At 46.0% G+C, this 57,671-nt stretch carries 44 protein-coding genes and 3 tRNA genes (1 of these 47 running past the window's edge); 20 read left to right on the top strand and 27 right to left on the bottom strand.

Annotation, left to right across the window (positions count from 1 at the left end; all coding sequences use genetic code 11):
- Positions 1–1,127: the 3' portion of a metallophosphoesterase family protein gene (locus SP90_RS08955; protein WP_066854722.1), read on the top strand. Its footprint begins 136 nt before the window's first position; the window shows 1,127 of its 1,263 coding nt (coding positions 137–1,263); its start codon lies off the left edge, out of view; the stop codon is at positions 1,125–1,127.
- Positions 1,127–4,204: an AAA family ATPase gene (locus SP90_RS08950; protein WP_066854720.1), complete on the top strand. Its 3,078-nt coding sequence runs from the start codon at positions 1,127–1,129 to the stop codon at positions 4,202–4,204. Before SP90_RS08955 ends, SP90_RS08950 begins: the two co-directional genes overlap by 1 nt.
- 85 nt (positions 4,205–4,289) lie before the next feature.
- Here the strand turns inward: SP90_RS08950 and SP90_RS08945 are convergent, their stop codons facing one another.
- The 6 genes from SP90_RS08945 to kdsB all read right to left on the bottom strand — a co-directional run bounded on the left by SP90_RS08945 (position 4,290) and on the right by kdsB (position 9,854).
- Complete coding sequence (locus SP90_RS08945) at positions 4,290–5,075, bottom strand: PhzF family phenazine biosynthesis protein (RefSeq protein ID WP_066854718.1); 786 nt, start codon at positions 5,073–5,075, stop codon at positions 4,290–4,292.
- Between the two features lie 170 nt (positions 5,076–5,245).
- Positions 5,246–5,671 carry a DUF1634 domain-containing protein gene (locus SP90_RS08940; RefSeq protein WP_066854717.1) on the bottom strand — a complete coding sequence of 142 codons (426 nt, stop codon included), beginning with the start codon at positions 5,669–5,671 and terminating at the stop codon, positions 5,246–5,248.
- A 12-nt stretch (positions 5,672–5,683) separates the two neighbouring features.
- Positions 5,684–6,646 carry a sulfite exporter TauE/SafE family protein gene (locus SP90_RS08935; protein ID WP_231895551.1) on the bottom strand — a complete coding sequence of 321 codons (963 nt, stop codon included), beginning with the start codon at positions 6,644–6,646 and terminating at the stop codon, positions 5,684–5,686.
- Positions 6,647–7,150: 504 nt separating this feature from the next.
- Entirely contained in the window at positions 7,151–7,951 is an 801-nt protein-coding gene (locus tag SP90_RS08930) for a tetratricopeptide repeat protein (protein ID WP_066854715.1), read from the bottom strand.
- 29 nt (positions 7,952–7,980) lie between these two features.
- Positions 7,981–9,105 carry a glutamine-hydrolyzing carbamoyl-phosphate synthase small subunit gene (gene carA, locus SP90_RS08925; RefSeq protein ID WP_066854714.1) on the bottom strand — a complete coding sequence of 375 codons (1,125 nt, stop codon included), beginning with the start codon at positions 9,103–9,105 and terminating at the stop codon, positions 7,981–7,983.
- Positions 9,105–9,854: a 3-deoxy-manno-octulosonate cytidylyltransferase gene (kdsB, locus tag SP90_RS08920; RefSeq protein ID WP_066854712.1), complete on the bottom strand. Its 750-nt coding sequence runs from the start codon at positions 9,852–9,854 to the stop codon at positions 9,105–9,107. Before kdsB ends, carA begins: the two co-directional genes overlap by 1 nt.
- A gap of 228 nt (positions 9,855–10,082) precedes the next feature.
- Here kdsB and SP90_RS08915 point away from each other — a divergent pair, with 228 nt between their 5' ends.
- Positions 10,083–11,288 carry a DNA polymerase IV gene (locus tag SP90_RS08915; RefSeq protein ID WP_456236149.1) on the top strand — a complete coding sequence of 402 codons (1,206 nt, stop codon included), beginning with the start codon at positions 10,083–10,085 and terminating at the stop codon, positions 11,286–11,288.
- 57 nt (positions 11,289–11,345) lie between these two features.
- Here SP90_RS08915 and SP90_RS08910 read toward each other — a convergent pair whose 3' ends face one another.
- The 3 genes from SP90_RS08910 to SP90_RS08900 form a co-directional block, all read right to left on the bottom strand.
- Positions 11,346–11,957, bottom strand: a complete 612-nt coding sequence (locus SP90_RS08910; RefSeq protein WP_066854708.1) for a hypothetical protein — start codon at positions 11,955–11,957, stop codon at positions 11,346–11,348.
- Positions 11,958–11,966: 9 nt separating this feature from the next.
- On the bottom strand, positions 11,967–12,398 hold the full coding sequence (locus SP90_RS08905; RefSeq protein ID WP_066854706.1) for a hypothetical protein: 432 nt from the start codon (positions 12,396–12,398) through the stop codon (positions 11,967–11,969).
- 302 nt (positions 12,399–12,700) lie between these two features.
- A complete protein-coding gene (locus SP90_RS08900; protein ID WP_066854705.1) occupies positions 12,701–13,234 on the bottom strand; it encodes a Spy/CpxP family protein refolding chaperone in 534 nt (177 codons plus the stop codon).
- A gap of 239 nt (positions 13,235–13,473) precedes the next feature.
- On the opposite strand from SP90_RS08900, the gene SP90_RS08895 reads away from it, so the two are divergent.
- The 3 genes from SP90_RS08895 to SP90_RS08885 all read left to right on the top strand — a co-directional run bounded on the left by SP90_RS08895 (position 13,474) and on the right by SP90_RS08885 (position 17,747).
- A complete protein-coding gene (locus SP90_RS08895) occupies positions 13,474–15,291 on the top strand; it encodes an ATP-binding protein (RefSeq protein ID WP_066854703.1) in 1,818 nt (605 codons plus the stop codon).
- A complete protein-coding gene (locus SP90_RS08890) occupies positions 15,291–16,646 on the top strand; it encodes a sigma-54-dependent transcriptional regulator (protein ID WP_066854701.1) in 1,356 nt (451 codons plus the stop codon). The genes SP90_RS08895 and SP90_RS08890 overlap by 1 nt, the downstream gene beginning before the upstream one ends.
- A gap of 165 nt (positions 16,647–16,811) precedes the next feature.
- The gene (locus SP90_RS08885; RefSeq protein WP_066854699.1) at positions 16,812–17,747 is read left to right on the top strand and encodes a hypothetical protein; all 936 of its coding nucleotides are present in this window, start codon (positions 16,812–16,814) and stop codon (positions 17,745–17,747) included.
- A gap of 586 nt (positions 17,748–18,333) precedes the next feature.
- Here the strand turns inward: SP90_RS08885 and SP90_RS08880 are convergent.
- Positions 18,334–19,641, bottom strand: a complete 1,308-nt coding sequence (locus SP90_RS08880) for a GGDEF domain-containing protein (protein ID WP_066854697.1) — start codon at positions 19,639–19,641, stop codon at positions 18,334–18,336.
- Positions 19,642–19,945: 304 nt separating this feature from the next.
- Between SP90_RS08880 and mtnA the strand changes: the two genes are divergently transcribed.
- Positions 19,946–20,995: an S-methyl-5-thioribose-1-phosphate isomerase gene (gene mtnA, locus SP90_RS08875; RefSeq protein WP_066854695.1), complete on the top strand. Its 1,050-nt coding sequence runs from the start codon at positions 19,946–19,948 to the stop codon at positions 20,993–20,995.
- Positions 20,996–21,262: 267 nt separating this feature from the next.
- On the opposite strand, the gene SP90_RS08870 is transcribed toward mtnA, so the two are convergent.
- The 6 genes from SP90_RS08870 to SP90_RS08845 all read right to left on the bottom strand — a co-directional run bounded on the left by SP90_RS08870 (position 21,263) and on the right by SP90_RS08845 (position 24,341).
- Positions 21,263–21,338: transfer RNA gene (locus SP90_RS08870), tRNA-Lys, on the bottom strand.
- A gap of 142 nt (positions 21,339–21,480) precedes the next feature.
- Positions 21,481–21,556, bottom strand: a tRNA-Lys gene (locus tag SP90_RS08865).
- Between the two features lie 136 nt (positions 21,557–21,692).
- Positions 21,693–21,768: transfer RNA gene (locus SP90_RS08860), tRNA-Lys, on the bottom strand.
- Positions 21,769–21,838: 70 nt separating this feature from the next.
- Positions 21,839–23,128, bottom strand: coding sequence for a serine--tRNA ligase (gene serS, locus SP90_RS08855; protein WP_066854693.1), 1,290 nt, complete (start codon positions 23,126–23,128; stop codon positions 21,839–21,841).
- A 130-nt stretch (positions 23,129–23,258) separates the two neighbouring features.
- Complete coding sequence (locus SP90_RS08850) at positions 23,259–23,642, bottom strand: hypothetical protein (protein WP_082936369.1); 384 nt, start codon at positions 23,640–23,642, stop codon at positions 23,259–23,261.
- A gap of 300 nt (positions 23,643–23,942) precedes the next feature.
- The gene (locus SP90_RS08845; RefSeq protein ID WP_066854691.1) at positions 23,943–24,341 is read right to left on the bottom strand and encodes a PilZ domain-containing protein; all 399 of its coding nucleotides are present in this window, start codon (positions 24,339–24,341) and stop codon (positions 23,943–23,945) included.
- Positions 24,342–24,681: 340 nt separating this feature from the next.
- Here SP90_RS08845 and SP90_RS08840 point away from each other — a divergent pair, with 340 nt between their 5' ends.
- A complete protein-coding gene (locus SP90_RS08840; RefSeq protein ID WP_066854689.1) occupies positions 24,682–25,173 on the top strand; it encodes a YchJ family protein in 492 nt (163 codons plus the stop codon).
- Positions 25,174–25,283: 110 nt separating this feature from the next.
- On the opposite strand, the gene cydB is transcribed toward SP90_RS08840, so the two are convergent.
- The 7 genes from cydB to gdhA all read right to left on the bottom strand — a co-directional run bounded on the left by cydB (position 25,284) and on the right by gdhA (position 35,506).
- Entirely contained in the window at positions 25,284–26,312 is a 1,029-nt protein-coding gene (gene cydB, locus SP90_RS08835) for a cytochrome d ubiquinol oxidase subunit II (protein WP_066854687.1), read from the bottom strand.
- Positions 26,313–26,356: 44 nt separating this feature from the next.
- Positions 26,357–27,655 (bottom strand): cytochrome ubiquinol oxidase subunit I, encoded by a 1,299-nt coding sequence (locus SP90_RS08830; protein ID WP_066854684.1) that lies wholly within the window; start codon positions 27,653–27,655, stop codon positions 26,357–26,359.
- Between the two features lie 661 nt (positions 27,656–28,316).
- A complete protein-coding gene (locus SP90_RS08825) occupies positions 28,317–28,769 on the bottom strand; it encodes a universal stress protein (RefSeq protein WP_066854682.1) in 453 nt (150 codons plus the stop codon).
- Positions 28,770–29,051: 282 nt separating this feature from the next.
- On the bottom strand, positions 29,052–29,495 hold the full coding sequence (locus tag SP90_RS08820; protein WP_066854679.1) for a universal stress protein: 444 nt from the start codon (positions 29,493–29,495) through the stop codon (positions 29,052–29,054).
- A gap of 205 nt (positions 29,496–29,700) precedes the next feature.
- Positions 29,701–30,147 (bottom strand): YqaA family protein, encoded by a 447-nt coding sequence (locus SP90_RS08815; RefSeq protein WP_066854677.1) that lies wholly within the window; start codon positions 30,145–30,147, stop codon positions 29,701–29,703.
- Positions 30,148–30,721: 574 nt separating this feature from the next.
- Entirely contained in the window at positions 30,722–33,718 is a 2,997-nt protein-coding gene (locus tag SP90_RS08810; RefSeq protein WP_066854675.1) for a PEP/pyruvate-binding domain-containing protein, read from the bottom strand.
- Between the two features lie 441 nt (positions 33,719–34,159).
- Positions 34,160–35,506: an NADP-specific glutamate dehydrogenase gene (gdhA, locus tag SP90_RS08800; RefSeq protein WP_066854669.1), complete on the bottom strand. Its 1,347-nt coding sequence runs from the start codon at positions 35,504–35,506 to the stop codon at positions 34,160–34,162.
- Positions 35,507–35,761: 255 nt separating this feature from the next.
- On the opposite strand from gdhA, the gene SP90_RS08795 reads away from it, so the two are divergent.
- Positions 35,762–36,181, top strand: coding sequence for a YccF domain-containing protein (locus SP90_RS08795; protein ID WP_066854667.1), 420 nt, complete (start codon positions 35,762–35,764; stop codon positions 36,179–36,181).
- A 124-nt stretch (positions 36,182–36,305) separates the two neighbouring features.
- On the opposite strand, the gene SP90_RS08790 is transcribed toward SP90_RS08795, so the two are convergent.
- From SP90_RS08790 to SP90_RS08775, 4 genes are all read right to left on the bottom strand, one after another.
- Complete coding sequence (locus SP90_RS08790; protein ID WP_066854665.1) at positions 36,306–37,139, bottom strand: CPBP family intramembrane glutamic endopeptidase; 834 nt, start codon at positions 37,137–37,139, stop codon at positions 36,306–36,308.
- Between the two features lie 201 nt (positions 37,140–37,340).
- Positions 37,341–38,495, bottom strand: coding sequence for a YibE/F family protein (locus tag SP90_RS08785; RefSeq protein ID WP_066854663.1), 1,155 nt, complete (start codon positions 38,493–38,495; stop codon positions 37,341–37,343).
- Positions 38,496–38,575: 80 nt separating this feature from the next.
- Positions 38,576–40,156 (bottom strand): alkaline phosphatase, encoded by a 1,581-nt coding sequence (locus SP90_RS08780; RefSeq protein ID WP_066854662.1) that lies wholly within the window; start codon positions 40,154–40,156, stop codon positions 38,576–38,578.
- A gap of 669 nt (positions 40,157–40,825) precedes the next feature.
- Complete coding sequence (locus tag SP90_RS08775) at positions 40,826–42,064, bottom strand: M48 family metallopeptidase (protein WP_066854660.1); 1,239 nt, start codon at positions 42,062–42,064, stop codon at positions 40,826–40,828.
- Between the two features lie 534 nt (positions 42,065–42,598).
- On the opposite strand from SP90_RS08775, the gene ald reads away from it, so the two are divergent.
- From ald to mltG, 11 genes are all read left to right on the top strand, one after another.
- Entirely contained in the window at positions 42,599–43,702 is a 1,104-nt protein-coding gene (gene ald / locus SP90_RS08770; protein ID WP_066854658.1) for an alanine dehydrogenase, read from the top strand.
- Positions 43,703–44,149: 447 nt separating this feature from the next.
- Positions 44,150–44,890 carry a glutamine ABC transporter substrate-binding protein GlnH gene (glnH, locus tag SP90_RS08765; protein ID WP_066854657.1) on the top strand — a complete coding sequence of 247 codons (741 nt, stop codon included), beginning with the start codon at positions 44,150–44,152 and terminating at the stop codon, positions 44,888–44,890.
- Between the two features lie 112 nt (positions 44,891–45,002).
- Complete coding sequence (locus SP90_RS08760) at positions 45,003–45,674, top strand: amino acid ABC transporter permease (protein ID WP_066854656.1); 672 nt, start codon at positions 45,003–45,005, stop codon at positions 45,672–45,674.
- 9 nt (positions 45,675–45,683) lie between these two features.
- Positions 45,684–46,421: an amino acid ABC transporter ATP-binding protein gene (locus tag SP90_RS08755; protein ID WP_066854655.1), complete on the top strand. Its 738-nt coding sequence runs from the start codon at positions 45,684–45,686 to the stop codon at positions 46,419–46,421.
- 288 nt (positions 46,422–46,709) lie between these two features.
- Positions 46,710–49,853: a UvrD-helicase domain-containing protein gene (locus tag SP90_RS08750; RefSeq protein ID WP_066854653.1), complete on the top strand. Its 3,144-nt coding sequence runs from the start codon at positions 46,710–46,712 to the stop codon at positions 49,851–49,853.
- Between the two features lie 76 nt (positions 49,854–49,929).
- A complete protein-coding gene (cbiR, locus tag SP90_RS08745) occupies positions 49,930–50,763 on the top strand; it encodes a cobamide remodeling phosphodiesterase CbiR (RefSeq protein WP_082936368.1) in 834 nt (277 codons plus the stop codon).
- Between the two features lies 1 nt (position 50,764).
- Positions 50,765–51,271, top strand: coding sequence for a bifunctional adenosylcobinamide kinase/adenosylcobinamide-phosphate guanylyltransferase (locus tag SP90_RS08740; RefSeq protein WP_066854651.1), 507 nt, complete (start codon positions 50,765–50,767; stop codon positions 51,269–51,271).
- Position 51,272: 1 nt separating this feature from the next.
- Entirely contained in the window at positions 51,273–52,310 is a 1,038-nt protein-coding gene (locus tag SP90_RS08735) for a DHH family phosphoesterase (protein WP_066854649.1), read from the top strand.
- Positions 52,311–52,421: 111 nt separating this feature from the next.
- Complete coding sequence (locus SP90_RS08730; RefSeq protein WP_066854647.1) at positions 52,422–55,994, top strand: FAD-binding and (Fe-S)-binding domain-containing protein; 3,573 nt, start codon at positions 52,422–52,424, stop codon at positions 55,992–55,994.
- Positions 55,995–56,059: 65 nt separating this feature from the next.
- Positions 56,060–56,491, top strand: a complete 432-nt coding sequence (gene ruvX, locus SP90_RS08725; protein ID WP_066854645.1) for a Holliday junction resolvase RuvX — start codon at positions 56,060–56,062, stop codon at positions 56,489–56,491.
- A gap of 9 nt (positions 56,492–56,500) precedes the next feature.
- Positions 56,501–57,532: an endolytic transglycosylase MltG gene (gene mltG, locus SP90_RS08720; protein ID WP_066854643.1), complete on the top strand. Its 1,032-nt coding sequence runs from the start codon at positions 56,501–56,503 to the stop codon at positions 57,530–57,532.
- Positions 57,533–57,671 lie beyond the last annotated feature (139 nt).

Genomic DNA, 57,671 nt, shown 5'->3' with positions numbered 1-57,671 from the left:
AACTTGCTTGCAAGGAACGTCCTCTATTTGTTGTGCTGGCTGGTGATATTTACAATCAGGAAGACCAGAGCCTTAAGGCACGTTTTGCTTTACTGGATGCCTGCAAGCGTATGGATGAAGCAGGCGTACGAGTCTTTATTGTTCATGGTAACCATGATCCGTTAGTAGAGAGCGAGAAGTCGTTTAGCTTTCCTGAAAATGTTCATATTTTTGGAACCGAAGGTGTTGAACAGGTTCGCGTTGAGAACAGCGACGGGGAGCTAGTTGCAGTCGTGCACGGCATAAGCCACGGAAAGCACAATGAACGCAGGAAATTAGCCAGACAGTATAAGCGTACTGAAGACGATGTGTTTCAGATTGCTTTGCTGCATTGTACTGTGGATTCCGTTGCTGCTTCGGAACAGTATGCTCCGGCAAGTGTGGGTGATTTTGCAAAATCCGGTATCGATTATTGGGCACTCGGGCATATTCATGAGCAACAGATCGTCAGCAAGGAGCCGTTTGCAGCATATTCCGGCAATATTCAAGGACTGCATATTAATGAGCAGGGTGAGCGTGGATGCCTGTTTGTTACTGTAGAAGATGGTCAGTCAACAATACGCTCGCATACACTTGGAACAGTCCAGTGGAAGATTATTCCAGTAGATATTTCAGCAATTGAGCAACTTGATATGCTTGAGGATGCAGTTGAGAACTATCTTGACGGAGTTGTGCAGACGCTGCCGGAAAGCTGTAAGGGCGTTATTGTCCGTCTGGTACTGAAAGGACGCAGTGTGCTTGATGGAGAATTACGTAAAAATGGTGCTGTACAGGAATTTACTGAACGTATTCGTGAAGGACAAATGCAGAATTCTCCTTTTGTATGGCTGAAAGATATTGAGCTGGCATGTAAGCCGGATGTTGATATTAAGGCGATGCGCAGCCGCCCTGACCTGCTTGGGGAGGCGCTTACTGTTGCCGAATCCTTAACAGGAGAAAACGGAGTTGAAGAACTTCGTGAATCTGTAAGTGAGTTATACGGCTCCCCTGCTGTCAAAAGAAACTTAACCATCCTTACTGATGTAGAGCTTGAGCAGCTTGCAGCTGAAGCACAATACTTGTGCATAGATTTATTGGAGGCAGAGTAATGAAGATTACGGACCTTCATATTCATGGTTTCGGCATCTTTGCTGAGCAGGAGCTTTCTGGCTTTTCTTCCGGCGTTAACGTTTTTCTAGGCAATAATGAGGCTGGTAAATCAACTTGTCTGGCTTTTTTGCGGTACATGTTGTTCGGGTTGCCGCGAAAAGGGAAAACGATTTCTCACCACGAACCATTACGTGGCGGTAATCATGCAGGTGTACTGGGACTTGATACCCATAAGTTTGGTGCACTGCGTCTTGAGCGATCCTTTAAGCCTAAGCGAATAGCCATTTCTGACGCGCAAGGCGGGCAGATGGATGAATCTGCATTACAGGCATTGCTCGGTAATGTTTCGCGAGATCTCTATACCAATGTGTATGGCTTTTCCCTAACAGAATTACAGAGCAAGGACGCCCTGACAGGTGATGCTGTTCGAAATGCCTTGTATGGAACCGTTCATGGCGGCGGTGCTTCCTATACTGATGTAATGAAGCATCTTGCTGCAAAGCGGGAGGCTTTGTTCAAGAAAAAAGGGACGAAGCAGCCTCTTAATCAACATTTGAAATCTATTGAGCAGCTTCGCAAAGACTTGCTTGCGGGTGAAGACAGTGTTTCTGCTTATTTGACCGTCTCGCAACAGATTACTGAGCTTGAGGACAATATTGCAGAATGTGCTTCAGTGCTGCGCAGGCTGGGAATTGAAGCTGGAACAGTGAAGGCTGATATGCGGCTGTGGGCTACTTTTACCGCATATAAAGAGAAACAGGTTGCTTTGGAAGCTGTAAAACCGCTTGTGGAATTTCCGCAGGATGGGCTGGTTCGGTTTGATAACCTCCAAAGAAGCTATAGAGAAAAGCGTGATCAGCTTACTCAGCTGCTTGGAACCATTGAAGCTGCAACCCGAGATATTGAAGCAAAACAAGCACAGATTAATACTGAACTGATTGTCCGGCAGGATGTGGTACGGGCATTAAGTGAAGAAAAAGCTGTTATGACAGGGAAAAAACGCGAGCTTGAACAACGCAAGCTTGAAGAAAAAGCCTTGAATCATAGCTTTCAAGAAGTGCTGGAGCAGCTTGGGGCTGGCTGGCATGCGGAAAAAATACAAGCTTTCGATATTTCGGATAATACCCGACGTGAAGTCGCAGAGTTTGAAGAACAGGCTGAGAAAGCCAGACACGATGTTGCGCTGGTGCAAAATGAAAAATCACGCCTTTCCGGCATGCTTGATGATGCTCAACGTGCAGTTGAGCAACGTGCCAATGAGCTTGAACAGAATGCAGATCTTAATCGATTTGCGAATTTGAAAGACGCATCGGCTGAAGAGCAACTAGATCTGCAACAGACCAAAGATATTTTGCGTAGTGTACGTTCCCGATTGCCGTTGGTTCTTACACAACAAGCTACAACCAATAGTACAACGCTACTACTTACAGTCCTGTTGGGTCTCATTGGTGTTGTGGTGGCTGCTGCACCGAGTTTTGCTCCGGTTCCGAGCTATTTACTGTACGCAGGTGTATGTATGACTGTGGCTGCAGCCATAGTTTACGTCGTGGGCACAAGACAGCAGAAAAAGAAGCAACAAGAGGCTCAAAATAACCTTCTTGAAATAATGGCTGCTGCACCATTGATCTTTCCACAACCGGAAGTGACTGATGAATGTCTTGCGCAAGCAGAAGATGCATTTGAAGATTTGCAGCGTGGTTTAGTGGCGTTGGAGGCATGGCAGGATAAACTGCATACAGCTGAAAAGTACCACGAAGATATTCAGGAACAGTTTGCAAAAGCTTCTCGTAATGAAGGTATTGCACAGGATAAGCTGGCAGCTATTTATTCAAAAAGTACACAATGGCTGGAAGCTCATGGACTTTCTTCTACCCTGCGAATTCAACATATTCCAGAAACGTTACAGCTTATTAAAGAAACTAAAGCTATGCTGCATCAACGTTCGGATGTTCAAGCGAGAATAGAAGCTGCAGAACAGATTTTACACGCATTTGCAGATCAACAGGATGCCGTGTGTAAGGCGGCTGGTGTTGAACCGGAACTTGCCTTTGATAACACGATAAAACGTGACGCAACGCAGGACAAGTTGCTACGCATTTTAACAGAATCGCAGCAGCTTCAGACGAGCATTGAGAGTCTTACTGAAATTTGGCAGAAAGATATTGTTTCAGCAAAATCTCTGAAAATATCGAAAGAAACTTTGGAAAACGATATAAAAGCTCTTTTTTTTGAAGCGAATGTAGCGGATGAAGAGTCTTATCGAGCCAGACATGCTCTGTATGCTCAGCAGCAGGAACTGGTTTCTGAATTTTCTGCACTGAAAGCTTCTCTCACAGCAGCCAGCGAAAACGGAGATATTACTTCTCTGGCTGCTCGCATAGGTCAGCAAAGTGAGCAGGAACTTGCAGTGAAAGCTGCTGAATTAGCAGCTGCCATTGAAGAAAAAGAACAAGAGCAGGAGGCGCTGCGCCAGAGCCTTATTCAGGCTAAGGTCGAGCAGGAAAAACTTGTTTCAACTGAAGAGCAGACCATCCAGCGTACTCAACAGGAAGCACTGAAAGAAGAAGCTACTATGCTTGCTAAGGAGTGGGCACGTTATAAAATTGCAGAGCATATGCTGTCCCGTGCCCGTGAGCGTTTTGAACGGGAACAGCAGCCTGAAGTTGTTAAGCAGGCAGGTGCTTTCTTCAAGACTATTACAAAGGGTGCGTACAGTGGTGTATTCAAGCCGCTGGGTGAAGAAAATGTGTTTGCCTTGGCTGAAGACGGTACGCGTCGTGAACCGGAGGAACTGAGTCGCGGAACAGCGGAGCAACTCTACTTATCGTTGCGTCTTGGGCACATTTTGAGCCATTCAGGGCAGAATGAGCCGCTTCCGGTTATTATGGATGATATTATGGTGAACTTTGATCCGGCAAGGGCAGCGAATACTGCTGCAACCATTGCTGAACTAGCTGCCCATAATCAGGTATTTTTATTTACCTGCCACCCGCAGACTGTGAAGCTTATGGAAAAATATATTCACGATGTCGGGGTGTATACCGTTACCAACGGTGTGCTTGAAGCAGGCGCATGATAACTTGGCATATGTTCACAACGAAGGCTGATTGCATTACGCAATCAGCCTTTTTTATTGAATAAGGATACCAGAGAATATTTATTTAAAGTGTAATCGTTCCTTGAAGATACGTGATGGCTTTTCCTGAGATCGAAACACGTTCTCCTAAGTCTTTGCACATAAGCTCGCCCTTTCTTTCTGACAGCTGCGTTGCTCGCATGTGCTTTTTACTGAGCCGCTTACTCCAGTAAGGAATTAAGGAGCAATGCGCAGAGCCTGTGACAGGGTCCTCAAATATTTGCGCCTGCGGCGTGAAGAAGCGGGAGACGAAGTCAACGTCACTTCCTGGTGCAGTAACGCAGATTCCGCCGGGGTCGGTGTTAATCTGGTTAAGCATGGCTACGTCAGGATTCATATTTTTAATGACTTCTTCTGATTCAAAAACAAGGACGTAATCTCTTGAGCGGAGGATTTCTGTTGGTTGTATTTGTAGAGCATCTACAATGAGTTGTGGAATATCGCTGGGAGCAGGTGGTCGGGAAGGAAAATTCATGGTGAGCAATTCCCCTTCCACTGTAACGGTTAATGTTCCGCTTTGAGAGTAAAACGTCATTGAAGATAATGCAGGGTTTATATGCCGCGCAATAACGTGAGCAGACGCCAGTGTGGCATGCCCGCATAAATCTATTTCAATTTCCGGAGTAAACCATCGTATTTCGTAGCCGTCATTAAGCGGTTTTAAAAATGCTGTTTCTGCTATGGCATTTTCAGCCGCAATTTTTTGCATTGTTGGTTCTGGCAACCATGAATCAAGAAGACAAACTGCGGCAGGGTTTCCCTGGAATGTTTTGTTGGCAAACGCATCAATTTGATAAATCGGTATGTTCATGGTGTCTCCAAGGAATATTGATGAGGGAGTTAGTATTATCTCGTTGTCAGGCTGATTGTATTGAACAGTAGCTGAAAGAAGTTGGGAAATCAAAATAACTGCCTGTAGTAAAAAGAAAAGCCTCCGGCCTGTAAGATCGGAGGCTTGGCAGTATTATAACGTAGTCGCGGTTAGTGTCCGCCACTTCCGAGAATACCGGAGGCAGCAAGAGTAAGAACAGCAATTTCAGCCAAGACAATACCGAGGTAGATGTAATCACCACAGCGGAAGTACGGCATAATGAGCGTTGCGTAACAGATGATTGTCATCACTGCCAGCAGTGCAAGACCGATGAAGTTGATGAAGTCACCGGTTCCAACAAGCGCTAACCAATCCCAGCCTGTAGGGCTGTTGGTAGCCTGTAAATAATCATGAACTCCGAGGTGCCAGTTGTTAACAACAGTTTCAATAGGCACATGCGGAGGAAGGATACCTAGTGCGTATACTGCATAGGTAACAATCATAATCAGGATACCGAGGTAAGCACCACGCTCCAGAATGATTGCATAGCGCATTTGTTCTGGAGAAGTTACACATGTATTAGTTTGTTTTGTCATGACTTACCTCCCTTAACCCATAATACCGAGTCCAAGACCTTTATCAAGAGCCTTGAAGCCAGCAAAGAAGAGAACGCCAATAACCATGTAGCGGATAAAAGATGCTTTTGCCACTGCGAGCAGGCGTACGCCTACGAGTGAGCCGAGCATCAGACCGATAATGGACGGAATGGCGATCAGTGGAATAACAGCACCCTGGTTCATGTATACCCATGCAGCAGAAGTATCTGTGATGGAAAGTAAGAACTTGGATGTTGCTACGGATACTTTAAGTGGAGCACCCATGAGAAGGTTGAGAACAGGAATGTTTGCCCAGCCTGCACCAAGACCGAACATACCTGCCATGATGCCAATTACGACAAACAGCAGAAGACCGGTAAATGTGCGGTGAGTTTTCCATTCAAATTCTTTACCTGTTGCCTGATCCTGATAAATACCTTCGATACCAAGAGCATGACTGATAGCGTCCTGCTTGGTTACCACTGGGTATTCGGAGTTTTTAGAACAGAGCAGCAGTATGGAGATACCCATAATGGTAGCACCGAGAGCTGTCTGAACATAACGTGGGTCGAGCTTTGAAAGGTACAGACCAAGCATAGCACCCACAACCGCACAGGCGGAGGCAATAAGCGCCATAGGCAGCGCAAGGCGCAGACTTGCAAGGTTACGCTTCAAAAGACCAGGTCCCGCAGCAAGGGCACCGGCAAGCGCAACCATAAGGCCTGCACCACGAACAAAGTCGATATGGAACGGGAAGAAACCGGAAACCAGTGGTACGTAGAGTACGCCACCGCCAACACCGGCCAGAACCGCGATCACACCGAGTACAAAACAGAAAACAAGCAAAATGAGTGGCCAGAACCACCATGCATGTCCCGCACCGCCGCCGGCGGCAGCGCCGGTAGCAGCAGCTTCTGTAGCAAAAGCACCCATCGGGGATGCAAATACTACTGCGCTAACCCAAAGGGATAGCATCGTAAAAAATCTAGTAACGTTTTTAAGCATTTTTTCCTCGCATAACTTACGTTGACCTCTAATCAAAAGTTGTTCCGTACTTTTGGGTTAAAAGAATGTGAAAAATATGTCAATCACCTCATAGTGAGAGAGTTGCTTGAGTAAGCATCTGATATTCAAGTTTTTTGTCACTTTGCTACATTTTTTTATTGACGTGTAGCGTTGAAGTAGAACGAAAAAAACAGTGAGATAGAGCTTTTTTTCACGTGCTTTTTAGAGAATATCGGGTTGAAGTTATGAAGAAGTATTATTTTTAGTGCAACTTTGTGTTTTATTGCACAAATAAAAATAATTAGAACTTCAAACTTTTTTCGTGCAAGTTTTTTTCTATATTTGGTGAAAAGTCAATAAAAGAAATGTGTAGGAACTGTAGTGAGAAGCATAAAAAAGAGCAGATGGAAAATTTCCATCTGCTCTAGATTTTTTGCGTGCACAGGTGAGCGTTAGCTCTCCCTGCAGAAGGGGTTATGCAAGGCGTTTTTTGGCAAAGGCGAGCATTTTTTCAGCTTCTTTGAATTCCGGATCAAGCTTAAGCGCCATGAGAGCGGATTTTGCACATTTATCCCATTTTTCCCAGTCTACATATACGCGACCGAGGTTAAAGAATAAGTGCGGATCCTTGCCTGCTACGCGTACAGCTTTTGCAAAGTACTTTTCAGCAACTTTGAATTTGCCGAGTTTGCGCAGTGCCATACCGATGCTGTTGTAGTAGCGGATATTTTCCGGTGAAAGATCAATTGCTTCAGCAAGTCTTTCATAGGCCTCATGGTATAACCCTGCACGGATGTACCGTTCAGCAATATCGCTTTTAAGCTCTGCATCCTCAGAAAATCTGTTGAGCAAAGAGTTAAAAACAGCAACAGCGCTTTGGTGTTGACCAGAGTCTAGAAACGCTTGTCCCTTTTCCAGTTCTGCCTGCTTTTGTCTTTCCAGTGCTTCAAGCATTTGCTGAGCTTCGTCAGTAACACTTTTCTGAAGCTCAACGAGAAGTTCCTTAACTGTTTCCAGTAATTCGCGCTCTTTTCCTTCTTTATAGGTAAGAACAATCGGGAAAATCTCTTTCAGCTTGGGTACAGCAGACAAGTACATAGTACTGTCTTCAAGCAGTCGCACAAACTCCTGCCTTTCGGCTTTCATAAGCGGGTGCTTTAAGTATGCGATAAGGCCGTCGTGCAGCGCCTGTGCTGCCATTTGAACCTTATCTTGCTTTAAGTACGTGCGAACGTTGCTTAGCTGGGAACGAGCTTTAGTCAGTTCAGCAGACATTCAAACCCCCTTCGGGAAGCATAAAGAAGCTACTTGTTAAGACCTTCCTTAACCATGTCACTGAATCGTTTAAAGAAGTAGTGACTGTCGTTAGGCCCAGGACAAGCTTCTGGATGGTGCTGCACAGAAATAACTTTCTTAGTTTTGTGTGCGATGCCCTCAACGGTGTCATCGTTAAGGTTAATGTGTGTGATCTCAACATCGTCACTATCCAGTTCTACACAGAAACCGTGGTTCTGCGAAGAAATCTCAATGCGCCCGGTTGTCAAATCTTTAACAGGATGGTTACAGCCATGATGTCCGAATTTAAGTTTGGATGTTGTACCGCCCAAGGCGTGTCCAAGCAGCTGATGACCAAGGCAGATACCGCCGACTGGCATCATGTCACAAAGCTTTGTAATTTCGGCAATTTCGTCTTTTAGTGTAGCAGGGTCTCCAGGGCCGTTGGATAAGAATACGGCATCAGCACCTGTTAATGTAACCTGCTCTGCTGTAAATGACGGAGGAACAACTAATAAGTCAAGTCCCTGTTCATGCAATAACCGTAAAATATTCCATTTAATACCAAAGTCATATACAACAACTTTTGGACCTTTGCCAGTCCAGTTGTATACCCCGTCTACAAGTCGGACGTTTTGCGGACGAACACCATCCCATCGGTATACATGTGTTGGTGCAACGTCTTTAACAAGGTTGAGTCCTTCCATAGACGGAAGTGCTTTTGCTTTTTCAACAAGCTTTTCTACATTCAGTTCTTCAGTAGAAATGATTGCACGCATTGCGCCATTCTTGCGGATATGGCTTGTGAGTGCTCTGGTATCAATACCTTCAATACCAAGTACACCGTTGCGTTTGAGGTAATCCGGCAAGGAAGCAACAGAACGCCAGTTGGAAGGAACTTTACAGCACTCTTTTACGATAAGTGCTGAAGCGTGAACTCCGCCTGACTCAATATCCTCTTCAGTTACGCCGTAGTTACCGATAAGCGGGTATGTCATACATACCATCTGTCCAGCGTAGGAAGGGTCGGTCAAAATTTCCTGATATCCGGTCATACCAGTGTTGAAGATGACCTCACCGCCAGTTTCACCGGGTCCGGTGAATGAGCGACCCTCAAGTACAAAGCCGTCTTCAAGTGCCAAAATGGCTTTCATCAGGCGTTCTCCCGTAAAAGTTTTAAAATTACGTCTATATCTTCAGGACGATCCACACCGTGTGTCTTATGCTCAGTGCATACTACTCTGATTGGAACATTATTCTCTAAAAGACGCAGTTGCTCAAGTCGTTCTAAACGCTCTAAGCTTGACTGTTCCCATTTTGTGAACTGCTTTAAAACTCCGAAACGGAATGCGTATAAGCCGATATGCCCAAGATATCCGACTGTTGTATCACCTTCACGTACAAACGGTATGCATGCGCGGGAGAAGTAAAGTGCATCACCATTTTTTGCCTGAACAATTTTTACTTTGTCAGGACTGGCGGCTTCCTCGGCGCTTATATGATGTGCAAGCGTGGCCACCTGTACATTACCGTCTGTTAAGAAAGGGGAAACAAGTTCGGTGAGCATAATCGGGTTGAGTGCAGGTTCATCACCCTGAATATTGACTATTACAGCGTCTTCACCAGCACCAAGCAGACATGCAGCTTCATAGACCCTGTCTGTACCACTGGGGTGGTCATTGCGGGTCATTACGTATTCCACGTCAAGCTTGCGAGCCATTTCTGCAATACGTTCGTCGTCAGTCGCCAGAACAACCTTGTCGAATTCCGGGCATGAGCAGGCACGTTGATATACATGCCAGAACATGGGCTTACCTTCGATAATGGCAAGCGGTTTGCCGGGAAAACGAGTGGAATCGTATCTGGCGGGAATAATACCAAAGCAGGAAGCTGTTAGAGCCATATGCGCACCTAATTCCCTGCACGGCAGGGATTTTGTAGATTGGACACAGAAAAGCCCCACGGTACGGGGCATTGTTTAAACCGTCAGAGAGTATGGTAAAAAAAATGAAAAGAAAAGAGAAAAATTAATTTTGCTTATCTTGCTGAAATAAAAATACTCTTACTGTGAAACTGTACTAACACACGTTGCAGGGTGATAGAGCTTCAGTCTGCTGAGGCATTCTGCTATATGTTGCGGATGAAACGCTGCATCATGCACCTTGATATGGACGCCTTTTTTGCTTCCGTAGAGCAACTAGATAATCCTGAATGGCGGGGAAAACCCGTTATTGTTGGAGGATACGGTGAGCGCGGTGTTGTATGTGCAGCTTCATATGAAGCCCGCAAGTACGGTGTGCACTCTGCCATGCCGATTGTTCAGGCTCGCAAGCTGTGTCCGCACGGAATATACACAGCTACAACCAGAGGCCGGTATCTGGAACTGTCCCGCAAAGTCATGGACGTCCTTCACTCGTATTCTCCGGTCATTGAAAAAGCTTCGATTGATGAAGCATACATTGATGCGACAGGGACAGAGCATCTTTTTGGTTCCCCTCTGGAACTGGCAACGAGTATGAAAAAAGGAATTTATGATTCAGTGGGGCTGACCTGCTCTATAGGTATTGCTCCTGTAAAGTTCCTCGCAAAAATTGCCTCTGACTATAACAAGCCTAATGGGCTGTATGCCATTTTTGAGAATGAGGTAGCCAGTTTTTTAGCGGAGTTACCTGTCCGCAAAATTCCGGGTGTTGGAAAAAAATTTGTGAGCAAGCTGGATGAACTTGGTGTGACCACTTGCGGTCAGGTGCTTGAATATTCTGCTGAGTTCTGGGAGCGCCGTTTCGGGAAAAGCGGTATTGCTTTGTGGCAGCGAGCAAGCGGGATAGATGATCGCGAGGTTGAAACAGCCACTGAAGCAAAGTCAGAGAGCGCAGAAAACACGCTGCATAAGGATACGCTTGATAAGGCGTTGTTGAAAAAGTGGCTCATGCGTCATGCAGATCGTGTAGGCCAGAATCAGCGTAAATATGGTCTGAAAGGGCGAACTATCACCCTGAAAGTAAAATACTCTGATTTCCAGTCGCTCACACGCAGTAAAACGTTGCCAGACCCGACAAACACCACAGACGTCATTTATCAGGTTGCAGCAGACTTATTGGATGCAATAGATTTGGTGAAGCCGGTTAGGCTCATAGGACTGGGGTTGTCAAATTACGATAACAGTGGTGTGGAGCAGCTTAATATGCTCGATCACATGCAGCATGGCTGTTCGGGTGTTATTCGCGCCACAGAACAACAGCGACGGCTGGATAAGGCGCTGGATGCTGTACGTAATAAATTCGGCAACAAGGCAATCTGTCGCGGCAGCTTGTTTAAATTCAAAGAGGATGACTAGGCTCTTCCTGTTTATGGGCATGCTCCTCGTCCTCCCCTTCCTCAGTCATTCTGATATTTAATACGCCCCTTCTTTTATCTTCATCTGCTTTTTAAGATGCTTCAGTTTGTCGTGCGGAATCTGTTTCGGCAGATAGATAATGCGTTCTTCCGGTTTCCTGTTGCAGCAAGCACATAGGGCTATCTTTCCTCCAAGGCGTGCATGTTCCACAAGCAGCCTCTCCAGCAGCGGCAAATAAATTTCCTTTGCATTAGCAATCTGTACATCCGGTATGAGTGGTGGAATATAGTCTTCCACGCTTACAGGACACTTTGGTGGAGTGTTATGTGGTGAGCAATAGAGTCTGCCAGAGTAAGTCGTCAGAATTCCATGCGGAATTCCCTGCAAAATTGGCAGTGTTACCGCTGAGTTTTCAAACAGCAGTACTGTGTCTATTCCGGCTGCCTGCCGTTTGTTGGCAAGAAGGGTTGTCCTGACTGCCTGCCCTAATTGATTCGATGATGAAATAACAAAGGTTATCTGGTTAAGATACGTAAATGCAGAGGTATCTTCCGGTGAATAAAACTGGCTCGGAAGCGGTGTTGCTGAATATGCAGGATGAATACGTACGCAGCATATTGCGGTAAAAAGAAGTATGCCCCGTAGCAGTGTGGTTGGTGAAAACTGCATATAATTCTCTTATTGTGGAACAGCAGAGCTATCTGTTGTTCGGGTATGCATTCCGGCTGAGATGTCAGTCGTAATGGCTGATACATTGTCCGGAAGCTTCTGTTTATCAATTCCGTATAGTTTCAGGCACTCGGGACAAACAATAATTTCTCCTTCATACCCTGCTTCTTTTGCAAATGGAGTATGCACCAGCAATACTCCTGCCCCTTCCAGAAAGACTGTTGTATGTACTCCTTTTCCATATAGCTTGCTTGCTAGCCTGAAGGTTGTTTGGGCTTTCTCTGGGTTAGCGGTGTTGAGAATAAATGAAACCGGAGCGGGAGTAGGTTGTTCGACGTACACAGTTCCTGAGTTTTTTCGGGCATCATATTGTACAGCAAGTGCAAAAAGCACGGGAAGCAGCGTAACTGCAGCAAGCCACATAATATTCTTTTGATGCATGACCTCCCCCTGCGTTTATTCGTGTTTTGCATACGTATTGTACTACGCAGAATCGGGGGCTCAATTATTGGGCGGGGATAAAAGGTATTTTGCTGAATAACAGAGAAAAAGCCCCGCACTTGAGGAGGTGTGCAGGGCTTTTCTGTGGGGGAGAAAGGATGCCTTATCCTTTTTATTCACATTACCGGACAGGTAATAGCGAATTTATGTACTGTGTAATTCCACCTAAGGTGAAGGACCCGCTGCCACGAGTTGTGAAGTTACACTGTGTCTGAGTGAGAGGAACGTGTGTGTAGGAATTACTATTTAGCTGGTGTTTCAGGCTGAGCCGGTGCTGCTGGTGCAGAGTTCTGCATCATGTTGTCGCAGCCTTTCATCATACCGTGCCCCATGCCTTTTCCACCCATACCGCGGTGCATGCCGTGACCACCGTGACCACGTTTCATGCCCATTGGGCAGTCGCCCATCATTTTGTTGCCGCGATGTGGATTAGCAAGTGGCTCAATACCTACTTCTTTTTTTACTGTAGCTGCGAATGCTTCGCGCTCGGTGCGCATTTCAGCACGCAGTTTATTAATTTCAGTTACGATATTTTTTACTTTTTCTACGTCTACATTTTCATTGTTCATGACGGCTTCAAGTTCTACTCGTTTCGCCCACATTGCGTCGCGAAGCGGAGTTGTTTTCTTGATGAAGCCATCATGCAGAGTCATGTATTTCTGCTGCTGTGCTTCGGAAAGATCTGTCCATGTTGGGCCAGCCGCCAACGCAGCTGTGGTTGCTACTGTCATGAGACATGCTACTGCCAGAAACATTTTTAATGCTTTAAATCGCATAAGGAACTCCTATGTATAAAAATCAAGTAATGGTTCGTGTTTTGCTAGCTAGTATACAGCAACGCGTGTGCCAAACTTACAGATGATAAGTGTTAACTTCGATAAAACAGTAGGTTACGGTGCATTATTAATTTTGTTGCAACGTATGCAATAATAGAGGTGTAAAAAATATAGACAGAAAGCTTTGTGCTGGTTGTTCATTTTTTTTACACTGAAAAAAAAGAATACACAGGGTTGTTATGAAAGAGACCATTCTTCGTAAGAAAAAAGTAGTGCGATCCCAATTTGCTACCTCATTGTGGGTGCTTATCGGGGGCATTATTATCCTTGGACTGGCCATTACGCTTATGACCATTCGGGGTATTAATCAGGAAAATCGTCAATTAGAGACGTTTTATGAAGAGAAAGGTGCGTCTATCATTACAGCTCTGGAAGCCGGTACACGCACTGATCTAAGACATAACATACGGGCGCTCAGGCTCCAGACAATGCTTGAGGAAATGTCCAGCCAGTCCGGCATATTGTTTCTTATGGCAACAGATGCCAACGGGATGATTATTGCCCACAGCGATCCTGCTGTTGTTGGAACACGTGCATTTACCCCGCAGCAGCTGGCAGAGTTGAAGCCCGGCAAGAGTACATCATGGCGGATTATGGAGCAGGGAGAGCATAAAGCTTTTGTTGTATATAGAGATTTTACGCCGTTTAAACGCGGGGACGGTACCTCTTCTCAAAGAATGATGCATGGTATGCACAGAATGATGCGGAATATGCGCAGGGGAGATATCGGATGCACAAAAGAAGAGCATATGTTCCGTCGTAAGCTCTTCCCGCAGGATGGCCCTGCACCTGTTATTTATATCGGTCTGGACGAAAAGACCTTTGCTACTGCCCAGACGGTGAACAGAGAACACGCGCTGGTAAATGCGGTATTTATTCTGCTCATCGGTCTTGCGGGCTTCCTTGCCCTATCGTGGGCACAAAAAGCTCGTCAGTCCCGCAGGCGTTTACAAAGTTCAGAGGCATTAGCCAATGAGGTTATGTACAACTTACCGGACGGCTTGCTTGTGACGGATGATGAAGGCCGTATTGCACTGCTGAATGATATCGCCCTTGAGCAGTTGAATATTAAAGACAGCAAGGTGGTCGGCAGCATGCCTTCGGAAGTTTTACCGGAATGTGTGGCGCGTCTTGTTGAATTGACAGGGGACGAAGCCCTTTCCGAAGTGGAAGTAGAATGCCTTGGGGAGCAGGGTGAAGCTATTCCGGTAGGCGTGAGTGGTTCAGCAGTGACGCTGGATGATGGTACTTCTATTGGATATGTCTACATGCTGCGCGATTTGCGTGAGGTGCGCAGGCTTGAGGCCGAGGTTCGGCGAAAAGAAAAACTTGCAGCCGTAGGCTCTCTTGCAGCGGGTGTAGCGCATGAAATCCGTAATCCGTTAAGCTCCATTAAAGGGTATGCAACGTATTTCGGCAGTCGTTTTGATGAAGGCTCTGAAGACAGAGAAGCAGCCAATATTATGGTGCATGAAGTGGAACGGTTAAACCGTGTAATTACCGACCTCATAAATCTTTCCAGACCATCAGATCTGCGCCGTAGCGAAACAGATATGAATGCGCTGATTGCCCATTGTTTCGGGTTGATAAAACAGGACGCTGCATCGCATAATATTGAGTTGGATTTACAGGCTGATGAAACTATTCCGCAACTCTTTGTTGACCCTGACAGGCTTTCTCAGGCTGTACTGAATATTTGCCTGAACAGTCTTGAAGCGATGCCGGATGGCGGTAAGCTGTCTATGAACCTGTCACATACAGATGAAAAGGTAACGCTTGCCATTGCCGATACTGGTAAAGGTATCAGCAAAGAAGATGTCGCTCGTATTTTTGAGCCGTACTACACAACCAAAAGTCAGGGCACCGGACTTGGGTTGTCCATTGTCCTGAAAATAGTGGAAGCACATGGCGGCACTATTCGTGTCCACTCCAAAGAAGGTGTCGGTGCTCAGTTTGTTATTGAAATTCCAGTGTCACCGGTGGGAGAAAACGCCTAATGAATGCACAAATATTGATAGTTGATGATGATCTGGCGCATCGCTCCATGCTTAAGACCATTATCAAAGGCTGGGGCTACGATGTGGCTGAAGCTGATGATGGTGATGTAGCTGTGGCAATGGTACAGGAACAGTCATATGACTCCATTCTGATGGATATCAGAATGGTAAAAATGGACGGCATAACCGCTCTTGAGCGTATTAAAGAGTATAATCCCTCCATACCTGTACTGATTATGACGGCGTTTTCATCCGTTGATACTGCGGTTAAGGCGCTTAAAATCGGTGCATATGACTATCTTACTAAACCGCTGGATTTTGATGTGCTCAAACTGACGCTTGAGCGCATGCTGGATCACACCCGCCTTGTGACTGAGAATAAAGAATTACGGAGTATTCTGGAGCCGGATACTATGGGAATGGTCGGGAACAGCGAAGTTATCAAAGAACTTCGCCAGATCATTGCAACCGTTGCTCCTTCTGATGCGTCTGTACTTATCACTGGTGAGTCGGGAACAGGTAAGGAGCTGGTGGCAAATGCTATTCATAACGCCAGTAGCCGCGCTGGTGAAACCTTTGTGGCAATAAACTGTGCAGCATTAAGTGAAAACTTGCTTGAATCTGAGTTGTTCGGACACGAGCGTGGAGCATTTACTGGAGCAGACAGGCGCCGTGAAGGTCGCTTTGTACAGGCTGACGGAGGAACCCTTTTTCTTGATGAAGTTGGGGAAATTCCGGTTTCGTTGCAGCCTAAATTACTCCGTGCCCTGCAACAGGGTGAGGTTCAGCGTGTCGGCAGTGACACTGTTGAAAACGTGGATGTTCGAGTCATTGCAGCTACAAACAGAGATTTACCCGAAGAGGTAGAACAGGGTAATTTCAGAGAAGATCTGTATTACCGCTTGAATGTTATAGCCCTTCGTGTGCCAGCTCTTCGTGAGCGCCAGAGTGATATTCCCTTGCTGGCTGAATATTTTATGAAAAAATATTCAAACAAAAACCGCAAGCACATTAAAGGACTTGCTCCTCAGGCGATGGATACACTTATCCGCTATGCATGGCCGGGGAACGTCCGTGAACTGGAAAATGTTATTGAACGTGCTGTCATAATGACAATGGGAGAATATATCTCTACCCGTGAATTGCCGTTGTCCTTATCTTCAAAAGACAATGAAGCACCAATTCAGCCTGCGCAAGCTACTGCATTAACAGGGATGTCTCTTGATGAACTTGAGCGTAAGGCCATTTTGGCAACGTTGGAAGAATGTGAATACAATAAGAGTAAGACTGCAAGAAAATTAGGAATTACCCGCGCAACTCTGCATAATAAGCTAAAACGGTATGGATTTGAGTAGCATTTTATTGCTTATACTAGTATAAACGTCAAATCGTTATCTCATTATACTATGTAATCCTTCTTTTCGGCTTAGTTACATGTACGATCTGATGCCCCTACCTGCCACATTATTGGGGGATTTGTTGCATTCGTTGAGAGGGAGAGCACAAAAAGTGGAGGCAGAATGGAACCGTTAAGCTTAACGACGTTGCTAGTCTGTTTTGGTGGAGGAATTCTGGGCGGTGCTCTTGGCGGGCTGCTGTCCTTCGTGCTTTGTGGTCTGTTTGTGTTCTCAGGCTGTCTGATCGCTTTAGCTGGCGGTGGGGACTTTATGTTCTCCGTAATCGGATTCGGTCCTGTTTTCGGCCCACATGTTGGTGGCTTCGCAGCCGGCGTTGCTGCAGCTAACTACGCACAAGGCGTTCGCAAGAATCATCCTACAGGTGGAGCTAAGGATATTCTCGCATCTCTCATGCCTACTTCCTGGGACGTATTACTCGTTGGTGGTATTTTCGCTGTATTCGGTTACCTTTGTAACCTGTGGCTTGCTTCTTTCATGAAAGGGCAGGACACCATCGCTATTACTGTTCTTATCAGCGCATTTGTATCTCGCGCACTTTTCCTTCGTCAGAGCCCGTTTGGTAACTCTGAATCTATTAAAAAATTTGGTCTTCTCGGCACCGATGACACTAACCTGTCTTGGGTACCGTGGATGTTGCCTTTCTCTCGCATGATTATGTTTGCTATCGGTATCGGCCTTGTTTCCGGCGGTGCTGCAATGGCAATCGGTAACTATGCAGAAGCTGCAGGCATTGCTTCCGGCGCAACCGTTACCGCACAGGTAGTAATCGGTTGGGCTGTAGCAGCTGTTTCTCTTATCGCATTACAGCTCGGTAATGACACCATCCAGCGTGTACCTGTATGGCATTGTCAGGCAATTCTTGCTGGTATTGCTTGGGTTAACTTCGGTAACCTCGGAGTTTGTGTAGTTGCAGCAGTAGCTGGCGCACTTCTTCAGGAGCTGGGCGCTCGTCTCTTCTGGAACCACGGCGACACCCACGTTGACCCACCAGCATTCGGTATTGCTGTAGGTACCTGCATTCTCAATCTTCTTGCGTAAATATTATGCACTGCAATCGCACAATTGCAGTGCATTTCGTATAGTTGAATAGGGAATTCCTATTAACGAGTGGCAGAGTTAATTGTAAGGCGGCTTATCCTGTACAAGGATAAGCCGCTTTTTTTTTGTGTCCTGTAAAAATGATTAGGAGAGTGTTTTTTGGGGGGGCAGAGTGGAAATGGCAGTTGCAGTACATACATTCTTTTGATTCCGGAGCGTCCGTGTAACTATCAGCACATCCCGTTTGCTGTGCACTCCGTGGGAGAAACAGCACCGTCATCAAAAGAATAAATGCACTACAGCTGCTTGTAATTTTCGAGACGGCGAGTGGTGTGTTGCTGGAAAAAAAGGGGGGAAGCTGTTTGGGGAGATTATGGGTATTGTTTGCATTGCTTTTAAGAGTGTAGATTCAAGAGAGCACTAGTAAGAAGCTTCTTTGAGGCTGAGAGAACTACCATGGTCGATAGGTTTTCGGGGAGAATGTTTTTCTTTGGGGAAGATAGGTGCACAGATTGTTCTGTTGGGAATAAAAAACGCCAGTTCATTACTTGAACTGGCGTTTTTTGTTTGTCGAGAACTGAACAAATTATTTTCGTACGTTACGCTTTCGTTCCGAACGGGAATCACTTCTTGTGTTTCTCGGTGCTGCGGCAAGCTTCACAATGTTTCGGCCTGCGCCCTTTGCTTTGTAAAGAGCCTTATCCGCGAGCTTAACTACTTCCATCGGTGATTGAGCGCCTTCTGAGCGTTCTGCGACACCAATAGAGACAGTGACGTTTACACTGCCTTTACGCGCGTTACGTTTCTTAGGAGCGCGTTTTCCGCCACGAATATGGAAGTCTGTGCTGGCAAGGCGCCTGCGAAGTTCATCTAAGTGTGGTTCAGCTTCTTTGGCAGAGCCTTTAGGAAATACAATGGTAAACTCTTCACCGCCATAGCGATATGCTCTACCACCGCCGGAAACACGGGATAAATGCCCAGCAACCATGCGCAATACATCGTCACCGATGTCATGACCGTATGTGTCATTGAACTTTTTAAAATGGTCAATATCGACCATTGCCAGCGCGTACTTTCGACCAAGTTTTTTGAAATCTGCATTAAGCGCTCTGCGTGAAGGCAGGTCGGTCAGCTCATCCACGTATGCCATAAAGTAGGAGTCCTGAAACAAGGACAACGTGATGATGCAGGCTGTAGCAGTGAAGAACAAAGCACTTGCATTGGTGATAGCAACATAGTGGTACGCTGCTAGCACAGCAATACAGCTTGTAATTAGGGTGACATACGTACTGTCGCGCTTACCGCGGTTAATGATCATAAAGAGGATCAAAAGAAGCAGTACACTGCCGTTAACAATAAGTACAAGCTGTGGAAGAAACGTCCAGCTGCTGGCCCATGCAGGAATAAAGTCTGTTCGGTCGAGCGGTGTTGCAAGTGCCTGAAACTGGGCAATGATGCTGTGCTGTGCTGCCGGGGTAAGTATGGCAGCAACGATTGCAGCCTGTATCGAGATAAAGGTTGCGGAAATAGCTCCCCAAAATGTTAACACGCCCCTGTCTTCACAGTACGCAAATATTATCAAGTTGATAGGAAGCAGTAATGCTGAAAGTCCGTATGCCTGACGGAGCCTTAAGCCGGTACTGCTCATATTGGGCAAGTATAACGTAATAAACCAGCAACAAAGTGCAATCAGTATCAAAAGAAAAACAGCCCTGCTTCGTTTGAATTGCCACGCCATAGCGCCCCCGATGAAGGCAATGACAAACGGAATTGCAGGCATAATAGGAATAACTGATCTTGGTATAACATGCTGATTCATTACGATAAAATATGTCCCCCCAAGGATAGCGACAGGCAGGAACAGTGAGAGAACTAAATTTGTGAGTGCTCTCATATTTAACCTCGTAACTTTGATATCATCTTTTATTTCAACCCTCTCTAAGGCCTGTCATAGCCTGAAGTGCCCTGTGGAGCAACCCTGTGTACTGTCTTGCTCAGAGTTGCGCAACAGGGTATCAGTGCATCTATAACTTTTGCTCACAGAATGCGTTACTCAATGGAGTCTGTTTGGCAACAATGCAGTTGTTGCAGATAGGAGTTCAGTATCAGATGCGGTCTGTACTATTCGATCTCATTTTTGCTTCAGAATTCTTTTATCGGTGCGTTGAGTCGTTTTCTAAACCCATAGAGAGTATAAAATGGAACGTCATATTCGTTTTTCTGATGAAGATGCAGCCCTTGTGCTGCTTGATCAGCGTTACCTGCCAGCATGTGAAGACGATTACTATTGCCATACCGTAGAAAATATTATCTATGCATTGCAGACTATGGTTGTGCGTGGCGCGCCTGCCATTGGCGTTACAGCTGCATACGGTTGCTGGATTGCAGCAAAAGAAGTGGCAGGAAGTGAAGATTGGAAAAAAGAGCTTGAAGCAAAGCTTGAAGAGATCGCAGAAGCACGCCCTACAGCCGTGAACTTACGCTGGGGTGTGGAGCGCATGAAGGCTCTGTGGGAATCTTCTCAGGCAGAAACTCTTGAAGCACTTATGGATATCTGGCTGGAAGAAGCAAAGATTATCCATAAAGAAGATATTGAGATCTGCAAACAAATCGGCGTCCATGGTGCATCTGTTATTGATGATGGTGACACCGTGATGACACATTGTAACGCAGGTGCCCTTGCAACAGCAGGATACGGGACAGCGTTGGGCGTAGTTCGAGGCGCTGTCGACGCAGGTAAGAAAGACATCTCTGTTATTGCGAATGAAACCCGCCCATTTCTTCAGGGAGCACGTCTTACCGCATATGAATTAAAAGAAGACGGTATTCCTGTTTCCGTTGCCTGCGACAACGCATGCGGGCTTCTTATGCGCCGCGGTATGGTGGATAAGGTTGTTGTAGGTGCTGACCGTGTTGCCGCAAATGGTGATGCTGTAAACAAGATTGGAACCTATTCTGTGGCGCTTCTTGCAAAAGCTCACAATGTTCCTTTCTATGTGGCGGCACCATTGTCCACAATTGATAGAAACATGCCTGACGGTGACTCGACCCCCATTGAAGACCGTACCCCTCTGGAAGTGACGCACGTGGGTGAAACTCAGATTACGCCTGATGACGTTCCTGTTTTTAACTTTGCGTTTGATCCGACTCCAAATGAACTGATCGCAGGAATTGTGACAGAAGTGGGTGTGCTGCGTCCTCCGTTTGCTGAGTCCATTAAAAAAGCTTTCGAAGAGCAAGGTAAGTAATTTTTATTTGGCGGCAGGAGATTCTTTGTAATCATTCTGTGCTATGTTTTGAATAACACGTAAGGGCTGTCCTGCATCAGGTGGGACAGCCTTTTTGTATGATTGGAGCTCATTGTCTGGTTAGCGAGACTGTAAAAAAGACTGAAAAGGCGAGAGATAAGTGCAAAAGAGCTTTTTAGAGATTAGCTGTTTCCGATGAACAAACGTTGAGTTCGGACATAAAAAAAAAGCCGTATTTGCTTTCGCAAATACGGCTTATATATCCAGTGGTGGGTCGTACTGGGCTCGAACCAGTGACTCTCTGCTTAAAAGGCAGATACTCTACCAACTGAGTTAACGACCCGTTCGGAGATGTGATTTATAGATTCCGAGTCATCTTGTCAAACATTTTTCGAAAAAAGTATGTTTTCTCAAGAGCTCTAATGCACACCTTCAGCACCCAAAAAAGCCGTATTCGCTTTCGCAAATACGGCTTATGTATCCAGTGGTGGGTCGTACTGGGCTCGAACCAGTGACTCTCTGCTTAAAAGGCAGATACTCTACCAACTGAGTTAACGACCCTCTTGAGGAAAAGTTTTTTATAGGCTTCGCATCCTCATGTCAAATAATTTTCTAGGAAAAATTAACATTGCGTTACCTTACTCAAACGGTGGTGAATAAATTAGACCGGAACCGAAATTCCGGTCTGTAAATTCAGTGGTGGGTCGTACTGGGCTCGAACCAGTGACTCTCTGCTTAAAAGGCAGATACTCTACCAACTGAGTTAACGACCCGTTTGAGGAGTGCAGTTCTATAGTTGAGCACTCAGATTGTCAAACACTTTTTGAAAAAAAAGTGATTTTTTTATTTTGTAGCCATATCCGGGGTGATTTTTTCAAGGCCACCCATGTACGGACGCAAAGCTTCAGGGATAACGATGGAACCGTCTTCCTGCTGGTAGTTCTCGATGATCGCAATCATTGTACGGCCGGTAGGAAGGCCGGAACCGTTTAGTGTGTGCACAAACTCAGGTTTTTTACCGCCTTTGCGTTTAAACTTGAGGTTAGCACGGCGTGCCTGAAAATCTACGCAGTTAGAGCAGGAGGAAACTTCACGGTACTTGTTCTGACCAGGCAACCATACTTCGATGTCGTATGTTTTTGCGGAAGAAAAGCCCATGTCACCGGTGCACAAGGTTACTACACGGTAGTGCAGGCCAAGGCGCTGGAGAATGTTTTCTGCATGCTGACGCATTTTTTCAAGATCATCGTAAGAAGAATCCGGATGCGCATAGCGAACCATTTCAACTTTGGTGAACTGGTGCTGGCGGAACAGGCCCTTTGTGTCTTTACCGTAGCTGCCTGCTTCAGAGCGGAAGCACTGGGTTTGCGCTGTAAATGCACGCGGTAGATCTTCTTCATCCAGAACTTCGCCTGAGTGCATGTTGGTCAGTGGCACTTCAGCAGTCGGGATGAGGTAGTAGTCTTTATGGTTAAGACGGAAAAGGTCTTCTTCAAATTTAGGCAGCTGACCGGTACCGGTCATGGTGGTGCTGTTTACGATAGCAGGCGGGAACACTTCAGTGTAGCCGTGTTCGTTAGTCTGCATATCGAGGAACAGGTTGATAAGCGCGCGTTCCAGACGAGCAGCCCAGCCCCACAGTACTGCAAAGCGGGAACCGGTAAGTTTGGCAGCGCGTTCAAAATCAAGGCCGCCCATAGTCTCTGCAATCTCCCAATGTTCTTTAGGAGTGAAGGACATGGAAGGCTTTTCGCCCCATTTGTGCAGTTCAACGTTGTCGTCTTCATCTGCACCAACAGGAGCACTTTCGTGTGGTATATTCGGAACAGCAATAAGCCATTCGTTCATTTCAGCTTTAATGGTATCCGTTTCGGCATCAAGCTCTTTAATTTTATCGGACAATGAACCGAGGCGGGCGATAAGCTCAGATGCATCTTCGCCTGAGCGTTTCATCTTAGCTACATCGCCGGAAGCTTTGTTGCGTTCGCTTTTAAGAGATTCAAGTTCTACGAGTAACTCTCTGCGACGTTTATCAATTTTAGTGAACTCTTCAACATTAATAGAAGAGTTTCGTTTAGCCAAAGCTTCAGCTACAACTTGCGGATTTTTCTGCAAAAGTTTGAGATCGAGCATTGAAATGCGGCTCCTTGAAAATTTGTACGATTGGTTAGCATAGCCGCAGGAAAATATGGCGTCAACTTAGATACGTTGACGCCATATTTTTTGTGAGTAGGAGTGTGTTGTTTTTCGCCTGCGGACAGGATTATGAGCTAAAAATTTCCGGATGGAATTCTTGCAAAAAATCCATAAGGCGTGGGTATTCGAAATCTTCCAGCATTTCATGCTGATCACCTTGTGAGTAGTAACCGATCCATACCGGTTCAAGGAGTGAGCCTGGAAATCCGTTTTGGTGTTCGTTCATTACCCACACACGCACATCAAGTCCTTTGTAGCTGGTCTGCCTTGTAAATGCAGTTGTTCCGGCAGGAGTCAGCGCAATTGCGTATCCGAGAGCGAGCATGATTCGGTGGATGTCGGTTTGTACTTCTTCTTGAAGGGGAACATGCTGGATCTTTTGTTTAAATGACTCGGAAAGGAGTGATTGCATTTCCTGTGTCTTGCGGGCTGTACGCGAAGTTTCTGCCATGACCATGTCCTTTGTTTTTTCCTGAACAACAGGGGGAAGCTAAACATAAACAACATAGCTGAATCATTACAAATATGCGAAAAGTGTGTGTTTGTGTCAATAAACATTGATAAAGTAGGCAAGTACAAAAAAACATCATTGATGGGGAAGGTACGTACAGTCTGTGTTGCGAGAGTTTTGGAGAGGAGTTATTTTTTTATGGGATGATGTTACAATGCATCATCAATGATAATCGGTCATTGTTATAAAAAAAGAGCCATGCAGGTGCATGGCTTTTTTTGAAATATACAGATCGTCCTTTCAGGACTTATTGTCTTTTAGATAGCGGGTAAGTGCCTGTTCAGCGCTTTTGCCCATATTTAGAAACTCTATGCCGATTACCGAAGCCCCCTCTTTAACCGTTGACCAGATGACCCGCGAGACTACGCGGATTTTGCAAGGAAGATCACAAGGAACCTGATTGACTCTTTGGAGTTTCTTTTCAAAGCCCGGAAGTTCTATACAAACTTGCTGTACGCTTCCTTTGGGGATGACGGAGTCAACTTTCAGCATGGCACCTTTGGAGGTTATGTCTATACATTCAGCCTCAAATTCCGGCTGGCACGACATGGGGAAAACAAATTCCGCAATGGATGCTGTAAATGGATGGGGATAACGTGTCTGTGCCCTGCGTTCCTTATAATGAGCCTCTTGTGGCATAGTAGAATTGTCCCATATTTATTAAAGGGGAATACACGCCGCGTGTGTTTTTTCTAAAATAGAAAAAAACGTTAGATGAGTGCTTGCGTGAGAATATCACAGCAAACTTGTCTTGAAGCTATTATAAATTGTCTGTTATTTTAGTCAGGTATGGAAATCTTGCAAGTCTAATTTGAATGTTGTACCCACTCATCAGCGTATTGTGTCCATATCGAAAAGTATAGTCGTGGCAGATTCTCTGTCGTATCAGACTAGTAACTAAGTGGTCTGTACACCTTTTTTTAGCACAATCTGATTTTGAAATAGAATTGAAAAATTACTAAGATATAAGGAAGTAATCATGTCTAAATGTCCTTGCGGTTCCGAACTTGAGTTTTCTGCATGTTGTGAACCTGTGATTTCCGGTGCAACTCCTGCTCCTACAGCAGAAGCACTCATGCGTTCCCGTTACTCTGCACATGTAAAAGGAATCTATGAGTACCTTGGTACCTCCATGCACCCTGAAATGCGTGGCGATCTTTCTGTAGACGAAATTAAGGAGTGGTCTGAAAAGATCTCCTGGACTGGCCTTGAGATTCTCGACACGAAAGCTGGTGGCGAAAATGATGAGGTTGGCGAAGTTGAATTCGTTGCTCACTACAAACTTGGTGGTATGCCGCAGGAACTCCATGAACACAGCTTCTTCCGCAAAGAAGGTAAAGATTGGTTCTACGTAGAAGGCATGGTACAGAACCACGATACCTACCGCCGTGAGACCCCGAAAGTAGGCCGTAACGAGCCTTGCCCTTGTGGTTCAGGTAAGAAATTTAAAAAATGTTGCGGTAAGAACTAGGTATCGCGACTGTACAAGACACATCTGATTTGATGTGTTGATATTCTGAACACCAAAAAGGCTGCCCTGCATATGCAGGACAGCCTTTTTTTATTGTATTCTATCAGGTGCTAGTAAGATTCGTCAGAATCGAGCACTTTGTCATCTACTACATGCATGAGCAGTTTAACAGCCCAGAGCTGGTAGAGAAGAACAAGCGGGATGATCACAACCACAACACCGAGCATAATCTGCAGAGTGAGGGTACTGGACGCACCGTTGTACACAGTAACAGACGCAGCAGGATCAAGGCTTGATGGCAGCAATTTCGGGAACATGCCGATTACACCGAACATGATTACGGAGAAAATGGAGATCGCGTTGCTGATCCATGCGAGGTGGTTACGTCCACCAGCAAGGAAGATACGAACCATAAGCAGCGCAGTCACACCGATTGCAGGAATTACAAGCAGTACGCCGTTCTTCTGGTAGTTTGCAAACAGATCAGTGTAGAAGCCGGTAGCAGCGAGGAACGCAACAGCCAGAGCTACAGTGAACGGCCACAATTTCTTTGCATAGGAAATCGCACGATCGTGAATTTCACCGTCAGACTTCATGGAAAGCCACATTGCGCCGTGCATTGCAAAGTTGATTACAAAGAACAGGCCGCCAATAATGCCGTATACGTTGAGCAGTTTAATAATGCTGCCGTAGTATACGCCGTCTGCGTCAAACGGAATGCCCTGGAAGATGTTGGCAAATGCTACACCGAAGAGCAATGCAGGAATAAAGTTGCCGAGGAACTGGAATACGTCCCACATTTTACGCCAGCCATCAGAATCTACTTTATTACGGAACTCAAAGCTTGCTGCACGCATGATGAGTGCAAACAGGATAATGAGAAGCGGTGCATAAAGAGCACTGAACATGATTGCGTAGGCTCTAGGGAATGCAGCGAAGGTGATACCGCCGGCAGCGATAAGCCATACTTCGTTACCATCCCAGAAAGGTGCAACTGTATTATACAGAACGCGCTTTTCGCGCTCATTCTTTGCAAAGAACGGGAACAGGGTTCCGAGTCCGAGATCAAAGCCGTCTAACACAAAGTAGACACTCCAGAGGACTCCCCATAATAAAAACCAGATAAGTTCAAGAGTCATACAAAAAACCTCTCTATTGATTGCTTAGGATTTGTCCTGCCGGTCTACTTAGGGCCTTTCATCGCGTACTTCCTCAGCAGGTAGATATCCAGCAGGCCAAGGAAGGTGTAAATCACGGTAAAGGCAACAATAGACCAGACAACCATGGAGGCTTCGATCGGTGAAGCCGCTTCTGAGGTTCGGAGTAGTTTGTGTACGATCCAAGGCTGACGACCTACTTCCGTTACTGTCCAGCCAAGCATAATGGCAATGTACGGAAGTGGGATAAGCCAAGGGAGTACTTTGAGCACAAACGTTTTTTCTTCAATCTTTTTACGCCATACAAACAGGGCGATACCGAGAAGAGGGAAGAAGGAGCCAAGGGCAACCATCAGACGGAAACTGATAAAGGTTGGCAAAACTGGCGGACGATCTTCAGCAGGAATATCGTTCAGGCCGATAACTTCTGCATTCGGGTTGTTGTAAGCCAGAATGGACAGCGCACCCGGAATAGGCAGTGCCTGAATGGCGTTACCTGTATTCTCAGCATTAGGCCATGTAAGCAGGTACATAGGAACGTTGGTTCCGGTTTCCCAGTGTGATTCCATAGCAGCAAGTTTTGCAGGCTGGTATTTGGCTGCGATCTGGCCTTGATGGTGACCGGCTGCTGCAGTGGTTAATGAGAAAATAAGGAAGAATATGGACGCAATCTTGAAAGAACTTTTGAACAGTTCCATTTCATTTTTGCGGACAAGGTGCCATGCGGAAATACCAATGACAAAGAGGCCGCCAACCATCCATGAAGAGGAAACTGTGTGGGCAAATTCGCCGATTCCGTATGGGTTGGTAATTACGGCAAAGAAGTCAGCAAGCTGCGGTTTTCCGTCAACCATTTTGTAGCCAACAGGATTCTGCATGAACGCGTTAGCCATGATGATCCAGAAGGCAGACATGTTAGACGCAAGAGCGACGAGCCATATGCACATACAGTGGACTCTTTTGGATACTTTTTCCCAGCCGAAGAACCACACAGCAATAAAGGTGGATTCAAGGAAGAAGGAAGTACTTGCTTCAATTGCGAGCAAGGAACCAAAAATATCCCCTACGTACTCAGAGTAGCGGGACCAGTTAGTACCGAACTGGAATTCAAGAGTGATGCCTGTAACAACACCAAGAGTAAAGTTGATGATGAACAGTTTACCCCAGAATTTTACCATGCGCTTGTACATTTCGTTGCCGGTACGCACATACATGGTTTCCATGATGGCAAGCAATACAGACAGTCCAAGCGTTAGTGGTACGAAGATGAAATGGAAGAATACAGTTACTGCAAACTGGATTCTGGACAGCATTACTACGTCCATACATTAACCCCCTTCGGCTTACGTCCTGTCAGAGCAGGCAGCGGACGCCAAGGTTTCAAAAAAATTATTGAATATTTTTAACAGGACACACACGACTGTCCTGCCACTCACTCAGTAATGGTAATCAATACTAAAAAAACTTTTTTTGCAACCACAAATTTGTTTTTCCCCCAATAAAAAAGGCTCCTTACTCCTTCTTTTTAGCATGTTCTTTTTAAATTAGATAACAAAAAAAATAAGATACGTTTATTTTTGCCTCGTGACATAAAAGCTCTGAAATTTATATCCGACAGAGGCGGCTGAGGAAAGGTACTGGCTAGCATCAGGCTAGACTATGTAACTCTACCTTGCCCTGTCGTAACTCTTATCGGGTGTTTATTGCGTTACAAAAGTTCTTTGTATTCACTACCTGTGCATGTTGCTGGAATGTGAAGTGAGTAAAACCGAAGACCATGATAAAACTTTTTTCCTTATAATACTAATAGGTAAAAAGACCCTATAGGGCAAGTCACAATAGGAACGCCCCAGCCTGAATGAGCTGTCAGGCGGGGGCGTTCCGGAGTTGTGTGCATAGCTGTGTGCTGTTTTTATCCGTCTATCTACCGGATAAAAGTGCGTCGAGCCTGCGGGCTGGATGGACTAGCAGAAGGGATGTTGTGCGCTAGCCTTTGCATTCAGCCGGGTGGATTGTAAGTACAGGTGTATTGGAGTGTTTTACAACTCTGTTGGCTACAGAGCCGAAAAGAACGCGTTCCATTCCTTTACGGCAATGAGTTCCCATTATGACCATGTCGTAATCACCAGTTTCAGTCATTTCCAGAATCAAATCCTGAGGCTGTCCGCGTCTGAGTTTGATGGAAACGTCAGTGTTCTGAAGTTGGTTTTCTGCAAGTTTATCAAGTTCATCTATTGCGCGCTGTTTTGAATCCGCTTTGAGTTTTTCAACGACGTCATCTGTAAGGTAAACATCATAAAAGCGATCAAGTGGTGGGCGTGCATACAAAAGAGTTACTTTTGCCTCATGTTTTTCTGCCATCATTTTTGCGTATTCTACAAAGAAGCCGTTGTCTTCCATGACATCAACAGGAACGAGGATATTTTTGATACTAGGCATGATGACCTCCAACAGATGTTAAATAATCGGGGATAGTTTCAAGCTCTGCGGACTCTGTCTTTGCAGTCAGATGCTCCAGAGCAAGAAGCAAAGAACATCGGGACAAACAGATTGTGGCGTTATTCTTTGTTATAACTCTTAATAGTAATGAATACTAAAAAGCTATCTTATGCAACCTAAAAAAGATAAAAAACAAAATTTTTTTGTAATCTATTGATAATACAAAAATTCCCCTGAAGACAATTTGTTTCTTTCAGGGGAATTTGAAATTTTTTGGATTCACTATTTTTCAGGGCGGACTGTGAGTACTGGAATATCGGCCAGTTTGACTACATGGCTGGCTACTGACCCGAACATGATCCGGTCCACGCCTCTTCGACTGTGGGTGCCCATAATAATCAGGTCGGCGTTACTTTCTTTTGCTATTCCAAGAATCACATCCTGCGGGTGTCCATTGGCGAGCCGCTGCACTACGTCTGCCCCCGCAAAGTTGCTTTCCACGAATTTAGCCAGTTCGCGTATGGCTCCTTTTTCAGAATCTTCATGGAATTTGGAAATAGTGTCTTGTGGCAGATAGAGACCGAAGTACTGGCTCAACGGTGGTGTTGCATAGACCACGGTTATGGTGGCATTCAGCCTTTCTGCAAAGAGCTTGGCATATTTTGCTACAAAAGAACTGTCTTCCATTAAATCAACAGCAACGAGAATGTGCTTAATTGTTCGCATACCTTCCTCCGGCTCATATGATATATTCACGCGCAACTGCATTATGCGCTATGGTTGGTTTGAGTCGAATATCCCGTTTGAAAAGGGATGAGTGTAATCCTACCATATGAGGACGGTATGTGCAGTCAGTTAGGGGGAAGGTCGAGGCATTCTATAATGGAAAGCGAAGAAAGAATCATGCGGCAAAAGAAGACGCAGGGTTGTGTTATGTCGCTTGCATTGTCAGCCATGCCAGTGCTGCGTAGCGGACAAACTTGCCTGTAAGAACAAGTAGAAGGAACAGGGAAAAACGCATTCGGGCAATACCGCCGACAAGACACAGCGGATCACCTATTATTGGAACCCATGAAAGAAGCAGAGACCACTGTCCCCACTTGCTATAGAAGGATTGCGCTTTCTGTTGGGATTTTTCATCAATGCGCAGGATGCGGTTGATAAGGTAAGCACCTCCCCATATGCCGATGGCATATGTTGTACAGGCACCCAGAGTATTTCCTGCTGTGGCGACAATAACAGAGGTTGTTGGTTCAAAAGAGCCTGCAACCATAGCAATAAGTAGCCACTCGGAACCAAGTGGAAGCACTGTGGCAGCTAAAAAGCTGAGAAAAAAAAGCGCGGGATATCCTGTCTCTGGGGAAAAAAACTCTGTCATAGGTCTGGCACTGTTTCAAAAAGCGGGTGTAGCGTCAATGGAAAGACAAGATACGAAACCAAGAAGGGCTCTGTAATCATGATGATTACAGAGCCCTTCGAGGAAATATTCGTGGAACATTCAGGCTATCTGACTTCTCCCCGTTATTAAAGCGCAATCACAACGGGGCTGTCAGATAGAAAAAGGAAGTTAGGTAAACTGGTACCGAAGGTGAAAAGAGTGTTGGCAGTTACTCACAATTTCACTGTGTTAGAGGATACCACATGTGCTTTTATGAAAAGCTAATTCTAATATAGCAACAGGGATGCCAAGTTTAAAAAAGTTTATGCTTTTTTTATAAAACCCGCGATTTCAGCATGTTGGGAAATATCGATTATAATGGTGTTTACTCGCACGGGTTGCATTTGTGCATCTTGGGGTTGATGTACATTCTAATGGCGTTGCTAAAATGCAACGTCATTAGAATGTGGCCTGAAAAAAGAGGGAAACGTAGGTATTTTAGGGCAATATTATTATACGTTATGTTGCGCTAGTGCAACCCGAAGGAGTTGGGCGGGGTGCTGCTAACAGAAAATTATGTTGCACTTTTGTTTGATTGCTCCGGCTTAGAGCCTGAAGGCTTTAACAAAACGCAATCTGCTGTTCGACCGTCCACTTTGACAGTGATTGGTGATTCAAACTGTACGTGTGTAATGAACTGTCCTTTTGCGTGTACAGGCACTGATGCCAGCCAGTCCCATTGTATGAATTCTTCACTGGAGTTGGTAACCATAACGTAGTTGATGCCCAGTGTGGTGATGCAGTGGAAGAAGTGTGAACCTTGTGAAGGTTCCACACGCAGGTTTTCGGTAAAGGTTTCCACAATGGCAGATACACTGGATATTTCATTCCATGTGACAGGAACGCCGAGCCAGCGGTCAGATGTCCCCCATCGACCGGGGCCTATGAGAATGTATTTGCGGTTTTCCTGAAGCATCTGCCTGTTGCTGTCCATTATCTCCTGTTTAATTTCCATTGTTTTTGCCACATCAAAGTCATCAGGATGGATAAAGATAATGTCGTATATGTCCTGATTTTCGGAATTTCCCAATGCATGTTTGGAGTGACAAAAGGCTTCTGCCCGTTCTTGTTCAGTAATGTTCACGGTTGCCAGACCGGAAAGTGAACTCATAGGGCGCAGTTGGAGCAAGGCAAATTCCGCGTTGGAACCGTCCATATCCATGTTTACACAAAATTCCAGTTCTACAGGGCCACCCATGGCTTCTTCTGCCATTGTGAGGATATCATTCAGCAATGAAGGGAGCGGGAATAGGCCGTGCTTAACAACTTGTGCAAAGAGAAGAACTTTGGAGCTTCCTGGAATTGAGGCAGTTTCACGAATGATTCCTTCCTGCGGGAGATAGCTGCTTGCAAGATAGGAAATAGGGCCGTCCGGTTCGGCATTGTATATCCGGCGTTGAACAAGTGCGCCCTCTTGTTCCTTAGCTTTAGGCGCAAGTACTGGATCGCCCATGTAAAGGCTGTAGAAGGTGCTTTGCGAGTTCTTGAGCAGTTCCTGCATGTTTGCAGCCTGAGGTTGTACATGCGGACATTTAGGGCAGAAGCGGAATACCTGTCCGCCGTCCATGACGGTTTTGCCGAGCCCCATAGCAATGGATGCAATGCCGTCATCTGTTTTCATTCTGCCGAACGGATAAAAGTTCTTTGACTGGGCAACACCTGATATCGCAGGGTAAAAGTAGTCATCGTAACGTCTTCCGATAACTTCCTGAATAATTACGCCCATTTTTTCTTCATCCGTGCGCAGCTTAACTCTGCGGGAGAATGATTTCGGGGACTGGAAGAACGTGGACGCGTAGACTTTTTTAACAGCCGTCGCCAGTTCCCTGTACCGGAATTCAATATCTGGATGCGTATTGGTGAGCATGACGGTTGAGTACAATCCGGCATATGCCTGATATTGAGCATCTTCAAGCAGGCTTGATGAACGGACAGCAAGAGGTGTGTGTACTTTTTCCAGAAAGATTCTCAGCTTGTGTCTGAGCCAGTCCGGTAGTTTTGCCTTAAGGCATATTTCTACAACCTCTGCGTCTTCAAAATCATCATCGGCAAGATACCCTAAGTCATTCAGGCGAAGGAAGCTGTCAAAACCTTCTGTAGCAATACTGAGAACTTTCGGAGGTACAATGTCGATGTGGGGGTATTTTTCTTTCAGCCAATTACTTTGCCCTATAAGGCGGAACATAAAGGCCAGACTGCGCGCTTTGCCGCCGATAGAGCCTTCGCCTATTTTTAAGAAGTCTGTCTGCGGATCAAAATCATTTTCTTTGAAGCTCACGACAATGCCCCGTTGGCGTTGCTGCAGCCTGTTATGAATCTGTTCAATAACAAAGGCACGCATAGCATCCACGCTGTTTTCAAAATCTTCAGCAGTCAGGGGACGCATGATGCAGGCAAGTTCTGTTTCTGTACGGGCAAAGAACCAGCGCGAGAAATCATTATTCAGACAATGGGCAAGAAAAACATCGTCAGGTACTTCGTTCAGCTTTTGTTTGAGCTGAAACATGGTGTGTGCACGGTCTATTTCCATTCCGTCTTTGTTACGGAAGATAAAATCACCGAATCCTAGATGTTCACTCACAAAGCGGTGCAGTTCCGCCAGAAGCAGCGGAGAGTTTTTATCGATGAATTCACACGGGATTTCTTCCGCAAACCATTTATTTACTGATTCACTGCTTGCGAGCAGAAGCGGAATGTCTTTTCGTTCTTTTTTGATCTGGGAAAGCAGCGTAACACCCGCAGACGGGTCTACCTGACCGTTGCGCGGGTAGCGTACATCTGAAATGACACCGAGTACGTATTGTTCATACTGGCGGAAATATTCCATGGCTTCTTCATACGTTTCTGCCACAAGAATTTTGGGACGGGCGCGCATCACCAGCAGCCGGTGCTCCTGATTGAGCCCTTCTTGAATAACTGCCTGTGCCTGCTGTACTAACGCGCGGTAGAGAATAGGGAGAAATGACGAGATATAGCTCGGGGAATCTTCCACCAGAATAATACTGCGGATTCCGGCTTCCATGGCATCATGGGCAACATTCATCTTATCTTCAGTCAATTTGACGATAGCCAGCAGGAGTTCGGCATCCCCTGTCCATAAGAAGCAATGATCTAAATCCTTTCGCTTGAGCTGCTCGTTTTCTATTTCCCTGTGAGTCAGTATGACAACGGGCAGATCCGGCACAAAGGCGTCAATGCGCTGTTTCAGGTCAACCAGTTCCGGTTCGGCAAGTCCAGACATAAGGATAACCATTTCAGCGGGACGCTGTTCCAGAGCGGCCGGAATCTCTTCAGGTGAAGAAATCCATGTAAGGCGAGGCGGTGAACTGAGGTTAAGACCGCGGTATTCGTTTGCAAGGCGTTCTGAAAGGTTGCAATCTTCTTCCATTACCCATGCATCATATGGTGAGGACACAAGAAGGATGTGCTTTACCTTCTCGCGCATAAGATCATGATATACCCTGAATTTGTTTTCAGCTGTAATTCGGTGACAGAAATCAGAAAGTGCCATAATGCCCCGCAGGTTTGAGGGTGGATGGTTCAGGTGGTTTCTGTTGTGAGTACGATTTGTCTTTGAGTATCAATGGCTGGTACTGGAATATAGTGCATTGCCACTCTCTAAAAAAGATATCGTTGTTTAATTTGTAGCACTGGCAGGCCGTTAGAGCAATGGAAGGACGCAATCTGCGAGAGCGTTGCTTGGTTGGAGAAAGAATGCTGAATAAGATCGGAGATAAAAAAGAGGCACACCTACTTGCAGGTATGCCTCTAAGATTGATAATAAAACCGAACATTGCGGCGTTGCTTCGAAAAACTCCAAGGCTCTTATTGGTCGCTACTTATGAGTTTATCTTGCGCCTTGCACTGCACAGATTGGTTTCAATCTGGCAGGTAAAGACGTAGTCGACTGCCTCAGCCGCAGGTACGTGATAAAGAGTACGTATTGTGGTGGTTACACCACGCCCTGATCAATCATGGCATCAGCAACTTTGGTGAAGCCGGCAATGTTGGCACCATTCACGTAGTTGCGTGGAGTTCCGTAGTACTCAGCAGTGTCCAGACAGCGCTTGTGAATATTTTTCATGATCATGCGCAAGCGGTCATCCACTTCATCACGGCTCCAGCTCAGGCGCATGGAGTTCTGTGTCATTTCCAGACCGGAAACAGATACCCCGCCGGCGTTAGCTGCCTTGCCCGGGCCGTACATAATTTTTTCTTCTACAAACAGCTCAATTCCTTCCGGTACCGTAGGCATATTTGCGCCTTCAGAAACAACAGTAACGCCGTTGGCCACCAGATTAGCAGCGTCTTTTGCGTTAATTTCGTTCTGGGTTGCACACGGGAATGCGCAGTCTGCTTTGTGATTCCATAACGGGTTAAAGTCAGTTGCTGGGTCAACAGGAATATAGACAGCTTCCGGATACTCTTCTGCGTATTCGCTGACACGGCCGAAACGTACATTTTTGAGCTCTTTAATGAACTGGAGCTTTTCCCGATCTACGCCTTTTTCATCATAGATGTATCCTGAGGAATCAGAGAAGGTTACAGGCACACTACCCAGTTCTATGAGTTTTTCCATGGCAAACTGAGCCACGTTACCGGAACCGGAAACAAGGCTGCGGGTGTCTTTCAAGGTTCGACCATCAACAGCAAGCATCTCAGCCGCAAAGTACACTGCACCGTACCCTGTAGCTTCAGGACGGATAAGGCTGCCACCCCAGTCCAGACCTTTACCGGTCAGAACGCCTGTAAATTCGTTACGTAGACGTTTGTACTGACCGAACATAAAACCGATTTCGCGTGCGCCTACGCCAATGTCACCGGCAGGAACGTCGGTGTCAGGGCCGATATGACGAGAAAGTTCTGTCATAAAGCTCTGGCAAAAACGCATGATCTCCATGTTACTTTTCCCCTTAGGGTCAAAGTCGGAGCCGCCTTTACCGCCACCCATCGGAAGGCTGGTAAGGGCATTTTTGAAAACTTGTTCAAATGCAAGAAATTTTAAAATACCGAGGTTTACGGACGGGTGAAAACGTAACCCACCTTTATATGGCCCGATGGCACTGTTCATTTCAACACGGAAGCCCCTGTTGACGCGTACATTGCTGTCGTCATCTACCCACGGAACACGAAAAGTTATAACGCGTTCCGGCTCAACAATACGTTCCAGAATGTTCGCGCTGCGGTAATGTGGGTTGCGATCAAGGACAGGCTTGATAGATTCTACAACTTCAGTAACCGCTTGATGAAATTCACGCTCATTAGGATCTCTGCTTTTAATAAGGTCGAGAATATCCATTGTCGGACTCCTTGCGCTGCAGCAGTGGCGCAGCAAAACAAAGTTAGATTCATGTATAGAATAGTGGCGACATACTGCACTTTTTTTTCTGTTGTTGGAATACCAAGTTCAAAATTATAGTAAAAGGGAGATACTTGCTTTTTATTTTAAATCGTATTTAATATAAAAAGTTCCAATTTTACTAACAATTGCTGACATTTTTGTGAAACACCGCCGTTTTTTCAGTGCGGTACATATACTTACTAGAGAAATAGCATGCTAAAAACGATTATGAATATCCTCTGGCTTGTTCTGGGGGGACTTGAAATGGCACTCGGCTGGTTTATTGCCGGAATTATCATGATCATCTCAATTGTGGGTATCCCATGGGCGCGTTCATGCTTTGTAATAGGCATGTTTACCCTGTGGCCTTTCGGCAAGCAGGTGGTTAACAGGGAAGAAGTAACAGGCGTGCCGGACATCGGTACAGGTTGCCTTGGACTTTTCGGTAACATTATCTGGTTTATCTTTGGCGGATTCTGGCTCGCAATCGGGCATCTGCTTTTTGCGTTGATGAACTTTATTACCATTATTGGTATTCCGTTCGGCTTCCAGCATCTCAAACTGGCGGTGATTTGCCTTGCACCGGTTGGGAAAAGCGTTATTGATGACCCGAATTCCCTGTTGAATGACTAAAATTGATTATTTCAAAATTTTTACAGTCAGTTGACTGTCTGTAATTTTGATTTACAAACAAGAAAAGCCGGAACACACGTTCCGGCTTTTCGTTTTTTATTGTGCTGTCTCAGCTTGAGACGGGCTATGAATGTATTGCAGAAGGGTATGTAAAAAAGAACAGGTGGGAGAAGTTGAAAAGGAAATGATACAGGACAGCAACCCAGAGTCTGGAACTGTACTGGAATGCCATTCCATAAAAGAGCCCCGCAACGGTGGCAAAAGCAATGAGCAGAATGCCGCCATGATAATGGGAAATACCAAACAGGATGCTCGCAATGATGAGTGCGGGCCATAGCCCGATAATTCCTTTCAGTCCTTCCTGAATGTAGCCTCGGTATAACGCTTCTTCAGCAATGCAGGTGAACAGAAGATTATTCAGGGCAAAAATCCACCACCATGATGGGAGCATGATTTCCGGTCGGATTGATCCAAGAGCCCATGCCACCATAAGCATACAGAAAAGTCCTGTTGCCGCTGCTAGCAGGGGGCGAATGCGAAACGTTTTGCCTGATCCGAACAGTTTTGCCCAACAGACGGCGAGCGCACAAAAGATTAAGGGCTTGTCCAGATTAAGGTACATGGAAAAGGGAGCGCTTTGTGGGCCTGCATGTACGCTTTTCAGGATAAGCAAATTACTGATTCCGGGAACCCAATGTTCGTATAACGCAACACACCATGCGGTAAGTACAGCATATGCCAGTGTGCGTATGTGAAATTGTAATTTAGGGATGCTTGCTGCAATTGCAAAGCCTAGTAAGACAAGCAGCGCTGCGCTGATAGTGATTCTGTCTGCTATGAATGCTGTAACCAGAGATGTTATGACAAAAAAAATACCTTCTTTTTTTCTGTGAAAAAATAAAAGTATTACAGAAAGCCCAAGGAAAAACCATATAAGCAGTTCTATGTGAGTGTTCATGTTGTAAACATTATTAAGTTATATGCTTATGTCAAGATAGTTTATGATTTGTAAACAGTGGTATTGTGCTTAATGAAGCATGTTTTTGTCTAGACAACCTTTGCTGCAACGATAATCTGCTAATACACTGTTATATGAAAAAGTAAAAAGCTCTCACTGAAGAATGATGAGAGCTTTTTTTTATTTTACACAGATGTGTTGTTAATTGGTTTCTAAATAGTCTTTTGCGGGGGGACTCGTTTCCACATATGCCGTTAGTAGCACCCCTGCTATGAGTGCCGTGACAGGGGCAACCATAAGAAGCCCAATACTGCCTATGAGGATACGGAAAATTTCTGCGGCAACCAGTTTCATGTTTACTATGCGCGTAAAACTTGTTCCCTGCGATACAAAGACCATCAGCATGGTCAGGTAGCCACCTGAGTATGCAAGCAATAAGGTCGTTGCCATGGTGCCTATGACCATGCGGCCAACATTGAAGCCGGACTGGATGAGCTCACGCATTGTAATATCAGGACGTTTGAGCTTGATTTCGTTCATCGACACACTCACATCCATGGCAATGTCCATGGCTGCTCCAGAGGCACCAAGCAGCACTGCTGAATAAAAAATGTGCTGCATGTTAAGGCCGTAATTACCTTGCACGAGAAGCGTGGTGGAAAATGGTGTCGTCATACCGCCAAGATTGAGTTTGTCGCCGAAGAAAAGAGTAAGAATAAGTGTGACGGCAAGCCCGCTGATTGTTCCAAGAAATGCTGCAATGCCATGTCGTGTGGCTCCTGCAACAGTGAGGATAATGACCATGGATAACAGCACGAGGACGCTCAAACTGAGGGGAAGTGGGTCTGCCCCATTAAGAAGATTGGGGATGTAATAGCACCAGAGCAGGCCAAGTGAGGCCACGAAAGAAAAGAGTGCTTTAAGCCCTATTATGCGGGAGTAGGCGATAAGTGCTACTGCAAAAAGAATAAAAAGTACGAGTTCCCAGTTTTGGCGGAACGTGTTTATTGCCTTGGCGTGGGTGATTTGCTGATCTTTCACTTGAATTGCAAGCAGGATAGTATCACCGGGCTGATAGAGTTCATCCATATCCATCTGCCCATTAAGGTGATTGACTGCGGTAACCTGTTCACCCTTCCAGTGACCTTCATTTACAATGACAAGTACTGTCTGGTTACCGACTGTTCCTGCGCCTGCTTGAAAAATTTCGCTATTATCAACAGAGAGTACGGTTCCGGACAGCTCATGTATATTGCCTGACCGATCTGTTTCAAACCATTTTTGTCCGGTAAGAAACAACAATATGACAATCCCCAGAAGTAATAGAGCTTCTACAATACGCTTCAGCCTCGACATTTTTTCTCCGGCTCTTTCTGTTGGTTTGCATTCAAAAAAAGGCGGAGTCGGGGTTCCGGCTCCGCCCAATTGCGTAATCCCTACTTAGTCCGTTCTTGGCCATAAGGAATTTTAGAGTATTTTTCGTTAGGGCCTGTTGTGTTACCAAGCAGCGCTTTGGAAGGTGTAGTTTTGAAAGAGGAAAGTTTTACGCCCATAACGTCTGCCATGGTTTTAGCGACTTCTGTGTTGTCTTTAAATCCACCGAATTTTGCTGACTGGTTACCGATTGCAGACAGTGCCGTAACAGTGGAGGTGTGAACGTAAGAGGTCCAGCTGATACGTGCACGTTCAGATACGAGGTGCGCAACAGCAATCATGGTAGGGGTGTAGGCATAGCCGTAGTTAATCTGTTCAGCTGCAGGCAGGTTCTGGTTACGATCTTCAATAGTCATTGCAGATTCAAGCTGTTCCTTTTCTCGTGGAGTAAGGTCGGTTAATCCGAAGTACTCACCAACATACTTAAGGTATGCTGCATGACGTTCTGCTACTTTCGGGTACTCTTCCACCATGTCGGGGTATACGTACGCAAGAATGTCTTCGATGGAAGCTTTAACTTTGAACAGCTCGTTGAGTTTGAGGAAGTAACCTTTGGAATCAAGGCTGATACCCATAGCCATACCGCCGGTTTCGTGGTCAGCAGCTACAACGATCAGTGTTTCTTCAGGATGTTTTTTGTAGAAAGCGAGTGCTTCTGCAACAGCTGCGTCAAGAGCGAGAGTGTCGTATATTGTGCCGGTCGCATCGTTACAGTGCGCTGCCCAGTCAATACGTCCGCCTTCAACCATGAAGAAGAATGGCTTCTTCTGTGCTTCAAGAACCTCAATACCTTTAGTAGTTAATTCAGCAATAGAAGGCATAGCGTTCTTTTTTTCAGAACTGTTAATGCGGTCGATTTCCATGCCTAATACGCTGTATGCGAGAGGTGCGAGGACTTTATCACCTTTTTTGGGTTTGTACGCGCGGAAGGCATCACGAGCGTTATTGCCAACAAATGTAGTATAGCCCTTTGCTTTAAACTCAGCGATGAGGTCACGGTCATCTTTGCGCTTAGATTTGAGGCCAGCGGCGTTGTTTTTGGCAACAAAGTGGCGAAAACCACCGCCAGCAAAGTATTCAAAACCGGTACCAAGCTGGTCGATTGCCATCTCATTCTCATTACTGCGGCTCATGTTGTGAGCGGAAAATGCTGCAGGTGTAGCATGGGTGATACGGGTAGAGGTTGCAAGACCTACTGCGTAGCCTGCGTCGTGTGCTGCTTCTGCAATGGTCTTCAGATCTGTCCCGTCAGGAAGTTTAGCAATAGCACCGTTAGTTGTTTTAAAGCCGGTCGCAAGAGCAGTACCACCAGCACCTGAATCTGTAATGAGAGTGTTATCTGAATGGCTGGTAACCAGAGCAGAAACTGGGAAACTGTTCATTACCAGTTTGGCTTCGGGATTCTGGGTCTGAATTTTGTAGAAGTACTGGGCAGCCTGGCGCTGAGAAGCGCCCATGCCGTCGCCGATGAAGTAAAATACATACTTAGGTGCTGCTGCAAAAGCACTGGATGCAAAAAGAAGCATGCTGGCTAGCAATACAAACGCACACATTGTCTTGTTACCAAGTCGCTGCAAAGTCATACATTTCTCCATTGTTAGTTACGGTCGTGAATGTAATTAATTCAACTTTCAATACAGATGGATACCTGTTCGGCAGTAGTCTGCCTTATTCAAACAGACGCGTGATATCGTCTAAGGTTTGTGTAGTTGTTGTGCGAAGTAGATTCTGGTTCAGGGATGTAAAAATGTACTTTCTAAAATTAGAGCTGTGAAAGCCTACCCCCTGCCCCTAGGGGGAAGGTCAATGTGAAAATGCATAAAAATGATGTTTAACATCATGTTATTATGTGAATGCTCTTAGTTGCTTACAATTGATGAGTGGTATGTTTCAGGAAGTACGTAAGTGCTAAAACGTGTACGTGCTGCTGCATTGCTACAAGCGATTTGCAAATCCATGTGTAGCTATAAGAAAGTATAAAACGCCACAGTGCAGTGCATTGTGGCGTTTTGTTATTAGTGAGTTGTACGTAAAAAGGATTATATGAGCGTTAGCTGAAAAGTGTCTGCTGATTATAGTAATGAACAAAACAGTATCGGTGACAGCGTAATAATAAATCAACACAGTATTGCATTGTGTCAAAAATAAACGTTCTCTTAGAATAAGTGATTGTTTGCCTCTGAGCTTCTTTCGCGTTGCACTACATGGCTTTGTCCAACTCCGGTAGGAAAACTTTTGAACAAAACGTTTAATTATATAGATATATTATTGAGAGCCTTGATGCGCTCAACAACCGGCGGATGCGAGTAGTGCAAAAATACATATGCCGGATGGGGCGTCAGGTTGGAAAGGCTGTTTACAGATAATTTGATAAGCGCGTTGGAAAGCTCCCAAGGCGTTTTGGTGGTTTTAGCTGCAAATGCATCCGCTTCAAATTCGTATTTTCGGGACTGGTATGAAGCAAAAATGGTCAGTAGCAATGACAGTGGTGTGTAGAGGAAGTTGAACAGCACGATGCCGACTGCAATGGTCATTTGTTCCACATGAAACGTTGCGTACAATGGCTGGTATCCGAGCACCAAAGACAGGCAGAAAAACGTAATGCCGGTTGTAGCAATGCTTGTGATGAACATTCGTTTAATATGATTAAGCTTGCAGTGCCCTATTTCATGTGCAAGCACACCTACTATTTCAGCTGTGCTCATGGAGTTCACCAGCGTATCGAAGAGCGCGATGCGTTTTTGTTTACCAAACCCCGTGAAAAAAGCGTTGGCTTTGCTCGAGCGTTTTGAGCCATCTATTATATAGATACCGGAAATATTGAATCCGTTTCGCTGCGCAAAATTTTCAATTGCCTGACGCAGGTCGCCGTCTTCCAGTGGAGTAAACTTGTTGAACAGCGGCATAATCCAGATAGGCGCCACGTACTGCACAGCAAAAATAAATGCTGTGGCAAATCCCCACGCAATAAGCCAGCCATAGGTCGGGAATGTCTGAAAGAACCAGAGAACACCTGCGGCAAGTGGAGCTCCGATAACAATTGAGAGCAGAATTCCTTTGATACGATCAGCAATAAAAAGCTTCGGGGTAGTGCGGTTAAAGCCAAATTCTTCTTCAATCACAAAGGTTCCGTAGATAGAGAACGGAAGTGAAAGCAGCATTGAAGCAAGAGACACAATGCCGAGAAATGCCAGTCCCTGCAGGATGTTGTTGTCTGAAATCGCATATGCCCATTCATTGAAGACATTAAAAATCCCCAAAAAAAGACAGAGCACAATGGCGGCTACGTTCACGAATCCTGATGCCGTGGAAAGTGCATTCTTTTTCCGTGTGTATTTCTGAGACCGAGCATACTTTTGTGCATCTATTGCATGTTCAAAAGCTTCTGGAATCGGTTGTCCAAGGGATTGCATATTTAGTTTGCTGACCCATGTTTCCAGTCCCCATGCGCCGACGATGAAAAAGAGAATGAGAAAAGTCAAAAAAGTCATAATGGTTCCTTATCGGGATAACGAGCATTGCTTGCGGAATACTGTATATGTGGTGTGCTGGTATTATTGGCAGCAGGCTGTGTAGTAAACAGCCGCGGTGCGTTTTCGTTTAAAAAAGAGATATGCGCTGTGTGTTTTTTCAACTGAGGTTAGCAATTTTTCATATATAAGCAGTAGTCGCAACTATGCAACATGGTTGATGGATTATGCATTTTTTTGAACAGGCGAGAGCTGCCTGTTTATGGTGCGTTGAGGAAGTACATCTGTAAGGTGAGCACCAGAGCATACATGAAAAAACATATTTGTGTTGCAAATTTGCAATAAGTGTATGTTTTTTCGCATAACACAGTAAATTTTGGGTGTTTTCTGCGTAAATCTTGTTTTTTTCTTGTAGCAAATTTGTGGTGATTGTACAGGGAAAGGTAACCCAAATGACGCACGTTACAAGCGTGAATGTATATCACAGTTTCAATGTTCACAATTAGGGATGCAGACTATATTGGCTGTGTTCTTGACTGTTGCAAGGAGGAAGTCATGATTATCGGTGTACCTAAGGAAATAAAAACACTGGAAAATCGGGTCGCTCTTACTCCGGGCGGTGCGGCAACTTTGATTCGGCAAGGACACTCTGTACTTGTAGAAACAGAAGCCGGTCGCGGTAGCGGCTTGATGGATGAAGAGTACATTGCAGCCGGCGCTACCATGGTTACTGCTGAAGAGGCATGGGGCGCGGATATGGTTATTAAAGTAAAAGAGCCTGTTGCATCAGAGTACCAGTATCTTCGTGAAGGATTGCTGCTTTTCACCTATCTGCACCTTGCTGCGGAGCGCGATCTGACAGATGCCCTGCTTGAGGGAGGAACCACCGCCATTGCATATGAAACTGTTCAGCTCCCTAACGGCTGCCTGCCGTTGCTGATGCCTATGTCTGAAGTGGCTGGACGCATGGCAACGCAGGAAGGCGCAAACTTTTTGAAAAAGGCAAATGGCGGACGAGGCGTGCTTCTGGGTGGTACTCCGGGAGTTGCACCCGGCCGTGTGACTGTTGTCGGTGGTGGTGTTGTTGGAACCAATGCAGCCAAGATGGCTATCGGCCTTGGAGCGGACGTTACTATTCTTGATGTCAGCCACCAGCGCCTGCAGTATCTTGATGATGTGTTCGGCAATCGTATCCGTACTATTACTTCCACTGAACCGAATATTCGTGAGTGGGTTGCCAAGTCTGATCTCGTGGTGGGCGCAGTGCTTATTCCGGGCGCCAAGGCTCCGAGCCTTGTTACGGAAGACATGATTAAAACGATGCAGGAGGGTGCTGTTGTCGTTGATGTAGCCATAGATCAGGGCGGTTGCTGCGAAACAATCAAGCCGACAACACATGATGAGCCTGTTTTTAACCTCCACGGGGTAGTGCATTATGGAGTTACCAATATGCCGGGTGCCGTTCCTCGTACCTCTACCTTTGCGCTGAGCAACCAGACATTGCCGTATGCAATTCAGCTGGCAAACAAGGGATTAGATGCGTTGCGCGAAGACCGTGCTCTTGCGCTTGGTCTGAATACGTACAAAGGAAAACTCACCTGTCCTGCTGTGGGCGAAGCTTTTGAAATGTTCTCTGTCTCACCAGAGGATGTGCTCTAGTTTTCCTCTACACTGTTAGGTGCAGCACAAGAGAATAAGGAGCCAAGCTCGATAACAGGAAAGTATCTGTGCGAGCTTGGCTTTTTTGGTATATGGAGAGATGTGCAAATTTGTCAGTACGCAGGCTTATGTAATCGGAAATTACCAGCTCAGCGTGCTGGATTTTTTTTGTTCTATCCATTGGCTCACAATTTTGTTAACAAAATTGTGTTGTGAGTGTTTACGGCAATTTTTCTATCTGTCTGAAATAAAAATGAATAAAAAACAAAAAATGTAAAACTGATTTTACAAATAACAAAAACGGAAAAAAATACAGCTTGTTTGATTTTTTTTCATCCGTCTGCTAATACTCTCTCGGTTTTGAGAAGACATTTTTCGTTACGCGAAAAACGAAATAGTAGGTATTTCACAAATTAGTTATGTAATCACTTTTAGGAGGGTTCATTCATGAAACGTCTTATCGCTATATTTGCCGCACTGCTCGTACTTTCTGTATCTTCAGTTGCGTTTGCTCAGAAGCTGGTTGTAGCACATGACACCAACTTCAAGCCTTTTGAGTTTAAACAGAACGGTGAATACGTTGGTTTTGATATCGACATGTGGAAAGAGATCGCAAAGCGTATGAACCTTGATTACGACTTCCAGCCAATGGACTTTAACGGCATTATCCCGGGTCTTCAGGCTGGTTCTATTGATGCTGCTGTTGCGGGCATCACAATCAAACCTTCCCGTGCTGAAGTTGTTGATTTTTCTGATGGTTACTACGATTCCGGTCTTGTTATCCTTGTTCGTGAAGACAACAACGACATCAAAGATATCAACGATCTGAAAGATAAAATTGTTGCTACCAAGCTTGCTACTTCTTCTGTTGACCTTGCTCAGCAGTACGTACCTAAGAAGAACATCAAGCTCTTCCCTAACAACGATAACATGTTCATGGAACTGATGACCGGCGGTGCAGACGCAGTTATCTTTGATATGCCTGTTGTTAAGGATTTTGAAGCAAAAGCAGGTAAGGGCATGGTAAAAGTAGTTGGTCCTATCTATCAGGGACAGGCTTACGGTATTGCATTCCCTAAAGGTTCCAAGCTCGTTTCCGGCGTAAACAAAGCGCTCAAAGAAATGAAAGCTGACGGTACTTACAACGAACTCTTCATTAAGTGGTTCGGTTACGCACCTGCTAAATAGCAGCTTCTCTTTCTCTCATAGTATTTTTTCATAGGGATGGCGTTGTGCCATCCCTATGTACATTTTATTCGCCGGAGTTTTTCGGCAAAAGTACTTAAAGGCAGATACACTCATGGCATTCCAGTTTAAACCAGCAGTGATGGTAGAGACTCTTCCGCTTCTTACAGAAGGGATTGAGTTAACTATTTATATCACGCTCCTCGGTCTTGTTTTCGGTTTCATGATAGGCACCGTGGCAGGCCTTGGCCGACTTTCACAGAATAAGTTTAATCGCTCCATTTCGAGCATTTACATAGAAATTATTCGCGGTACCCCGATGATTGTGCAGGCGTTGTTCCTGTACTTTGGTGTTCCGCTTGCTACCGGTGTTCGTATTAATCCGATCACAGCGGGTATCATTACCATTGCTGTTAACTCCGGTGCATATATTGCTGAAATTGTACGTGGTGCGGTTCAGTCTATTGATAAAGGACAGTTTGAAGCCGGCCGCTCTATTGGTCTTACACGCCGTCAGACCATGATCTCCATCATCTGGCCTCAGGCTTTCCGCCGTATGATCCCGCCATTGGGAAACCAGTTTATTATTTCGCTTAAGGATACCTCGCTTCTTACTGTTATCGGTGTTGCAGAGCTTACCCGTTCCGGTCAGGAAATTGTTGCGGTTAACTTCAGATCATTTGAAGTGTACCTGACTGTCGCGATTGTATACCTCTGTATGACCCTTTCCATTGCGAAAGCTCTGCGTTGGTACGAGAAAAAATTGATGGCACGCAGCCACCGCTAGGAGCATATCATGAGCGATTCCTCAAACATGATTGAAATCCGTAACCTGCACAAAAGTTACGGTGACATAGAAGTAATCAAAGGCGTAGATTTAAATGTTAAGCAGGGCGAAGTAGTTGTTATTCTCGGGCCGTCCGGTTCTGGTAAATCAACAGTATTGCGCTGTATTAACCGTCTTGAGGAGATCACATCCGGTACCATTGTTGTAGACGGGTTTGATCTCTACGCAAAAGAAACAGACATCAACTACGTGCGTTCAGAAGCAGGAATGGTATTCCAGCAGTTTAACCTGTTCCCGCATTTGTCTGTTCTGCAGAACATTACCATCGGGCTTATTAAAGTTCGCAAAATGGATAAGGCAGAAGCAGACAAAATTGCGCTGAGCCTTCTTGATAAAGTAGGCTTGCCGGATAAAGCGACAGCGTATCCGGATCAGCTTTCCGGCGGTCAGAAACAGCGTGTGGCAATTGCACGTTCCTTGGCTATGAACCCGAAAGTTATCCTTTTTGATGAGCCGACTTCTGCGCTTGATCCTGAGCTTGTAGGCGAAGTTCTTGATGTAATGAAGAACCTTGCTGACGAAGGCATGACCATGGTGGTTGTAACACACGAAATGGGCTTTGCTCGCGAAGTAGCCGACCGTGTAATCTTCATTGCAGATGGTGTGATTCAGGAAGAAGCAGCACCGGACGAGTTTTTCTCCAATCCGAAACATCCTCGTCTGAAAGACTTCCTCGGTAAATTGTAAAATATTTTGGAAGGTAGAGGTAGATTTACACAATATTTACCTCCGAATCGAATATAGTGAGCAAAGGCTCTTCTGTTGTATACAGAAGAGCCTTTGTTCTTTTTTTGTATCTGGAAGATGTGGCTCAGCCAGCCTTTTCAGCGGGTAGAACATGGATGAAGGGCAGTAAAACAGGCGGCTATTTTGCACAATTGTCTAGGGGGTATTCCTCTGGTACAGATAGGACAGGATGGATTATTTTTCTGTATGAGTTTGTCTGCTAAGGCGTAACGCCAGGGAACTTGCTTCATGAAACAATTTCGCGCTGACCTGCATATTCATTCCCGTTTTTCCCGTGCAACCAGTAAAAAGTTAACTCCGCGTCATTTGGCTGCGTGGGCTGAGGTAAAGGGGCTGAATGTCCTTGGTACAGGCGACTGCACACACCCTGTCTGGCTTGATGAGCTGGAAGACCTGCTTGTGGAGGACAGTCAGAGCGGGCTGTACCAACTGAAAGATACGGCGGGACTTGGAAAAGAAATTTCAGGCTTTGATGAGCGGCAGATGCATGGGCGTTCCTTGTTCATGTTGCAGGGCGAAATAAGTTCTATCTATAAGCGTGGCGGCAAGGTGCGTAAGGTACATAACCTCGTATTTATGCCGACGCTGGAAGCAGCCCGAAAGTTCAGTAAGCGCCTTGGTGAAATCGGTAATATTACCTCAGACGGACGTCCTATTCTCGGGATGGATTCCCGCGATATTCTTGATCTCGTTCTTGAGACACATCCCTTTGCTTTTCTTATTCCTGCCCATATATGGACACCGTGGTTCTCCATATTCGGTTCCAAGTCTGGATTCGATACCATTGAAGAGTGCTTTGGTGACTATTCTTCAGAAATTTTTGCTCTTGAGACTGGTCTTTCTTCTGACCCTGAAATGAACTGGCTGTGGAGTGCGCTGGACAGATTCTCTCTTGTCTCAAACTCCGATGCTCATTCCGGCGATAAGCTTGGCCGCGAATGTAACCTGTTTGCCGGAGATATTTCGTATGAAGGTATCTACCGTAGTCTGCGCGGTGAAGGCTTGGGGCACAAGTTTTTAGGGACAATGGAGTTCTTTCCTGAAGAAGGAAAATATCATCTGGATGGCCATCGCAAGTGTAATGTGGTCATGGAGCCACGCGAAACACTTACCCGTGACGGTATTTGTCCTGTTTGCGGAAAGCCGTTGACCGTAGGGGTATTGAACCGTGTTCTTTCCCTTGCGGACAGGGATGTTCCTAAACAGCCGTCAAAGGCGGGGGACTATAGCTCCTTGATACCGCTTCCTGAGCTTATGAGCGAAGTGCTTGGGGTAGGGCCGAAAACAAAAAAAGTAATGACCCTCTATGCAGAGGCCATACAGGCTCTTGGTTCCGAAATGTCCATTTTGCGGGATGTTCCGCAGGAGGATATCAGCAAGGTGCATCCGTTGCTTGCTGAAGCTGTAGGACGAATGCGTAAGGGAGAAGTACTGCGCCAGCCTGGTTTTGATGGTGAATTCGGTGTAGTACGCGTGTTTTCGCAAAAAGAGCGCAACGAATTTAAGCACGGCAAAAGTCTTATAGATGTTCCAGAAAAGGTAAGTGGACTTACGCCTGAAGAAGCTGCTTCGACGGTGCCTGTATTTGATGCCGCAGTTCAGAAGCGGCAGGAGGAAGCTGAGAGTATCAGCTACAATGCAGCACAGCAGGATGCCATAACTTTTGCGCCTGATCCCCTGCTGGTACTAGCAGGGCCGGGTACAGGTAAAACCCGTACATTGATCGGTCGTATTGAACACCTGCTTGGCTCAGGGGTGAGTGCACGTCAGGTTTTGGCGTTGACCTTTACGCGCCGTGCTGCTCAGGAGCTGACAACACGACTTGCTGATTCCATCCAGAACAAAGTTTCTATTCCCCGTGCTGACACATTGCATGGGTTAGCCTTTGAATACTGGCAGAACTCCTATTCTGATGCACCTACGCTGCTTTCTGAAGAAGGATCAAAACGTGTGTTTGCAGAAGCAAATGCAGAGGCTTCAAAGCAGGAGTGCAAACAGGCGTGGGAGATAATTTCCCTAAGTCGTGAGCGTATGGAGCCATGCCCTCTTGAAGAGATGGCTGCATATGAAAATTATTCCAGCCTGAAAAACTCGTGGAATCTTGCAGATTACACAGATTTACTGGAGTTCTGGCTGGAGTCTCTGCGGAATAATGTCTTTGTACGTCCTTGGACACACGTTCTGGTGGACGAGATTCAAGATTTATCCCCGTTGCAGCTGGCTGTGGTTCGAGAACTTGTTTCGCAGGATGAACAGCACGGACAGGGCTTTTTCGGTATCGGTGACCCTGACCAGTCTATTTATGGTTTCAGGGGGGCACATGGTGGTGTGCAGGAGTATCTAGCACAGGAGTTACCTTCACTACGAACCGTTCAGCTATCGGAAAACTATCGCTCTGCGCAGCAGATTGTTGATTACGCAGGTGCGCTGATGGCATCGGAACGTCAGGCTCAGCCTATAGAGGCTAAAAAGGCTGTTAAAGCTGAAGTGCGCATGTTTGAAGCCCCGTCTTCAGAGGCGGAGGCATCATGGATTTGTGCGCAGATTAGAGGACTTCTTGGTCAAACCAGTCACTCTTTACAGGATAATAGGCAGGAGCGGCTTCTTGGCGGAGAGCTTTCCCCCGGTGACATTGCTGTTCTTGTACGGTTTAAGGCGCTTATTCCTGTTATCAGCCAGACGCTTAACAGACTCGGTATACCGTGTTCTGTGCCGGAGCAGGAGGCATTCTGGGTTGATCCTCGTGTGGAGCTTATTCTTTCTGCGGCTGGGCGCTTTGTGGGTATCGCCGCCAAGGAAGAGGAAGAACAGATATCCTGTCCTGATTCAATATTGGCAAAAGGGCCGCAAGGTATTGCTGTGTACATGGAAGATATTCCACCGTTTGACCGTTTGTTCTGGAAATCCAATGCGTTTAAGCAGTTGGTGAAGAAATATACAGAGCATAAGGGTTGGGTGGGGCTTCTTAACTGGATTCATTTGCAGACAGAGCTTGATCAAGTTCGTCAGAAGAGTGAAAAGGTTCAGATAATGTCCATGCACGCATCAAAAGGGCTTGAGTTTAAAGCTGTGTTTCTTCCTGCCCTTGAGGATGGAATAGTTCCCTATTGCGGTATGGATACGCTTACCGGAACCCCAAAGGGTGCTGCGGAACATTATGATGTTGAAGAAGAGCGACGCTTACTCTTTGTTGCTATGACTCGTGCAGAGCAGTTGCTATTTCTTAGTCATTCCAGCAAGCGGATGATCTATGGACGAACTGTGCATCTTGCCCCGTCCCGTTTTTTGAAAGACCTTCCGCAGGAAGGGGTAAAGCATTCAGCACTGAAAGCTAAAAAGAAGCATAAAGAGACACAGCTTGGCTTGATTTAGTGAGGCTGCTGGCTTTCTTACAATGACGCCACAATGTGTGGTGCTATCTGCCCATACGCCGGATGTGGAAAACCATATGAAAAAGATTAATTCACCTGAACAGGGGAAAGAGGGCTCAGGGCTTGTCGGAGATAGACTTCGTAACAAGCCTACAGTTGCTGCGCCTTCATGGGTGATGCCCGGTACTATCTATGAAAACTGCTTGTTTTTAGAAGGGAAAGTTGACGAAGTTGCCCTTCTCTTTTTCGAATCAGCATCATGCCTTGCCTATGACAGCAGTGACTTACCTGATGAGTTAGCATCGCTTGATTTGACGTATCATGTTCATTTGCCGCTGGATTTACCGTGGCAAAAACCGTCAGCTGTTGTAGAGATCATTCTCGAGTTGATGGATAAAGTTCGATTTCTCGGGGTACGTCAGGCAGTGCTGCATCCTCCGGTAACCACGGGCAAAGATGCATTTTCTGTTACAGAAGCTTCGCAGGCGTTGGAAGTTGTTGCGCGTGCATGGAAAAAGCATGGACTGCGCTGTAATGATTTACTTATCGAGAATGTAGAGGGAGCCGCTTTAGTTGATTTGGTACCTGTTATTGCAGAGTTAGAGTTAGGCATATGCATTGACATAGGTCACATCATTGCATACGGGCATGATGCACTACTTGATTGTGCTGATATTTTTGATCGACTTTGCATGGTTCACTTGAATGCTCCGGCAGACATAACAACGCCGAAAGGGCGTAGTAAACATGTCAGCCTTACGCAGCTGGATGAAGCCGGAAGGCATATAGCACGCAGGGTTCTGCAACTATGTGGGGAAGATTGTACCTTTGTTTACGAGCTCTTTGATTGGGAGCAGATAGAAGCATCCATTCCGGTTGTTGAACAATTACGTGTGACTGAAGGAAGATAGGATGATTCGACTTATTCTTGGAGGGGACAAGTCCGGTAAGTCTGATTTTGGCTTACAGTGCTTGTATGAGGGTGTATCTCCGGCACTTTTGCTTGCAACAGGGCAGGCACAGGACTTTACATTCGGGCAGCAGATTCTGGATCATCGTCTGGCACGTATTCCAGAGATTCCTGTAAAGGAAACAGGAATTGAATTGCCCCGATTGTTAGAAAAGTCCATACTGGAGTATCGCTCTATTCTCATCGACAGTTTGGATTTTTGGGTTTTTGCTTGTCATGAACAGTGGGAGGAGGCGCAACAGGCGCTTTTACACAGCCTTTCATTGGTTCCAGATGAAATCCAAGTTACCATAGTGTCGTGTGAAGCAGGTCTCGGACCTATTGCGGCAAGTTCTCAGGTTCGTCAGTTTGTACGAAGATTGGGTGCGCTTAACCAAGCTGTTGCCGCAGTGAGTGACGAGGTTTGCCTCATGGTTGCGGGACTTCCGCTATACGTAAAAAAGGCATAATATGTCGTATTTTCGCAATGTAAAACCACAGATTGAGCAGCTGCTGGAAATGTTTTCCCGCAATGAACGCTGGTTGATCACCATTAATGCCGACCCGGACGCATTAGGCTCTGCCCTTGCGCTTAAACGCATTATGAGCCACAGGGTCGCGGATGTAGGCATTGCCAGCGTGAATGACGTCACACGCCCGGACAATCTTGCGATGATTCGCCTGCTGCGTATCCCAATGATCAAAATGACTCCACAGGTTACAGCTCAGTACGACAGGTTTGCCATTGTAGACTCCCAGCCGCACCACCATCCTTTGTTCAGTGAACTGGACTACTCTATTGTCATTGATCATCACCCGTTGAATGATGACTATCCGGTACAGTCTGAGTTTAAAGAAATTTTACCGGGATATGGTGCAAACAGTACCATTCTTACCGAATATCTGTATCAGATGAAAATCCGTCCGGGAAAAATGCTGGCAACAGCGCTCATGTACGGAATCAAGACTGATACCAACGATTTTGAACGAAACTTCAACGAAGTGGATATCAGGGCGTTTAAGTACCTGAGCAAATTTGCCAACCATCCGCTGCTTTCCCGTATTTCCCGAAGTGAAATGCACTCCGACTGGCTGGAGTATTTCTCCCGTGCCATTACCGGAATGCACAAAGTTGGTTCCGGCCGCTATGCATTTGTTGGTATGGTGGAGAATCCGGACGCGCTTGTTGTTATTGCAGATTTCTTCATGCGTGTGCACGAAATGCGCTGGGTGGCTGTCTGCGGTGTATACAAAGACAAAGCAGTGATTATATTCCGTGGTGACGGTGTAAACCGTGATCTTGGCCATTTTGCGTATTGTCAGTTCAACGATGTTGGCTCTGCCGGCGGGCATAAGGCGCTAGCCCGTGCAGAAATTCCAATTGCTGAACTGGATGGAAAAGATGTTGAAATGTTTGTGTTCAAGCGCCTTGTCTCCCCTACGCGTAATCGCTCCATTAAATGCGCCAAGCCTGCCGATGAAGATATCGAGAAGATAGTCGAGTCATAGCATTGCTGCCCAACGCCTGCCGGTAAAGGATGCAACGATGCTCTTCTTGCATTCTTAAAGAACAAAAAGTAAACTCTTCAGCTTCGTTCTTAATTACTGGGAGAATTGGTCATGCCGCACAAAGGCCCACATATTTCTATAGGTTCCGAGTTTCTTGTCCATAGGGTGTTGCGGATTGATCTTGATGAATTTGAAGATTGGCCGGAAGCCGTTCGCGAGCTTGCAATTGCAATCGCTGAAGAGCTCTTCCTTGTCCGTTACAATCCGTTTATCGATGCTGAAACCGTTCGCACAAGTGTAACTACGCGTTTTGACAGAGCAGAACCAGCTCTGGCGCACCATTACGCAAACACTTTGAGCGAAGGTATCACAGTCTTCTGGAGTGCTTACGAGGCAGATATGGCATTCCGGAGCGAGCTTGTTCGCCGCCTTGGACAGATCATTCCTAAAAACAACATTGATCTGCGTCCTGCATCGTTAGTGGAATGTTCCACAGACGCAACCGACCTGCGCATGGAGCTTCCGTTGCTTGTTGTTGCACCTTCTGCAACAGAGCAGGTAAGCGCCATTGTTCGCCTTGCGAACGAAATGAAATTTGCACTCATCCCGCGTGGCGGTGCTTCCGGTTGTACCGGTGGCGCTATTCCGGCACGTAAGCGTACTGTTGTGATGAGTTTGCAGAAATTGAGCGCAATCAAATCCATCGACGCTAAAGAGATGACCCTCACTGCTGAAGCCGGTGTCATTACCTTTGATGCCATTAAAGCTGCAGACAAAGGTGGCATGCTCTTTACTGTTGACCCTGCTTCCAAGACTGCTTCCACCATCGGCGGGAACGTGTCGGAAAACTCCGGCGGTCCTTTTGCCTTTGAATACGGAACAACTCTGGACAATATCCTTCAATACACAATGGTTACACCGACTGGTGAAATCATTACTGTTGAGCGTGTTAATCATCCACGTCATAAGATCATGGAAGATGAAACCGCCGTGTTTGAAGTAAAGGATGTGTCCGGCGGTGTCCGCACTGTTATTTCCTTACGCGGTGATCAAATCCGCAAAGCAGGTCTTGGTAAAGACGTTACCAACAAGTTTCTCGGCGGTCTGCCAGGGGTACAGAAAGAAGGCACTGATGGTATCATCACTGAGGCAACCTTTATCTGTTATCCGAAGCAGAAGTTTGACCGCGTGCTTGTGCTGGAGTTTTTTGGACGCTCCATGCGCAACGCAATGCTCGTTATTAAAGACATTGTCGGCCTGCGTGATGTTATCCGCGAACAGGGCGACCTTGTTAAAATTTCAGCGCTGGAAGAGTTTGGTGTTAAATACGTTGAGGCTATTGAATACCAGACAAAATCTACAAAGTACGACGAACGTCCTATTTCTGTTCTGATTATTGAGTTGAACTCGAACGATACCGGTGCGCTTGATAAGAGCGTGGAAGATATCGTGAATATCTGTACTCCGTATGAAGGTGTGGACGTATTTGTTGCAAAGGATGCAGCAGAGGCTGAGCTCTTCTGGGATGACAGACACAAGCTTTCAGCTATTGCGCGTCGTACTTCCGGCTTTAAAATTAACGAAGATATCGTTATTCCGATTGATGTCATTCCTGAGTTCTCAGACTTTATTGAGCACCTCAACCAGCGTTGCATGGGCAGAGCGTTCCGTACAGCACTTGGTGAAAGCGGACGCCTGAGCGGTATGCCGCTGGAAGATAAAGAGCTCAACCGAGCATTTACCTTTGCTTCCAAGGTTGCGAAAGGTGATGTGCCTATTGCTGAGCTTTCAGACCAGGAAATGCTGGAACAGGCGCTTGCGTACTTTGAGAAAGCGCAGGAGCGTTACCCGTCCCAGCGTCGCAATCTCAAAAAGATTGTGGATGATATGCTTGCAACCCGCATTATTGTGGCTAACCACATGCATGCGGGCGACGGTAACTGCCACGTAAACATCCCTGTAGACTCCAACAATCCTGTCATGCTGCACCATGCAGAAGAAGTGGCAGAGGAAGTTATGGCCAAAGCACAGGAGATGGACGGTGAAGTAACCGGTGAGCACGGAATTGGTATAACCAAAATTAAATTCCTCGCGGCTGAGAAGATGGAAGAGCTTTCCTTGTTTAAACGCAGGGTAGACCCGCTTTCCATTCTTAACCCTGCCAAGCTGACCCAGCGTGATACTCCGGTTAAGCCGTTTACGTTTTCGTTTAACCGTCTTATCCGCGATATTCAGGCCTCTGGTCTGCCGGAAAAAGAACGTTTGATTAACCTGCTCACCAACGTACAGGTTTGTACCCGTTGCGGTAAGTGTAAGCAGGTGTGTCCGATGTTCTACCCGCAGGGCGACCTGCTGTACCATCCGCGTAACAAAAACCTGAGCCTCGGTGCATTGCTTGAAGCTGTCTACTACTCTCAGGTGAACAAGGGTAAGCCGGACGATAACCTGATGGCGCAGTTACGCAAGCTTATGGAGCACTGTACAGGTTGCGGAAAGTGTAAGGCAGTTTGTCCTGTTAAGATTGATTCTTCCAAGGTTGCACTTGAATTACGTGCTTTTGCGGAAGATGAAGGCGCAGGTGGCCATCCTATCAAGTCCAAGGTTCTCGATTACCTTGTGGCGGATGTTTCTACACGAGTGCCGCGTGCTGCCAAAATGGCGTCTATGGGACAGCGTTTGCAGAATAAAATGCTGCGCATTATCCCAAGCTCATGGCGTTCCAATATTAACAGCCCTCTTTTCTCCGGCCTCGGCCCTGAAGTGGGATACCGTGGTTTGAACGAAGCTATCCGTCTGGATAAAGGCGCGATCTTTGTTCCTGATAACGCACCGGAAGGAAAAGAGCTGGAAGCAGTGTTCTACTTCCCTGGATGCGGTGGTTCCCTGTTCTACAGAAACATCGGTCTTGCATCGCTTATGCTGATGCTCAAATCCGGTGTGGCTGTGATTATGCCTCCACGCCATATGTGTTGTGGGTATCCGCTGCTTGCTGCGGGTAAAGACGAAGAATACAAGAAAAACCGTGCGGCTAATATCGAAGAAATGAAAGCGTTTCTTGCTGATGCTGTTCGTGCGGGATTGAATATCACACACTCCATAACCGCATGCGGTTCCTGCCGTGAGGGACTTGAGTCCTACGAGCTTGCGGAGTCACTGAATATCAAGCTTGAGCATAAGGATGCCGTACAGTTCCTCATTGAACGTATGGGTAAAGATGCTCTGAAAGATGCCGCCAGCGGACATTCTGTATTGTACCACCCATCCTGTCATGCAGAGTGGACCGGAGTACATAAGAATAAAGCTGCGGGCATGTACGCAACTGCGCTCAGTGAGTTATCTGGTGCTGATGTGGAGCTTAATCCGGGATGCTGTGGCGAATCCGGTATGGGTGCTCTGACCAGTCCGGATATTTACAATAAGCTGCGTGCTAAAAAAGAAGCAGGACTGGCTCTGGTGCTGCCGACAATGCAGAAGGACGCTCCTGTTATTGTGGGCTGTCCATCCTGTAAAGTTGGTATTTCACGAATCTTCCTGAACTTACACGAAAAAAGACCTGTACTGCACACGGTGGAATATCTTGCCCAGATGTTGTATGGGGATGACTGGAAAAAACATATAAAACGTATCGCGACAGAGTCGGTGAAAAAAGATTCGAAGCGAATCGTAGATACAACTGGTCTTTAATTGCACTGACTCCCCTCCCGCAAACGGAGGGGAGTCTTGCGTACAAAGGGCAGAAGAGTAACTGCATGAAATATATTGCTATAGACTACGGGACAAAGCGGACAGGACTTGCAGCCAGTGATACTGGTGGCAATATGGCGTTTCCACGTAAAACGGTTATAATGAAGACTCGCGATAAATTCTTCGCGGAGCTTCTGGCGTTCATTGAAGCAGAAGAGCCTGTCGCCATTGTTGTAGGACTGCCTAAATCGCTTGATGGCGAAGAAACGCTTATGTCACGTCAGGTAGGCAATTTTTTAGCAAGATTACGTCGTCGGTGTGATTTACCGATATACACTATTGAAGAGGCACTCAGCTCATTTGAAGCGGAATTGGAATTACGGGATGCCGGCCTGAAAGGCCATGAGATTGACCAGGTGATTGATCAGCAGGCTGCAGTGCGTATTCTTGAGTCGTTCCTGCATTTAGCAGAAGAACACAGACAATTATACGACTAGAGGATCGATATGGGAACTTTCACTAAAATTTGCAGTATAATCTTGGTGCTTGTGCTGCTTTCTGCCGCCGGTGTCTGGTTTGCGTTTGAAACGTATACACGTTCGCCAATGTCCAGCGAGCCGCGCGAAATTCCACTGGTTGTTCCGGAAGGAGCATCCTTTAATCAGGTTATTGAAGATATGGCGCGTCAGGGCGCAGTAAAATATCCGTATGTATTCCAGCTGATGGTGCGTATCAAAAAGCAGCAGCACAACCTGAAAGCTGGCGAATATATGCTCAATACAGGATGGACACCAGAACGCCTGCTTAAAGAGCTCGTGACAGGTAAAGGGGTGTTGTACACCCTGTCGTTTCAGGAAGGTTTAACATGGTGGCAGATTGCTGACATAGTGCAGCAGCAAGGGTTTGCAAAGGCAGAAGACTTTGCAAAAGTCATTCATGATCCGGAATTTTTGAAGAAACATAATATCCCGTTTTCCAATGCAGAAGGTTTTCTGTTTCCTGAGACATATAAGCTTAATAAGCCGCAGACTATGAATATGGACGCTGCAAAGAAAGTAGCGGACATGCTTGTGTTAACTTTTTGGCAGAAAACAGCATCATTGTGGGGTGATCATAAGCCGAGCCCTGAAGAGCTGCGCAAAGTAATTATACTGGCTTCTCTTGTGGAAAAGGAAACCGGTGTTCCTGCCGAGCGGGATACTGTGGCAGGGGTTTATGCAAACCGACTCGAAATGGGTATGCGGATGCAGGCTGACCCGACAATAATTTATGGTATCGGGAAAGATTTTAACGGTGATATCACCCGTGCTGATATTCGAAATAAAAAGAATATCTACAATACATATCAGCATAGAGGATTGCCTCCGGGGCCTATCTGCTCGCCGGGACTTGAGGCAATACGGGCTGCTCTCCACCCTGCCAAACATAAGTATTTGTTCTTTGTGTCTCGTGGTGATGGATCACACAAATTCAGTAAGACACTGAAAGAGCACAATAAAGCTGTGCGCAAATATCAGCTTAGTCGAAAGAAAAAATAGATAGGTTTGTTGCGCTAGGTTTCGGCCTACAGGATATAGCTTCTATAGTGAGTAAAGCAGGGAGGTTACCTCCCTGCTTTTTTATTAAAAATATTTTTCTGTTTTGTAATCAAATTCAATATGTTAATATTTTTAGCAG

It is taken from the genome of Halodesulfovibrio spirochaetisodalis (assembly GCF_001672295.1).
Classification (GTDB): domain Bacteria; phylum Desulfobacterota; class Desulfovibrionia; order Desulfovibrionales; family Desulfovibrionaceae; genus Halodesulfovibrio; species Halodesulfovibrio spirochaetisodalis.
The sequence above is the reverse complement of the archived record's forward strand: the minus strand, read 5'-3'. Positions and strand labels throughout refer to the sequence as shown.

What these genes read in the sequence shown, in the direction of transcription:
- SP90_RS08885 (WP_066854699.1), top strand. Translation starts at nt 16,812, where the DNA reads ATGGAACCGTTAAGCTTAACGACGTTGCTAGTCTGTTTTGGTGGAGGA.
- SP90_RS08750 (WP_066854653.1), top strand. Translation starts at nt 46,710, where the DNA reads ATGAAACAATTTCGCGCTGACCTGCATATTCATTCCCGTTTTTCCCGT.
- SP90_RS08905 (WP_066854706.1), bottom strand. Translation starts at nt 12,398, where the DNA reads ATGCATCAAAAGAATATTATGTGGCTTGCTGCAGTTACGCTGCTTCCC.
- kdsB (WP_066854712.1), bottom strand. Translation starts at nt 9,854, where the DNA reads ATGGCTCTAACAGCTTCCTGCTTTGGTATTATTCCCGCCAGATACGAT.
- serS (WP_066854693.1), bottom strand. Translation starts at nt 23,128, where the DNA reads ATGCTCGATCTCAAACTTTTGCAGAAAAATCCGCAAGTTGTAGCTGAA.
- SP90_RS08830 (WP_066854684.1), bottom strand. Translation starts at nt 27,655, where the DNA reads ATGGACGTAGTAATGCTGTCCAGAATCCAGTTTGCAGTAACTGTATTC.
- ald (WP_066854658.1), top strand. Translation starts at nt 42,599, where the DNA reads ATGATTATCGGTGTACCTAAGGAAATAAAAACACTGGAAAATCGGGTC.
- SP90_RS08795 (WP_066854667.1), top strand. Translation starts at nt 35,762, where the DNA reads ATGCTAAAAACGATTATGAATATCCTCTGGCTTGTTCTGGGGGGACTT.
- SP90_RS08840 (WP_066854689.1), top strand. Translation starts at nt 24,682, where the DNA reads ATGTCTAAATGTCCTTGCGGTTCCGAACTTGAGTTTTCTGCATGTTGT.
- SP90_RS08760 (WP_066854656.1), top strand. Translation starts at nt 45,003, where the DNA reads ATGGCATTCCAGTTTAAACCAGCAGTGATGGTAGAGACTCTTCCGCTT.
- SP90_RS08935 (WP_231895551.1), bottom strand. Translation starts at nt 6,646, where the DNA reads ATGCTATCCCTTTGGGTTAGCGCAGTAGTATTTGCATCCCCGATGGGT.
- SP90_RS08825 (WP_066854682.1), bottom strand. Translation starts at nt 28,769, where the DNA reads ATGCCTAGTATCAAAAATATCCTCGTTCCTGTTGATGTCATGGAAGAC.
- carA (WP_066854714.1), bottom strand. Translation starts at nt 9,105, where the DNA reads ATGAAAGCCATTTTGGCACTTGAAGACGGCTTTGTACTTGAGGGTCGC.
- mltG (WP_066854643.1), top strand. Translation starts at nt 56,501, where the DNA reads ATGGGAACTTTCACTAAAATTTGCAGTATAATCTTGGTGCTTGTGCTG.
- SP90_RS08880 (WP_066854697.1), bottom strand. Translation starts at nt 19,641, where the DNA reads ATGAGAGCACTCACAAATTTAGTTCTCTCACTGTTCCTGCCTGTCGCT.
- SP90_RS08895 (WP_066854703.1), top strand. Translation starts at nt 13,474, where the DNA reads ATGAAAGAGACCATTCTTCGTAAGAAAAAAGTAGTGCGATCCCAATTT.
- SP90_RS08915 (WP_456236149.1), top strand. Translation starts at nt 10,083, where the DNA reads ATGTTGCGGATGAAACGCTGCATCATGCACCTTGATATGGACGCCTTT.
- gdhA (WP_066854669.1), bottom strand. Translation starts at nt 35,506, where the DNA reads ATGGATATTCTCGACCTTATTAAAAGCAGAGATCCTAATGAGCGTGAA.
- SP90_RS08900 (WP_066854705.1), bottom strand. Translation starts at nt 13,234, where the DNA reads ATGCGATTTAAAGCATTAAAAATGTTTCTGGCAGTAGCATGTCTCATG.
- SP90_RS08820 (WP_066854679.1), bottom strand. Translation starts at nt 29,495, where the DNA reads ATGCGAACAATTAAGCACATTCTCGTTGCTGTTGATTTAATGGAAGAC.
- SP90_RS08845 (WP_066854691.1), bottom strand. Translation starts at nt 24,341, where the DNA reads ATGCCACAAGAGGCTCATTATAAGGAACGCAGGGCACAGACACGTTAT.
- SP90_RS08890 (WP_066854701.1), top strand. Translation starts at nt 15,291, where the DNA reads ATGAATGCACAAATATTGATAGTTGATGATGATCTGGCGCATCGCTCC.
- SP90_RS08950 (WP_066854720.1), top strand. Translation starts at nt 1,127, where the DNA reads ATGAAGATTACGGACCTTCATATTCATGGTTTCGGCATCTTTGCTGAG.
- SP90_RS08940 (WP_066854717.1), bottom strand. Translation starts at nt 5,671, where the DNA reads ATGACAAAACAAACTAATACATGTGTAACTTCTCCAGAACAAATGCGC.
- SP90_RS08790 (WP_066854665.1), bottom strand. Translation starts at nt 37,139, where the DNA reads ATGAACACTCACATAGAACTGCTTATATGGTTTTTCCTTGGGCTTTCT.
- SP90_RS08735 (WP_066854649.1), top strand. Translation starts at nt 51,273, where the DNA reads ATGTCGTATTTTCGCAATGTAAAACCACAGATTGAGCAGCTGCTGGAA.
- SP90_RS08780 (WP_066854662.1), bottom strand. Translation starts at nt 40,156, where the DNA reads ATGACTTTGCAGCGACTTGGTAACAAGACAATGTGTGCGTTTGTATTG.
- SP90_RS08785 (WP_066854663.1), bottom strand. Translation starts at nt 38,495, where the DNA reads ATGTCGAGGCTGAAGCGTATTGTAGAAGCTCTATTACTTCTGGGGATT.
- SP90_RS08910 (WP_066854708.1), bottom strand. Translation starts at nt 11,957, where the DNA reads ATGCAGTTTTCACCAACCACACTGCTACGGGGCATACTTCTTTTTACC.
- SP90_RS08775 (WP_066854660.1), bottom strand. Translation starts at nt 42,064, where the DNA reads ATGACTTTTTTGACTTTTCTCATTCTCTTTTTCATCGTCGGCGCATGG.
- glnH (WP_066854657.1), top strand. Translation starts at nt 44,150, where the DNA reads ATGAAACGTCTTATCGCTATATTTGCCGCACTGCTCGTACTTTCTGTA.
- ruvX (WP_066854645.1), top strand. Translation starts at nt 56,060, where the DNA reads ATGAAATATATTGCTATAGACTACGGGACAAAGCGGACAGGACTTGCA.
- SP90_RS08730 (WP_066854647.1), top strand. Translation starts at nt 52,422, where the DNA reads ATGCCGCACAAAGGCCCACATATTTCTATAGGTTCCGAGTTTCTTGTC.
- SP90_RS08815 (WP_066854677.1), bottom strand. Translation starts at nt 30,147, where the DNA reads ATGACAGAGTTTTTTTCCCCAGAGACAGGATATCCCGCGCTTTTTTTT.
- SP90_RS08930 (WP_066854715.1), bottom strand. Translation starts at nt 7,951, where the DNA reads ATGTCTGCTGAACTGACTAAAGCTCGTTCCCAGCTAAGCAACGTTCGC.
- SP90_RS08755 (WP_066854655.1), top strand. Translation starts at nt 45,684, where the DNA reads ATGAGCGATTCCTCAAACATGATTGAAATCCGTAACCTGCACAAAAGT.
- SP90_RS08810 (WP_066854675.1), bottom strand. Translation starts at nt 33,718, where the DNA reads ATGGCACTTTCTGATTTCTGTCACCGAATTACAGCTGAAAACAAATTC.
- mtnA (WP_066854695.1), top strand. Translation starts at nt 19,946, where the DNA reads ATGGAACGTCATATTCGTTTTTCTGATGAAGATGCAGCCCTTGTGCTG.
- cbiR (WP_082936368.1), top strand. Translation starts at nt 49,930, where the DNA reads ATGAAAAAGATTAATTCACCTGAACAGGGGAAAGAGGGCTCAGGGCTT.
- SP90_RS08850 (WP_082936369.1), bottom strand. Translation starts at nt 23,642, where the DNA reads ATGGCAGAAACTTCGCGTACAGCCCGCAAGACACAGGAAATGCAATCA.
- SP90_RS08740 (WP_066854651.1), top strand. Translation starts at nt 50,765, where the DNA reads ATGATTCGACTTATTCTTGGAGGGGACAAGTCCGGTAAGTCTGATTTT.
- SP90_RS08945 (WP_066854718.1), bottom strand. Translation starts at nt 5,075, where the DNA reads ATGAACATACCGATTTATCAAATTGATGCGTTTGCCAACAAAACATTC.
- cydB (WP_066854687.1), bottom strand. Translation starts at nt 26,312, where the DNA reads ATGACTCTTGAACTTATCTGGTTTTTATTATGGGGAGTCCTCTGGAGT.